This is a genomic window from Methanobrevibacter sp. UBA212 (assembly GCF_905233225.1).
Lineage (GTDB): Archaea > Methanobacteriota > Methanobacteria > Methanobacteriales > Methanobacteriaceae > Methanocatella.
This window is the reverse complement of sequence record NZ_CAJODJ010000006.1, coordinates 115,343-163,196: the sequence shown is the minus strand read 5'-3', so window position 1 is coordinate 163,196 and position 47,854 is coordinate 115,343. Positions and strand designations below refer to the sequence as shown.

46 protein-coding genes and 1 tRNA gene (1 of these 47 only partly in view) are annotated in these 47,854 nt (G+C 38.4%); 40 read left to right on the top strand and 7 right to left on the bottom strand.

All coding sequences use genetic code 11. The features are described from left to right. Together QZ138_RS02395 and cobQ are read right to left on the bottom strand one after the other, a co-directional pair. On the bottom strand, positions 1-780 hold a 780-nt coding region (locus tag QZ138_RS02395; RefSeq protein WP_292885793.1), incomplete at its 3' end, for a hypothetical protein. A gap of 153 nt (positions 781-933) precedes the next feature. Beyond that, on the bottom strand, positions 934-2,460 hold the full coding sequence (gene cobQ / locus QZ138_RS02390; RefSeq protein ID WP_292885790.1) for a cobyric acid synthase CobQ: 1,527 nt from the start codon (positions 2,458-2,460) through the stop codon (positions 934-936). Positions 2,461-2,954: 494 nt separating this feature from the next. On the opposite strand from cobQ, the gene QZ138_RS02385 reads away from it, so the two are divergent. The 3 genes from QZ138_RS02385 to QZ138_RS02375 all read left to right on the top strand — a co-directional run bounded on the left by QZ138_RS02385 (position 2,955) and on the right by QZ138_RS02375 (position 7,817). Next, positions 2,955-4,067, top strand: a complete 1,113-nt coding sequence (locus QZ138_RS02385; protein WP_292885787.1) for a heparan-alpha-glucosaminide N-acetyltransferase domain-containing protein — start codon at positions 2,955-2,957, stop codon at positions 4,065-4,067. Positions 4,068-4,396: 329 nt separating this feature from the next. Beyond that, positions 4,397-6,277 (top strand): ATP-dependent protease LonB, encoded by a 1,881-nt coding sequence (gene lonB / locus QZ138_RS02380; protein ID WP_292885800.1) that lies wholly within the window; start codon positions 4,397-4,399, stop codon positions 6,275-6,277. 121 nt (positions 6,278-6,398) lie between these two features. Continuing rightward, the gene (locus QZ138_RS02375) at positions 6,399-7,817 is read left to right on the top strand and encodes a Mur ligase family protein (protein ID WP_292885784.1); all 1,419 of its coding nucleotides are present in this window, start codon (positions 6,399-6,401) and stop codon (positions 7,815-7,817) included. Here the strand turns inward: QZ138_RS02375 and QZ138_RS02370 are convergent. Beyond that, on the bottom strand, positions 7,814-8,296 hold the full coding sequence (locus tag QZ138_RS02370; protein ID WP_292885781.1) for a hypothetical protein: 483 nt from the start codon (positions 8,294-8,296) through the stop codon (positions 7,814-7,816). The genes QZ138_RS02375 and QZ138_RS02370 overlap by 4 nt on opposite strands. A gap of 109 nt (positions 8,297-8,405) precedes the next feature. Between QZ138_RS02370 and QZ138_RS02365 the strand changes: the two genes are divergently transcribed. After that, entirely contained in the window at positions 8,406-8,915 is a 510-nt protein-coding gene (locus tag QZ138_RS02365; RefSeq protein WP_292885778.1) for a GNAT family N-acetyltransferase, read from the top strand. A gap of 30 nt (positions 8,916-8,945) precedes the next feature. Then, positions 8,946-9,314, top strand: a complete 369-nt coding sequence (locus QZ138_RS02360; RefSeq protein WP_292885775.1) for a zinc ribbon domain-containing protein — start codon at positions 8,946-8,948, stop codon at positions 9,312-9,314. Here the strand turns inward: QZ138_RS02360 and QZ138_RS02355 are convergent. Further along, on the bottom strand, positions 9,311-9,823 hold the full coding sequence (locus tag QZ138_RS02355) for a hypothetical protein (protein WP_292885772.1): 513 nt from the start codon (positions 9,821-9,823) through the stop codon (positions 9,311-9,313). The two genes, QZ138_RS02360 and QZ138_RS02355, sit on opposite strands and share 4 nt — an antisense overlap. 94 nt (positions 9,824-9,917) lie before the next feature. On the opposite strand from QZ138_RS02355, the gene QZ138_RS02350 reads away from it, so the two are divergent. The 17 genes from QZ138_RS02350 to QZ138_RS02270 all read left to right on the top strand — a co-directional run bounded on the left by QZ138_RS02350 (position 9,918) and on the right by QZ138_RS02270 (position 32,489). Continuing rightward, a complete protein-coding gene (locus QZ138_RS02350; protein WP_292600055.1) occupies positions 9,918-10,832 on the top strand; it encodes a ribose-phosphate diphosphokinase in 915 nt (304 codons plus the stop codon). A gap of 1 nt (position 10,833) precedes the next feature. Next, entirely contained in the window at positions 10,834-11,124 is a 291-nt protein-coding gene (locus QZ138_RS02345; RefSeq protein ID WP_292885770.1) for a hypothetical protein, read from the top strand. A 4-nt stretch (positions 11,125-11,128) separates the two neighbouring features. Next, the gene (uvrB, locus tag QZ138_RS02340) at positions 11,129-13,093 is read left to right on the top strand and encodes an excinuclease ABC subunit UvrB (protein ID WP_292885767.1); all 1,965 of its coding nucleotides are present in this window, start codon (positions 11,129-11,131) and stop codon (positions 13,091-13,093) included. Between the two features lie 82 nt (positions 13,094-13,175). Continuing rightward, positions 13,176-15,089 (top strand): cysteine peptidase family C39 domain-containing protein, encoded by a 1,914-nt coding sequence (locus tag QZ138_RS02335; RefSeq protein WP_292885764.1) that lies wholly within the window; start codon positions 13,176-13,178, stop codon positions 15,087-15,089. Positions 15,090-15,290: 201 nt separating this feature from the next. Then, complete coding sequence (gene uvrA, locus QZ138_RS02330; protein WP_292885761.1) at positions 15,291-18,179, top strand: excinuclease ABC subunit UvrA; 2,889 nt, start codon at positions 15,291-15,293, stop codon at positions 18,177-18,179. 261 nt (positions 18,180-18,440) lie between these two features. Continuing rightward, entirely contained in the window at positions 18,441-19,940 is a 1,500-nt protein-coding gene (locus QZ138_RS02325) for a DUF2193 domain-containing protein (RefSeq protein WP_292885758.1), read from the top strand. A 9-nt stretch (positions 19,941-19,949) separates the two neighbouring features. Further along, a complete protein-coding gene (locus QZ138_RS02320) occupies positions 19,950-20,717 on the top strand; it encodes an MIP/aquaporin family protein (protein WP_292885755.1) in 768 nt (255 codons plus the stop codon). A 201-nt stretch (positions 20,718-20,918) separates the two neighbouring features. Beyond that, positions 20,919-21,851 carry a hypothetical protein gene (locus QZ138_RS02315; RefSeq protein ID WP_292885752.1) on the top strand — a complete coding sequence of 311 codons (933 nt, stop codon included), beginning with the start codon at positions 20,919-20,921 and terminating at the stop codon, positions 21,849-21,851. A 174-nt stretch (positions 21,852-22,025) separates the two neighbouring features. Beyond that, positions 22,026-22,844 (top strand): DUF368 domain-containing protein, encoded by an 819-nt coding sequence (locus tag QZ138_RS02310; protein WP_292603051.1) that lies wholly within the window; start codon positions 22,026-22,028, stop codon positions 22,842-22,844. A gap of 46 nt (positions 22,845-22,890) precedes the next feature. Further along, positions 22,891-25,479 carry a DEAD/DEAH box helicase gene (locus QZ138_RS02305; RefSeq protein ID WP_292885749.1) on the top strand — a complete coding sequence of 863 codons (2,589 nt, stop codon included), beginning with the start codon at positions 22,891-22,893 and terminating at the stop codon, positions 25,477-25,479. A 4-nt stretch (positions 25,480-25,483) separates the two neighbouring features. Beyond that, positions 25,484-27,070: a helicase HerA-like domain-containing protein gene (locus tag QZ138_RS02300; protein WP_292885746.1), complete on the top strand. Its 1,587-nt coding sequence runs from the start codon at positions 25,484-25,486 to the stop codon at positions 27,068-27,070. 9 nt (positions 27,071-27,079) lie between these two features. Beyond that, positions 27,080-27,571, top strand: coding sequence for a hypothetical protein (locus tag QZ138_RS02295; protein ID WP_292885743.1), 492 nt, complete (start codon positions 27,080-27,082; stop codon positions 27,569-27,571). A gap of 394 nt (positions 27,572-27,965) precedes the next feature. Further along, positions 27,966-28,379 (top strand): DUF371 domain-containing protein, encoded by a 414-nt coding sequence (locus QZ138_RS02290; protein WP_292885740.1) that lies wholly within the window; start codon positions 27,966-27,968, stop codon positions 28,377-28,379. Positions 28,380-28,439: 60 nt separating this feature from the next. Beyond that, positions 28,440-28,526, top strand: a tRNA-Leu gene (locus QZ138_RS02285). Positions 28,527-28,581: 55 nt separating this feature from the next. Continuing rightward, positions 28,582-30,159 carry a hypothetical protein gene (locus QZ138_RS02280; RefSeq protein ID WP_292885737.1) on the top strand — a complete coding sequence of 526 codons (1,578 nt, stop codon included), beginning with the start codon at positions 28,582-28,584 and terminating at the stop codon, positions 30,157-30,159. Between the two features lie 88 nt (positions 30,160-30,247). Then, entirely contained in the window at positions 30,248-31,099 is an 852-nt protein-coding gene (galU, locus tag QZ138_RS02275; protein ID WP_292885734.1) for a UTP--glucose-1-phosphate uridylyltransferase GalU, read from the top strand. Positions 31,100-31,265: 166 nt separating this feature from the next. Beyond that, positions 31,266-32,489, top strand: coding sequence for an aldo/keto reductase (locus tag QZ138_RS02270; protein WP_292885731.1), 1,224 nt, complete (start codon positions 31,266-31,268; stop codon positions 32,487-32,489). Here the strand turns inward: QZ138_RS02270 and QZ138_RS02265 are convergent. Beyond that, positions 32,486-32,668: a hypothetical protein gene (locus QZ138_RS02265; protein WP_292885728.1), complete on the bottom strand. Its 183-nt coding sequence runs from the start codon at positions 32,666-32,668 to the stop codon at positions 32,486-32,488. The genes QZ138_RS02270 and QZ138_RS02265 overlap by 4 nt on opposite strands. Positions 32,669-32,837: 169 nt before the next feature. Here QZ138_RS02265 and QZ138_RS02260 point away from each other — a divergent pair, with 169 nt between their 5' ends. The 8 genes from QZ138_RS02260 (at position 32,838) to QZ138_RS02225 (ending at position 40,400) form a co-directional block, all read left to right on the top strand. Further along, positions 32,838-33,047 carry a TIGR04165 family Cys-rich peptide gene (locus tag QZ138_RS02260; protein ID WP_292603066.1) on the top strand — a complete coding sequence of 70 codons (210 nt, stop codon included), beginning with the start codon at positions 32,838-32,840 and terminating at the stop codon, positions 33,045-33,047. Position 33,048: 1 nt separating this feature from the next. Then, positions 33,049-34,176, top strand: coding sequence for a TIGR04083 family peptide-modifying radical SAM enzyme (locus QZ138_RS02255; protein ID WP_292885725.1), 1,128 nt, complete (start codon positions 33,049-33,051; stop codon positions 34,174-34,176). A gap of 7 nt (positions 34,177-34,183) precedes the next feature. Next, positions 34,184-34,459, top strand: coding sequence for a hypothetical protein (locus QZ138_RS02250; protein ID WP_292885722.1), 276 nt, complete (start codon positions 34,184-34,186; stop codon positions 34,457-34,459). A 336-nt stretch (positions 34,460-34,795) separates the two neighbouring features. Further along, positions 34,796-36,844, top strand: coding sequence for a cation-translocating P-type ATPase (locus QZ138_RS02245; RefSeq protein ID WP_292885719.1), 2,049 nt, complete (start codon positions 34,796-34,798; stop codon positions 36,842-36,844). 75 nt (positions 36,845-36,919) lie between these two features. Beyond that, positions 36,920-37,909, top strand: a complete 990-nt coding sequence (locus tag QZ138_RS02240; protein WP_292885717.1) for an ATP phosphoribosyltransferase — start codon at positions 36,920-36,922, stop codon at positions 37,907-37,909. Positions 37,910-38,022: 113 nt separating this feature from the next. Then, positions 38,023-38,925, top strand: coding sequence for a CBS domain-containing protein (locus QZ138_RS02235; protein WP_292885714.1), 903 nt, complete (start codon positions 38,023-38,025; stop codon positions 38,923-38,925). A gap of 8 nt (positions 38,926-38,933) precedes the next feature. After that, positions 38,934-39,857 (top strand): deoxyhypusine synthase, encoded by a 924-nt coding sequence (locus QZ138_RS02230; protein WP_292885711.1) that lies wholly within the window; start codon positions 38,934-38,936, stop codon positions 39,855-39,857. Next, positions 39,858-40,400: a hypothetical protein gene (locus tag QZ138_RS02225; protein ID WP_292885708.1), complete on the top strand. Its 543-nt coding sequence runs from the start codon at positions 39,858-39,860 to the stop codon at positions 40,398-40,400. Between the two features lie 27 nt (positions 40,401-40,427). Here the strand turns inward: QZ138_RS02225 and QZ138_RS02220 are convergent, their stop codons facing one another. Continuing rightward, a complete protein-coding gene (locus QZ138_RS02220; protein ID WP_292885706.1) occupies positions 40,428-40,670 on the bottom strand; it encodes a DUF5654 family protein in 243 nt (80 codons plus the stop codon). 84 nt (positions 40,671-40,754) lie between these two features. After that, complete coding sequence (gene pyrF, locus QZ138_RS02215; RefSeq protein WP_292603083.1) at positions 40,755-41,402, bottom strand: orotidine-5'-phosphate decarboxylase; 648 nt, start codon at positions 41,400-41,402, stop codon at positions 40,755-40,757. Between the two features lie 200 nt (positions 41,403-41,602). Here pyrF and cbiM point away from each other — a divergent pair, with 200 nt between their 5' ends. The 10 genes from cbiM to QZ138_RS02165 form a co-directional block, all read left to right on the top strand. Continuing rightward, complete coding sequence (gene cbiM, locus QZ138_RS02210; RefSeq protein ID WP_292885703.1) at positions 41,603-42,268, top strand: cobalt ECF transporter S component CbiM; 666 nt, start codon at positions 41,603-41,605, stop codon at positions 42,266-42,268. A gap of 9 nt (positions 42,269-42,277) precedes the next feature. Next, a complete protein-coding gene (locus QZ138_RS02205; RefSeq protein WP_292885700.1) occupies positions 42,278-42,565 on the top strand; it encodes an energy-coupling factor ABC transporter substrate-binding protein in 288 nt (95 codons plus the stop codon). A 40-nt stretch (positions 42,566-42,605) separates the two neighbouring features. Beyond that, positions 42,606-43,301 (top strand): cobalt ECF transporter T component CbiQ, encoded by a 696-nt coding sequence (gene cbiQ / locus QZ138_RS02200; protein WP_292885698.1) that lies wholly within the window; start codon positions 42,606-42,608, stop codon positions 43,299-43,301. Position 43,302: 1 nt separating this feature from the next. Next, entirely contained in the window at positions 43,303-44,136 is an 834-nt protein-coding gene (locus QZ138_RS02195; protein WP_292885695.1) for an ATP-binding cassette domain-containing protein, read from the top strand. Between the two features lie 136 nt (positions 44,137-44,272). Further along, positions 44,273-44,731, top strand: coding sequence for a riboflavin synthase (gene ribC, locus QZ138_RS02190; protein WP_292603096.1), 459 nt, complete (start codon positions 44,273-44,275; stop codon positions 44,729-44,731). Positions 44,732-44,742: 11 nt separating this feature from the next. Next, a complete protein-coding gene (locus QZ138_RS02185) occupies positions 44,743-45,450 on the top strand; it encodes a glycosyltransferase family 2 protein (protein WP_292885692.1) in 708 nt (235 codons plus the stop codon). A gap of 4 nt (positions 45,451-45,454) precedes the next feature. Then, positions 45,455-45,805 (top strand): DUF2304 domain-containing protein, encoded by a 351-nt coding sequence (locus tag QZ138_RS02180; RefSeq protein WP_292885689.1) that lies wholly within the window; start codon positions 45,455-45,457, stop codon positions 45,803-45,805. After that, entirely contained in the window at positions 45,805-46,476 is a 672-nt protein-coding gene (locus QZ138_RS02175; protein ID WP_292885686.1) for a (Fe-S)-binding protein, read from the top strand. The genes QZ138_RS02180 and QZ138_RS02175 overlap by 1 nt, the downstream gene beginning before the upstream one ends. Further along, on the top strand, positions 46,463-47,656 hold the full coding sequence (locus QZ138_RS02170; protein ID WP_292885683.1) for an LUD domain-containing protein: 1,194 nt from the start codon (positions 46,463-46,465) through the stop codon (positions 47,654-47,656). The genes QZ138_RS02175 and QZ138_RS02170 overlap by 14 nt, the downstream gene beginning before the upstream one ends. 92 nt (positions 47,657-47,748) lie before the next feature. Further along, positions 47,749-47,854: the start of a (5-formylfuran-3-yl)methyl phosphate synthase gene (locus tag QZ138_RS02165; protein WP_292885680.1), read on the top strand. The gene runs 608 nt beyond the window's last position; the window shows 106 of its 714 coding nt (coding positions 1-106); the start codon lies at positions 47,749-47,751; its stop codon lies off the right edge, out of view.

Sequence of the window (47,854 nt, the reverse complement as noted above, 5' to 3'; positions counted from 1 at the left end):
GCTGATTAGGGTATTATCCTTGTCAATGAGGGTTGTGTTGTATGAAATCTCCGTGCCTTTTGGAGCTGGGAATGTGAATGTTTCTGTGAAATTTGAAGGGTTGTAATGATTTTTGTTGTTTGTGAATTTTCCGGTAACGTTAATTGTCTGTCCGATGAGATTTTGTGTTGTATTCCAGATGTATACAAAGTTACCGTTCACGTCAACGTCACAGGTTCCCAATTCAGTTCCATCAACAGAAATAGTCACGTTTCCTTCACTTACCTCTTCTAAAGTGCCGGTGTATGCTGTGTAATTTGAAAACATTGTTCCTGTGAAATAAACCGTATTGCCATATCTTGTTGCTACAATGTTTTTGCATAAAGTATCTGCAACAGGAACCTTTAAAAGAATTTTTGAAGTTGCATTGTTATATAAATCCAGTCCATTGTATAGGCAGGTAATATTGAATTCTCCGGTATCTCCAATATAAACTCTGTTACTTAATGCCACGCCAGATTTAACCTCTGCGGTATAGTTTTTGCCAAACACATCAACAAAGGTCACTGAACCGTTATTCACATTATTTCCATCCTTGTCCGTAACATGAACGACTAATTTGTTAGCATTATTTCCGTAAGTCCCAATCTGTTCCTTGGTTGTTATATTGACATCGGGCTTGTCAGCACTAATTTCAGTCGTATCGTCAGTTTCTTCTAAAATGTTGTCGATTGTTGCGGTATCATTATTCAAGTCTGCTGCACCAACAGATGAAATGAATATTGTGCTAACAATTAACAATATTGCTATTGAAAGTATAGATTTTTTGATAATATCACCTTCCTTGATAATACTATATTTAAATTAATATATAAATATTCATATTGGGCAAAAACGATTTTTAAAAGCCCTAATCTTGTAAAAAATGAGAAAAAAGAGTATTTCAATTAATTTTCATTCAAATAAGAGTCTGTCGATGATGTCCATGTCAAGGTTCTCTTCAACGATTTCGGCCAGCCTGTTTAGGGAATAGTCCTTTTGTGTTTCGTAAGGGTCCTCGCCATGTTTTGCCTCAAGGCCTTTTTTAACCCTTATATAGTTCAAAAATTCCCTTCTGAAATTGTAATTGTGAAATATTCCATGGAAATATGTTCCGAATGCATTTCCATTGCTTGCTCCATCAATCAGTCTTTCATCGTTGTTTCCCTGGCCTTTTTTGATGTTAAGTAATGGTTTTGAGTTTAAGAGTTCTGTAGTTCCCTCGTGGATTTCATATCCGGCGACCTCTTCGCCTGAAATGTCCTTAAATATTTCACTTGCAATGCCGTTTAAATCATCAGGTATTGTTGCAACGGACTGTGTAACTATTTTTCCTGCTCTTGAAAAGCTTGATTCAATGTCCAAAAGTCCAAGACCTTCAATTGTTCCATGCTTTGATTCGCGCTTGTCCTCATCATGTATGATGTTACTTAAAATCTGCAGGCCTCCGCAGATTCCCACAATCGGAATCTCGCCGGATTTTTCAATTATCCTTTCGGCAAGGCCGCTTTCATGAAGCGCAAACATGTCCTCTGTTGAGTTACGGGTTCCTGGAATTATAATTGCGTCAACGTCTCCGATTTCATCGTTGACCCCAATCATCTTAAGCGCCACATCGCTTTCATACTCGAAGGGGTCGATATCTGTGAAATTGGCTATTTTTGGAAGCCTGATGACTCCTATGGTTATGTCCTTATCCTCTGCAAAGACATGGGTTGTCAGTGATGCTGAATCCTCTTCTGGAAGCCTTAATGTTTCGTCATACGGCAGTACTCCCAATACAGGTTCACCGGTAATCTCTTCAATTCTGTCAAGGCCAGGTTTTAGGATATCAAGGTTTCCTCTGAACTTATTGATTACTGTCGCCTTGAGACGTGACCTGTCATAATCGTCAAGCAAAACGTAAGTTCCGGCTATTGCCGCAAAGACTCCTCCCATCTCAATGTCTGCAATAAGTATTACGTTTGCATCTGCAAGGTGCGCTATCTCCATATTTGCTATATCCTGGTCACGCATGTTGATTTCGGCCGGAGATCCTGCTCCTTCAATGATTATAACATCATATTCCTCGGAAAGTATTTTGAAACTTTCCTTGATGGCGTTGAATGCGTCGTCGTGGTATTTGTGCTGGTAGTCATAGAAGTTCATGTCTCCGATGGACTTTCCCTGGATGATTATGTTGGATGTGAAATCTCCCTTAGGTTTCAGCAAAACAGGATTCATGTGTATGCTAGGTTCAATCATTGCGGCTTCCGCCTGCAGCATCTGAGCAATTCCAATTTCACCGTTTTCCTTTGTGGTGTAGGAGTTCAGTGACATGTTCTGGGATTTGAAAGGGGCTACCTTATATCCTCTTGTCTTATATATTCTGCATAGTGCCGCCACGAGCATGCTCTTTCCAGCGTTTGATGATGTTCCTTGAACCATGATACATTTTGCCATGTATAGATATATTGAATTAATATTATAAATAATTTAAAAATGAGATTTAATTAATCTCATTTGAGGTATGATTGTGGATTACATCTGGGGTTTATAAAAACTGATGTCAAATCATACCTTCAAACTCGATTAGCAAGAATAAATTATTGAAAATTTATCTTACAATAATTAATATATTTATTTATAATATATAATATTGCCTATTTTTTATTATTATTTTTTTATTTTCTCATAATACATTTTAAATTGTCATTTTTTAGTAAAAATTGAATTTTAATAATTTTTGTATTTTTGATATGACTTGTTTTTATTATCGTTTTGATGTGATTATTGATGCACCTTCAAAAATACAAATCTTTTAGTAACGAAGGCCGTCACAATCCGGCAAAAAAATTCTTTTTGTTTGATTGATAGGGTTTCATTTCGGTTTTTTTGCCAAAGCATGTTGAAGATTTGCAAAAACTATTAAAATGTTTAATTTTAAATTAATATTTATGGTAGAGATATTTTCCAATAAAAAAATAAATGTCGGCAGGCAAGTTGATTTGGATTTGGCAAAGGCAGGTTCCATCATTTTCATGGTTTTTGTTCATTGCTTATTGTTGGCAGACTCTTTTAACAGTTCATTCAGTCCGATTTTTTTCCATGGCATTGATGATCTTCTTGGAGGACCTATGTGCGCTCCATTATTCATGTTTTGTATGGGTGTGGGTCTTGTTTATTCGAGGAATGCTCAAAGTGACATAATGATAAAAAGGGGTATAAGCCTATTGATTTTGGGAATTCTTGTAAATGTGGGAGAATTCATATCCGCTCATTTTTTATCAGGTTTTCTGTTGAATGACTGGACAACATTCCCTATATATGGGGGATTGATGCTGTTTGCAGTGGATATTTTGGCATTTGCAGGTATGAGCTTTATAGTATTTGGAATTTTCAAGAAACTTAACCTCAGCAATATGCAGATGCTTTTGATTGCTTTTGCATTATCTATTGTTGGAAGTTTAATGAGAATGACTGTTTTTGAATATAATTATATAAATCTGCTGTTGGGCTATTTGATTGGTACAGATGTTCAGTTCACAACATTTCCGTTTTTCAATTGGTTCATTTTCCCGGTGGCGGGGTATGTTTGGGGACAGTATTACATAAGGGCATATAAGGACAGGTTCTTTAGGTTTTGGCCAATATTTTTCATCATTCCTGTAATCTATTTCTATTTCTCAATAAGCATCCCTGGGGCCTTTTTGATTGATGATTCTCATTATTACTTCATGACTACAATAGATGCATTATTCTGCCTCATATACATTCATGGAGCGATGGGATTATTCTATTTCCTCAGCGATAAGCTTCCGCAGAAGCTTTTGGATATTGCAGGTACTTTAAGCAGATATATTAATGGAATTTATATTGCGCAGTGGTTTCTTATTCCGCTAATTGTTATTTTACTTGTCTATTTGGTGGATGGAATGGTTTTCAATGATTTGAATGTTACCCTCATTTCAATAGTTGTTTTAATTTTGTCCACTTGGTTGGCTGTGGGATATAAGAAGTTCAGGAAAAGATTTGACGGTATTCGCAAAAAGAAATTAAACATTAATTAATTACCTTTTTTGAAGTGGGGTGCCGGAGGGATTAAAGGAAAATATTTAGTTGATGAGGGCAATAATTTTTGAAATTATGCAGAGGACAGGCACATCAATTCAAAAATGCAAATATTTTAGTAAATAAAAGTTACTAAAATAGAAAACTTTTTATATATAGTGGAATCTAAATATATTTAAATAGTATATGAAACTTAATTTTTTAATGATGAATTTAATACAAGTGAGGTTTGTTTATGAAATTTGAAGAAGAAGAATCATTTGAAGATTCTGTCGAAGCAGTCGTTGAACCTGAAATCAAGGAAGATGATGGTGAAGAAACCAAACCTATGTTAGATTATGATAATATCAAAAGCTCACAAGATATTGAAGTTCCACCTTTATTAATTGATCAAGTCATTGGGCATGAGGAGTCCATTGAAACAATTAAGAAAGCGGCAAAACAAAGAAGGAATGTTTTGCTCATTGGTGATCCGGGTGTCGGAAAATCAATGCTTGCAAAAGGTATGGCACAGATATTGCCACATGAAGTTCTTCAAGATGTATTAGTATATCCTAATGTGGAAGACAACAACCATCCGTTAATCAGAACAGTGCCTGCAGGCGAAGGTAAAAAGATAGTCAGAGCAACAAAAGGCTCTGCTAAAGGTCATGAAGAAAGAAAAACAATTATTACCATGTTTGCAATTGGAGGAATATTGGTAATTGGATTTATGTATGGAAGATTGCTGGAATCAATTATTGCAGCGGCATTAATCCTGCTCATATCAATACAAATAAAACCGAAAACCAGTAACCTGTCTCCAAAATTATTGGTTAATAACGAAGAGGCAAGGTTTGCTCCATTCATGGATGCAACAGGCGCACATGCGGGTGCACTTTTAGGTGATGTACGTCACGACCCATACCAATCAGGAGGATTAGGAACTCCTGCACACGAGCGTGTTGAGGCGGGAATGATTCACAAGGCCAACAAGGGAGTTTTATACATTGACGAAATCGGTACAATGAGCATGAAGACTCAACAGGAATTGCTGTCTGCAATGCAGGAAAAGCAATATTCAATCACGGGTCAAAGCGAAAACTCCTCCGGGGCAATGGTAAGGTCCCAGGCAGTTCCATGTGACTTTGTGCTTGTGGCATCAGGAAACCTCCAGGTGCTTGAAGGAATGCACATAGCAATGAGGTCAAGAATCAGAGGATACGGTTATGAAGTGTTCATGAAAGATTATATGGACGATACCACTGAAAACAGGGAAAAGCTTGTCCAGTTCGTGGCTCAGGAAGTCAAAAACGATGGAAGGATTCCTCACTTTGCAACCGATGCATTGGATGAAATCATCATGGAAGCGAAAAGAAGATCAGGCAAGCAGAACGCATTGACATTAAGGTTAAGGGATTTGGGCGGACTTGTACGTTCAGCAGGAGATGTGGCCATTGAAAAAGGCTCAGAAATTGTAACTGCCGAACACGTGGCCGAAGCCAAAAAATATGCAAGAACTCTTGAACAGCAAATTGCTGACAGGTCCATCATGCAAAGAAAAGACTACAGTATGGTATCTTCTGAAGGTGGAAGAGTCGGCCTTATCAACGGACTTGCAGTAATAGGTGACAGAAGCGGAATTGTATCTCCTATTGCAGCTGAAGCAGCACCTACACAATCCAAAAACGGCGGTCAAATAATTGCTACTGGTAAATTGGGTGAAATCGCTCAGGAATCCGTTCAAAACGTAAGCGCATTAATCAAGAAATACACCAACAAGGACATTTCCCAGTATGACATTCACATTCAGTTTATCCAAACCTATGATGGGGTTGAAGGGGATTCTGCAAGCGTAAGCATTGCAACAGCAGTGATATCTGCTATTGAGGAAATTCCAATTGATCAGACCATTGCATTGACCGGTTCACTAAATGTTCGTGGAGATGTAATGCCTATTGGTGGAGCAACCGCTAAAATCGAAGCGGCTGCTGAAGCTGGAATGAAAAAGGTATTGATTCCTAAATCAAACATGAAAGATGTCATGATTGAGAAGAAATATGAGGACATGATTGAAATCATTCCAACCGAAACCTTGAGTGATGTTTTGGAAAACATTTTGATTAGCGGGTCCAACAAGGATAGGCTGATTGAAAAAATGAAAAATATCGGCTCCAAAGTGGCCGATAAGGTCCCACAAACTAGTATTAACAATCCAACTACTAATTAGTTGGATATTATTATACTTTTTTTAATTTTTAATATTTATTTGTAAAATCTTTTTTTCATTTTTTAATTATTTTTGGAATTCTCCATTAATTATAAATATTCAGTAGTAATAATGTATTATCATGGTTAGTGGATTGAAGTTTAATATTGCAAAATTATCTGGTAAAGTAGTGACTCAAATATCAAAAATAGGTCCTGGTGGAGGTAAGAATATCCCAGGATATGCATTTGACAGAGTAGGAGGTCATGAATCAATTTCTGAGCTTGCAAAAGATTTAAAAATTGGTTCAGTGCTTATAACTGGAACCAATGGAAAGACCACTACCACCACGCTGTTTATTAGGCTTATGACTGGAGACATCGAATTCAGGAAAAGTTTTGAAAACAATACCATCCATTCAATTGTCACTGCAATCCTGAACCAAAAGGGTGACTTGGGAATTTTTGAATATGGAATACGTAACCTGAAATATGGAATTCCCGACACGGTCCAAAAACTTATCAATCCGATTGGTGTTGTCTATACAACCATTTCTAAAGAGCACACTGCCGTGGCAGGTGTTAAAAATCCGTTTGAGGATTATTACAAGGCTAAGGTATTATTGTCACAAGGCATGACTCGAGGTGTAATCATTACAAACTGTGACGATCCGAGAACCGCTCTTATTGGAGTCAATAAACAGAAAGATGTTAAAATAAACTATTATGGATTGGCAATTGACGATATTGTGGATGATGATGCAAGTCCTGTTGAATGTCCTAACTGTGGCGAGACTTTAGACTATTCAATGAGATTTTTAAGCCATAGGGGACGTTATTCCTGCAAATGCGGATTCAAACGACCTGAACCGAATGTCAAGTTAACAAATGTCGAATTCAACAATGACAATTGGAAATTGACCATTGTCGGTGATGTATATAATTATCTGGCTTCCAAAAATGTCCAGTTTGAGGTAAATCTTACAGTGCCTCCTTTCGGAATACACAACATTTACAATACATTGTCATCAATTACAGCTTATGCAACTTTCACACCTAAAACCGAAAACATAAAAAGCAAGGTGGAAAGCGTTTTCAATAATCTGGACATGTCATTCATTCCGCCTGGAAGATTTGAAGTGGTTCAATATAACGACAAATTCATCGGAATCGGCCAGGGGGACAATGGGGATGCAACAAAAATCAATGCCAGATTCATGAATCAGTATGTTGACGGTCCTTTGGAATTCATATACACAACTCCTGATGTTGATGAGGAGGAAATCTTTGAAGACCATTATGATGTAATCAAAAGTATGAATCCTGACCATATCATTGTTGTTCCTGGAAGAAAGTCCATAGAAAAAGCTAAGGAATATTATGAGATAATCAAAAAGGATTTCGATTCTGCTGACTTTTATCCGTTGCCTTATGATCCTATGGATAAGAGAATTGAAAAGCTTACTGAATTCGCCAAGCAATCCAAGTACAATTACATTATAATGACCGGCTGTGGCGAAGAGCAGTCAATGTGGGAAGAGATAAAAAGGAATTTTGACTAGATTATCTTTTCACTAATTATTTTTTCTATTTTTTCATAGAATTCGGATTCGCTTTTTTCTATTTTTTCAAATGATGCGTCAATGCTGCAGTTGCAGACGTCCGTTTTTCCGATGATGTAGTCATCACTGCCCTTTTTAATCAAAATGCCGAAAAGCTTTTCCTCTTCGTCGGCGTTTTCATCGAATTCTTCCTGTGTGAGTTTCAGATTGTAGTCCTTTTCGCAAAAAAGGTCACATTCGTTGATAATCGGCATGAATGTCATCATGCCCACTGGCAGAAAGATGTTTTCCCTTTCATGAATTTTCAAAAGTCTTTCCTCATAGGAATCATTGTCGTTTATTCCGTAGCCTTCGATTTCGGAGATATTGTTGGTGCCCATATGGAAATCATCATCAATGATGAAGGCGAAGAGGTCAGGGTCTACATAATTATTGCATGAAGCTCTGATATTTTTAATGGTTTCTTTAATATTCATCATAAAATGTCCCGTATTTTTCATTTAATTAAAGTAGATAATCTATTCTATTGATTTGTTTCACATGGTATATAGGAGTATCTTTATACTTGAAAAAACAATATTTTAATCAATGATTTTAAAAACATCTAATCTGATTTTAAGGCCGTGGGAGGAAAGTGATGCGGAATGCCTGTATCACTTTGCCAAAAATCCGAACATTGGTCCCATTGCAGGTTGGCCGCCTCATGAAAGCGTTGAAGATAGTCTGAATATTATCAAAACGGTATTTTCCAAAAGGGAGACTTATGCTATTGTAAAAGATGATATTCCAATCGGTTGTGTAGGGCTTCTGTTTCATCCCGACACAAACCACTGGTGGGGCGAGGGTGCAGCGGAACTGGGCTACTGGATTGGAGAGGAATACTGGGGCAACAATTATGCATTTGAAGCATCAAAGACTTTAATCAAAAGGGCATTCGATGAATTGAATGTCCATGAGATTTATGCAAGTTATCGGATTGAAAACAAACAGTCTAAAAGGGTTTTGGAAAAATTGGGTTTTAAATATTATTCGGAACTGGTCAATGAAAATTATTTGGGGGAATTTTTCCGGGAAGTGGCCATGAAGTTGGAAAAATAATTTATATTAAAAGAGATTAATTTTTAACTAATGACAAGAACATGCAAAAATTGCGGATTTGTTAATCAGGACGATTATGATTTTTGTGCAAAATGCGGCACACCGCTGGTTGAAGGACTGCAGCCTAAAAATGTTTATGTGTATAGGGCTGATCAGCTTCAGGTGAATAAGAAGGCACTTGCGGCGGCATATATCATAACCATATTTCTATCATGGAGCGGTTTTGTTGTTAGTTTGATTTCAAAACAAACCCATCTTGCGGTTTTCACTTTTTTTGGTTTTTTCATGCCGTTCTATCTGCTGCAGGCTAAACACCCGACCTTAAAAAAGCATGGTTTGATAATGATGATGATTTCATTGGTTGGGGTGTCACTTTCATTTTATGTCATGTTTCACTAGACAAAATGGAATGTGATTTTTCCTTGCAATATCTGAACCGGGATTTGGAATATGTTTGGCACGTGCTGGCTCATTGCGGTGTCTATTGCATCCCCTCTGGACATGGTTCCGGGAACCTTGTCATTTCCGGCATAACCATTATATGCATCGTTTGCACGGATGTCATCCACTATGCTGTCACCGAATATCGCTTGAGCGCCTTCACTGCTTAAGCTGACGATAATATGCGGTGTAGTGTGATACGTATAAGTCATTATGTCACGGGCGGCGCCGTATGGATCCTGAGGATTGTCAATATGAACGTTATGCAGGGTTTGTCCTTCTGCATTAAAGGAACTGCCAGGGTAAACCCAGTCCAATCCGGCAAGTGAAAATGTTGCGGCCATATCAATACTTGCATCCTCTCCGGTATCCTCACAAACTATTAAAACAGGACTGACAAGTGTTGATGCCATAAATATTACTATTATGGCCACAATTGCTATGAGAATTAAATGTAATTTTTTCATATTAAAATTTTTTAGTTTTTTATAATATTAATACTTAACCTTTTTTAATTATCAGATACATATATAATTCCAGATAGAATTTTTTGGTGATAATGTGATTATAGGTGGTTCAGCTTCTCAAGATTTAGCAGCTCATGTTGCACGTGAACTCGGTGAAGAATTATGTTATGTTGAAACTCGTAAGTTTCCGGATGGAGAAAGATATTTAAGAATCAGCGGTGAACTTGAAGATGAAGTGACCGTTATCCAGTCAACCGGATATCCTCAGGATGAAAATCTGATGGAATTGCTTTTCATAATTGCCAATCTGAAAGATTTGGGAGTTAAAAAGGTAAAAGCGGTGGTTCCATACATGGGTTATGCAAGACAGGAAAAACGTTTCAATCCTGGAGAGACAGTTTCAGCTAAAATCATTTGTGATTTGATTCAATCAGCAGGTGCTGATGAATTCATCACTTTCAACATTCACGAGGAATGCGTTTTAAACTTCTTTGACATTCCTGCAAGAAACATCTCTGCAATGCCTGCCATTGCCGAATACTTGAGCAAAAAATTATCAAGACAGGGCAAAGACAATCCTTTGGTTATCGCTCCGGATAAGGGCGCTTACGGATTTGCTCAGGAAATGTCTGCAATCATCGGATGTGACTGCACATATCTGACTAAAGTCCGTCTGGGACCTGACAAGGTTGAAACCAAAATCGTGGATGTAAGATGCGACAGCGAAAGTGAAAACACCGTAAACGTTGATTCAGTCAAAGGCATGAATGCAATTATCATAGATGACATTATTGCAACTGGAGGAACCATCGTGAATGCAATCAACATTCTAAAGCAATATGGTGCATCATCAGTCGATGTATGTTGCGTACACCCTATTTTGACTAACAACGGTGCTACAAGGATTTATGCTGCTGGTGCAGATAAGATTATCGGAACCAACAGTCTATCCTCAGACACTTCACGCGTATCTCTTGCAAAAGCAATTGCGGATGCATTGAGGGAATGATATGGATAAGAATCAGATAAAAAAGGAATTAGTCGACAAGTCCAATGATATTTTGACAAAATATTCAGAGCCTGATGTTGTTGAGGATGTATCGGTCATGAATATGGCTGCTAAAACTGTGTTTTTGGGCTCTTTAAAGGTTTACAATACTGAAATAGTTCCAAATGTCATTAACGATTTGAATAAGCAACTGAAAGGATATGGGGAACTGGTCGTCAGGGACCAGAGGGTTACTCCATGCTGTGCACCAAGCTATATCCATATCAGTTTTAACGTTACTATAAAAAATTGAGATTATGAAGGAATTCAAACTTAAGTCACCTTATAAACCGTTGGGTGATCAACCAAAAGCCATTAATTCCTTGGCTCAGGGGATAAATGATGGAGTTAAGGAGCAGACTCTTTTAGGAGTGACAGGTTCTGGAAAGACTTTCACAATGGCAAATGTCATTGAGAAGGTTCAAAAGCCTACTCTGGTCATTTCACACAACAAAACATTGGCGGCGCAATTGTATGAGGAGTTCAGGGAATTTTTCCCGGACAATGCCGTCGAGTACTTTGTCAGCTATTATGATTACTATCAGCCTGAGGCATATGTTCCGAGAACAGACACATTCATCGATAAGGAAGCTTCAATCAATGACGATATTGATATAATGAGGCATTCAGCAACCCAATCGCTCCTGTCAAGGGATGATGTCATTGTTGTAAGCAGCGTAAGCTGCATTTACGGTATCGGTTCTCCTGAGGACTATGGGGAATTTGCCTTCGGCATTGCTGTTGGAGACATTTATGAGAGATCCGAAATCCTTGCACGATTGGTCTTCATGCAGTATGAGAGAAACGACATCGAATTTGACCGTGGTCAGTTCAGGGTCAGGGGAGATGTCATTGAAATCAATCCTGTTCATGGAACTCCTCCGATTAGAATTGAGCTTTTTGGTGATGAAATCGATGCAATAAGTTTGATTGACAAGGTCACAGGCAAAAAGGAGGAATCCCTTCAGAGGTATATGATTTTCCCTGCAAAGCACTTTGTAGTTGGCCAGGACAAAATGGATGTTGCGCTGTCCAAAATCAAGAACGAATTGAATGAAAGGTTGTCAGAGCTAAATTCTATGGGAAAAATGCTTGAGGCCCAAAGGCTGGAACAGAGGACTCGTTTTGATATAGAAATGCTTCAGGAAATGGGATACTGTCCTGGAGTAGAGAATTATTCCATGCACCTTTCAGGGCGTGAATGGGGAGAAAAGCCATATTCCCTTTTAAAGTACTTCCCTGATGACTTTTTGACAATAATTGATGAATCCCACGTTACCGTTCCTCAAATCAGGGGGATGTACAATGGGGACAGGGCACGTAAGGAAACTTTGGTGGAGCATGGTTTCAGATTGCCGTCTGCCAAGGAAAACAGGCCTTTGAGGTTTGATGAGTTCGAATCATCTGTAAATCAGGTAATTTATGTCTCCGCAACACCCGGTCAGTATGAGCTTGCAAAATCAAGAAACGTGGTTGAGCAGATTATCAGGCCGACAGGTCTTGTAGATCCGGAAGTGCTGATTCGTCCGGTAACCGGTCAGGTTGAGGATTTGCTTAAGGAAGTAAGGCTGACTGCAGAAAAAGACGAAAGGGTGCTTGTAACCACATTGACAAAGAGGATGGCTGAGGATTTGACTGATTACTATGCAAGAATCGGAGTCAAGGTGAGGTATATGCACTCCGAAATCGATACTCTTGAGAGGATTGACATTGTTGATGATTTAAGGAGGGGCAAATTCGATGTGCTTGTTGGCGTAAACCTTTTAAGGGAAGGTCTGGACTTGCCTGAAGTCTCTCTGGTGGCCATATTGGATGCCGATAAGGAAGGGTTTTTGAGAAACGAAACCTCTCTGATACAGACCATCGGTCGTGCTGCAAGAAACGTCAACGGCCGTGTAATAATGTATGTGGATGAAATGACCGATTCGGTTCAAAAGGCATATGACATTACACTTAAAAGGCGCAAGCTGCAGATGAAATACAATGAGGTTCATGGAATCACTCCGAAATCCACTCAAAGGACCCTGAAAGAAAAACTCGCTGAAGAGGATGAAAAGTACAAGGGAATCGGCCGTGATGTCAGTAAAATACCAAAAGATGAGCTTAACTTGCTGATTAGAGATTTGGAAAAGGACATGAAGGATGCTGCAGCAAGGCTTGACTTTGAACGGGCGGCTGATTTGAGAAATAAGTTATATGCATTAAAGGGATTTGAAAAATAGTTTTCAATTTAATTTTTTTCCATTTTTTTTGTTGAACAAAATCATTAGTTATTTATATTCCTTTGAAACAAATGTATATGTGATGTTATTTTCAAGAAAACATGTTAAATTCGCATTAATTTTAATGATTTTCGCCGTATTGTCGGTTTCTATTGTTAGTGCAACAGACATTAATTCAACAGATGCGCTGACTGTCGATGATGCTGGTGAACACATTGAATTAAGTGATAATCTGGATGAACTGGAGTCCAAAGAGGTACTGTCCGATAAACAGGCTCCTTCTATTGATATTAATTCATCCCAGGTCACTACGGGTGAAGAGATTGAAATTTCTCTTAAAGATTCAAGTAATGTGTCATTGGTTAATAAGAATTTAACAGCAACAATAAACAATGAACAACACCCGCTTTTTACGAATGAAAATGGTACTGCAAAGCTAAAGATTGATTTGCCTGCTAAAAGTTATGTGCTGCAGGTTAATTTCTTGGGAGACGATGAGTATGCTCCTGTCAATAAGACTTTTGATATAACAGTTTCAAAAATCAATGCGACACTTTCTTTTGGCCCAACCGGCTTGAAGAATGGCGAGTATCTTTATGCTTACCTTAAGGATATCAATGGAAATCCTATTCAAAATGTTCCGTTATCATTTAATGTAAACAATAACTTGTATACCTATGATACAGATTCCAATGGTCGTGCAGGACTGAAGATCAGTTTGTCTCTAGGCTCACATGGCATAACCGTTGGCTTTGCTGGAAATGACTATTATAATTCTGTCAGCCAAACGGTTAACGTAATGGTTCTCATACCTACTTCAATTGTTATCGGCAATTCCATCCTTTTGACCAATGGTTTTTTAAGGGTATATTTAAGAAGCGATTCCCAATCCATATTGGCTAATCAGCTTATAAAAATCACTATCAATGGCAAGGTTTATGAAAAAAGAACCAATTCCGAAGGGATAGTCATTTTCAAGCCTATGCTTGGTACAGGCACACTCACAGTCAAAGTGGAATTCGGCGGAACTTCAACCGTTGCTCCGACTCAGGCTACAAAACAGGTGACAGGCATTAAAGGTAATGCAAAAAATCCTTTGAAATCAAAGATTCCTTTGAGAAATGGTATTCCTGATGTGGATTATATGACTGGAAATTATGTTATGGCTGATCCGGACATGACCTACACCCTTTTAAAATCCCAGTATAAGGAAGTCATTAAAAGGGACAGCTACTGCTTATACTTGAAAAAGAAATTGAGCAAATACACTTTCTTCAAGTCCAAATCAGAGCCAAAACTCAATCACATTATCAAAAGGGAAAAATGGAATGTAATTGAAAGGGCACTTAACACTAAGATAGTTAAGAAAAACAAGCATAACTACTGGCCAAAACAGATTAAAGCTTCTCTCAAGGGAAAATCCTATACCTATCCTGAGGTAAGGGACGTGCAGAATACAGGATACACTTGCGGACCGACTTCCGCCAGCATGTGCAGCCAGGCATTGAGAAACTATTACTGTGAAAAATACCTGGCTAAAAAGGCAGGTTCCACAGCCTCTTCCGGTTCAAGTACCAGCGGCCTTAAAAGGGCTTTGGAGAAATGCCATTTCAAATGTTCCATTTACTATAAAAGTTCATTCAATAAAGCTTTAAAACAGCTTAAGAAAGGAGGCGCTGCTTTAGTATTCCATACCTGGAACCATTATGTCTGCATTTTAGACATAAGCAAAGACGGCAAGAAAGTGCTGGTCGGCAATCCTTCAGGGGATTATGACTATGGAAGCCATAGCATTCCGACCAACTGGCTGACCGTCAAGAAAATGAAAAAGCGCTTTAACAATTATGACACATCGGGTCTGGTTGTTAAGCTCAAATACTCCTTGAGCAAGGCAAAGAAGAAGTCCATGAACTACTTCTATTCAAATATGGGTACTAAATGGTCTCGTCAGAATGTAAATGAAAGGATACCTCAAATTCAGGATCCTTTCTATTAATTCTTTTTTTTAATTTTTTTTCAATATTGATTTTGCTTTAAAACATTATCGGGTCATTATAAAATTGTTTCAGACTCATATCGCAATGTTTATTAATTTTAAAAACTAATAATTAAATTACCTAATTTTGTAATTACTTTGCAACTGCTCTCTAAAATATTTTATATAGGGGAGTATCTAATATTATTAAGGAGTTTAATTATGACTGATGAAGATAAAAAAATGATTGTCATAAAGGGTGCACGTGAGCACAATCTGCAGGATATTGATGTCACTGTGCCCCGTGATGAGTTTATTGTAATTACAGGTCTCAGTGGGTCTGGAAAGTCTTCGCTAGCTTTTGATACAATTTACGCTGAAGGACAGCGCAGATATGTTGAATCATTATCTGCTTATGCAAGACAGTTTCTGGGGCAGATGAAAAAGCCTGAAATGGAATCCATTGAGGGATTGTCCCCTGCGATTTCAATTGACCAGAAAACAACAAGGGAAAATCCCAGGTCAACTGTAGGCACAATCACTGAAATCTATGATTATTTGAGATTATTGTTTGCAAGAATAGGAATTCCTCATTGTCCGAATTGTGGAAAGGAAATCTCTCAGCAGACCATTGGCCAGATTGGCGATTCGGTCATTGAAGAGGGCGAAGGGGTCAAGATTCACATATTGTCTCCTGTTGTTCGAGATAAGAAAGGCCAATTCAAGGATGTCCTTGACGATTTGAGAAACAAGGGATTTGTAAGGGTTCGTGTCGATGGTGAAGTCAGGGATTTGGATGAGGACATAGAACTTGCAAAGACATACAGGCACAATATTGATGTTGTAGTTGACAGACTGAAAATCAGAAAGGACGTTGATTTTAAAAGAAGGCTCGTTGACTCATTGGAAACTGCAGCGGAATTCACAGACGGTTTGATAACTGTATTGTTTGACAATGGCGAGGAACAATATGAGAAAAAATACTCAGAGCACTTTGCCTGTGTCGACTGCGGAATAAACTTTGAGGAGCTGACCCCTAGGATGTTTTCATTCAATGCGCCTCAGGGGGCCTGTCCTGAATGTAACGGTATCGGTTCCAAAATGGAAATCGATCCGGACCTGATTGTTCCCGACAAGACTCTGACATTAAACGAGGGAGCAATTGCGCCTTGGTCAAAATCATCCAAGCGTGAAAATTACTATTATCAGATGCTTGAGGCGGTTTCAAATCACTTCAACTTCAGCATGGACATTCCATTCAATGAACTGGATAGCGAATATCAAAACACCATTCTTTACGGATGCAAGGACAAGATTCCATTCACATTCAAAAGAAGAAACAAGTCCTATATGGTAAACCGTAAGTTTGAAGGTGTGATTCCAAGGATGGAGAGATTATACTTTGAAACCAAATCCAACTATTCAAGAAAATACATTTCCAAATTCATGAGCGACAGGAAATGTCATGTCTGTGACGGCAAAAGATTAAGGCCGGAAATATTGGCTGTCACTGTCGGTGGAAAGTCAATCATCGACGTTTGTGATTTGGCCATCAAGGATTCATATCAGTTCTTCCAGGATTTGGAGCTGACAGAAAGGGAAATGTTCATTGCAAAAGAGGTTCTAAAGGAGATTAAGGAGCGTTTGAGCTTTTTGGTTGAAGTGGGTCTTGACTATCTGTCAATGTCAAGGTCTTCAGGAACCCTTTCAGGAGGGGAGGCTCAAAGGATTCGTTTAGCCACTCAAATCGGTTCCGGTCTGGTGGGTGTCCTTTACATTTTGGACGAGCCAAGTATAGGACTTCACCAAAGGGACAACATCAAGTTGATTGAGGCACTTAAAAGGCTTAAGGATTTGGGAAACACTCTTGTGGTCGTTGAGCACGATGAGGAAACCATTTTATCAGCAGACCATGTTGTTGACATAGGTCCCGGAGCCGGTGAGCATGGTGGTAAGGTCGTAGCTCAGGGAACTCCTCTTGACATCATGAACAATCCCGATTCAATCACAGGCCAATACATCTCAAGGGCCAAAAAGATTGATGTTCCTAAAGAAAGGCGTGAGGGCAACGGCAAATTCATAAAAATAATAGGTGCCGCTCAAAACAACCTGAAGGAAATTGATGTTGAAATCCCGCTGGGATTATTCACCTGTGTAACCGGGGTAAGCGGTTCAGGCAAAAGCAGTCTGATTAATGAAATTCTCTACAAGGGAGCACAGGGCAAATTATCCAAAAAATTCATGTTTGCAGGCAAATATAAGGAAATTGAAGGTCTTGAAAACATTGACAAGGTCATTGCAATTGACCAAAAGCCGATTGGAAGAACTCCAAGATCAAACCCTGCAACATATACTGGAGTGTTCACCGATATCCGTGACCTGTTTGCAAACACTCCCGAATCAAAGGCCAGGGGTTACAAGCCTGGAAGATTCTCATTCAACGTCAAGGGCGGAAGATGTGAGGCATGTACCGGTGACGGTATTGTACAGATTGAGATGCACTTTTTGGCTGATGTTTACGTTCCATGTGAAGTCTGCGGCGGTAAAAGATACAATGAAGAGACTTTGGATATAAGATATAAGGGCAAAAACATCTATGAGGTCCTTGAAATGACCGTTGAGGAAGCTCTGGAATTCTTTGAAAACATTCCAAAAATCACCAAAAAGCTTCAGACTTTATACGATGTCGGTTTGGGCTACATGAAGATAGGCCAGCCTGCAACAACATTGTCAGGTGGGGAAGCCCAAAGAATCAAGCTTGCAAAAGAGCTTTCAAGAACAAGCACAGGCAAGACATTATATATTCTGGATGAACCTACCACCGGTCTTCACTTTGCAGACATCAAAAGATTGCTAGAAGTTCTGGCAAGATTGACCGATGCGGGCAATTCCGTGGTTGTAATTGAGCATAACCTCGATGTCATCAAGACTGCAGACCACATTATTGACCTTGGTCCTGAAGGCGGAGACGGCGGCGGTGAAGTTATCGCTACCGGAACACCTGAAGAGGTGGCTGAAGCCGGAACCTATACCGGTGAGTTTCTGGAGCGCATGCTCAATGAAAACATAACTCCATATGCAAAAGAATTAGTAGAAGATATTGGAAAGTGATTATCTTCTATTTTTATTATTTTTAACAATTTTTCTTAATAATTTTAGTCAATCATGTCATCTTTTGATTTTATTTTTTATAGATATATTTAGTTAAAATCCATTTTTTAAAAGAATTACATTATAAAAACTCTTTTTTTTAGAAATTTTTCAATAAATTTATATATTTTACTGAATAAAGATTTTATCAACTAATAATAGTAAACTTTAAATAGTTGTTTAAAGCCTATTAGTAGTACAATTATTATTCAGGTGATAATAATGAGAGAGTTATATAAGAAGATGATTGACGAGTCAATGGCTGCCCAAAAGGCAGATATTGCAGTCATATCAGAAAATAGGTACAATGACTTTAAAATAACTGATGCAAAACCATATGCCGATGCGGTATCTGGCATGAAAGCATTGGACGGTCAGGCAGAATCTGTAATTAACTTGCATAAGGAATCTGTTAAAAACCACTTTGAAATTCTATCTTCCATTACAGACACCTTGAAATGCGAAGATGATCCTTTCATTGAACATTTCCAAACTCCTCCTGTTCTGGAAATATTATGTGAAGAGGATGGGGAATTTGCAGACAGCTTGGACAAGTTCATCCAAGCCATTGCAGATAATGAAGCACTAATCTCCAAAGAATCAATCAGAAGATATGGTGGTTTTTACGGACCGACCTGTGTAGTGGACTTTGCATTGATGCCTGGAAGTACCAGTAATGTGGTAAACCAAATACTGCAAAAAACCGACATTCCGGTAGCTCATAAACAGGCAATCCTTTCAGCAAAATCATGGGGTATGAACACATCATATGGTGTTGGAGATGCCTTCGCCAATGCCCTTGAAGCGGGTGCAACCGCTGCTCAAGCAACTGAAAAGGAAATTGCCGCATTGCAAATGATTTACAAAACCCCTATTGAAGGACAAGGACAATTGATGGATGATGCAGACCACTCATCATTTGATGTAAGGGACTACATGAACAAATACAAAAAGGCAATGACACCGGTCGTTAAGGCTGCAATGAATGATGGAGTGCACTACGGTAACATCGTAACCGTTCCTGCATACTGTGTCGGAGATATAGGACACCACATCGGTCAGTCCACTTACAACATGTGCAAAGATGACATGACCTTGGCAATCGTTCAGGCAACAGCTGAAGTTATTGATGCAACATTGAGAAATAACCTGGACAACTACAAATCAGCATTTGATGTTCTTAAGTTATCCACAGGTTCATCTGCATGTGCAACAGAATTCATCCTGGAATTGGACGGATTCAACGCACCTATGGTCGTGGACTTGTTCTCCAAAAGGTTCCACAACTTCGTACAGCAATATCCAACAAGGGGTGCAGCTGCAGAATTGCACAACTGTGACTTCATGGACATGATTTACAGAGGATTCAATGCAATCAGCGGTGCAAGAAAATTCAGAGCAGGTACCGGCGGAGAGTTAGTGCCTAAAATCAATGGATTTGACGTTGACCTAAGTCCGATTTTAGCCAGTGAAACAGTAATGAACCCGCAAAGATACACTTACCCTGCATGTGCTATTACAGTAAGATTCTCATCTCTCATGAGATTGGCAGACTATCCATGTCTTTTAACTTCAGAACCAATTACAGCAACCATGATGACAAACATTATTGCACTTAACAAGGAAGCACCAGGATCTCCTGTAAGAGGATGTAAAAACTGTGCTGCCGCTTCACTTGTGGACAATAAACACGAATACTGTCAATGGAGAGATGCTGTTTAGGTGAGTTAGATGACTTGTAATATAAGAAAAAAATTCTTTGCGGAACTCCTTGGAACATTTTTCCTGGTATTTTTCGGTACAGGTGCAGCTGTAGTGACCCTTTTGATTACAGAGGCGGCAGGTGCCACAGGAATCGGACCTTTGGGAGGACTTGGTGACTGGATTGCCATCGCTTTGGCATTCGGTCTGACTGTAATGATATGTATCTATGTGTTCGGAAAGATATCCGGTGCACACCTGAATCCTGCGGTTTCCATCGGACTTTTGGTAACCAAAAACATTGCTTTGGTTGACAGCATCTATTATATAGTTGCACAGGTCATCGGCGCATGTTTAGGAAGCCTTTGTCTGTTCTTATGTCTTGGCGCTCCGGCAGTTACAATCGGAGGGCTGGGTGCAACAGCTCCCGGACTTGGCGTAAGCTATATGCAGGCAATGTTTGCCGAATTTTTGGGAACATTCTTCCTTATGATGGTTGTAATGGGTGTAGCGGTCGATAAAAAGGCAGAACCTGGTTTTGCTGGAATATCAATCGGTATGACAGTTGCTGCAGTAATTGTTGTTTTAGGCGCATTTACCGGTGCTTCAATCAACCCTGCACGTACATTCGGACCATACCTGATGGATATGGTTCTGGGAGGACAAAACCTTTGGGGATTCTTCCCGATATATCTTGTCGGACCTATTTTAGGTGCAATCTGTGCGGCTTTCGCATATGCTTACCTTGCAAAAGGCAGTGGAGTCTGTGAACTCCCACAGCCATTCAATGATGAATAATTCTTTTTGAATTATTCAACTTTTTCTTTTTTTGTTCTTTTTTTTCATGTCCTGACAATAATGGTATAGCCTTGTTTTTTTCATAGTGAAGTAAATATTGCTTTAAATTAATATTAAAGTATTTATATTAAGTAAAATAGATAATTTGTTTGTAAAAATTTGTTTTTAAAAAATTCACTAAAAATTAAGGAGATAAATGTTATGTTGGCAAAAGACATTGAACCCATTTCGCAGGCCATGGACAAGTCATTCAGATATGTAGGGGGCCAGTGGGCAGCTGATTTTCATTTGAATTTAGAACTGCCAGGTGTCTTTAAGGAGTTGCTTCAAAATGATACTGTAATAGATCCTAAAACGGGAATAAGGATGGATCTGCTAGAATTAGCGGAACTCGAAGGAGGGATTGAAATATTGATTAATATTGAACACCAATCCACAAGATTAGATACAATCAAAATCAGGATAATCGATGGATACAAAAACTATTCAAAATGCAAGCATAATCTTCCATTGCTTTCTGTAATCGTCAGTCCATTCAAAAAAGAGGAACAAGAAAGTGAATATCGTGCAACTGAATCAGATGTCCTCCAACCTGTATTTATCACAATCGATGATGATGAAATTAAAAAAAGGTTAAATATACTCAAGGACAATATTAATAACAAAGAAATAGAAAATCATATTATTTTAAACGTTGCCATAATCGCCATATTTGTCTTAAACAATAAATATGAAGTCCTTAAGAAGTTGTGCTTGATACTTATACATTCAAAAGGAATTAAAGGTGAAATCAGAGGAGATATGGTAAAAGTCCTTGTGGAAATGATTAAATTCAAATTACAAGATAATAAGGATCAAGTAATGGAGTTGTTAGAAATGTTAGGTAAAGATAAAGAAACTGCAAAAAGGGGCATGAGAATTTGGTATGAGGAAGAATTTGCACAACTGGAAGCACAACACAAAAAAGAACTCAGCATTAAAGATGCACAATACAAGAAAGAGCTAGCTGAAAAGGATGAGTCTCATGCTATTGAGTTGGCTGAAAAGGTTGAGTCTCATGCTATTGAGTTGGCTGAAAAGGATAAAAAGATTGCTGAGTTAAATGCATTGCTCAGAGCAAATGGCATTAATTAATTCTTGTTCAAGATAACCTTTTACAACCATTCATTGATGAATAATTCTTTGAATTATTCAACCTTTCTTTTTTTGAAAACCTATTTAAATTAATTATGACTAATATTAATTTAAGGTGATAAATTGAGTTTTGATATTAGGGAATCTTTTTTAATTTTTATTCGTGGGGTCCTTATGGGCTCAGCAGATATTGTTCCGGGAGTTTCAGGAGGAACAATAGCATTAATAACTGGGATTTATGCTCATTTGGTTGAATCAATCAGTAAAATCAAGTTTGGATTTATAAAACCATTATTTAAGGGTGATTTCAGAGGATTTTGGAATCAGATGCTTGATGAAATTGATTTCAAGTTCTTCATACCATTGGTTTTGGGTATAGGTGTTGCATTTCTGACTTTGGCAAAAGTAGTTACCTATTGTATGGATGTGCATACTGCACTGACCTATTCATTCTTCCTGGGTTTGATTGTAGCTTCAGCAGTGATTCTATTTAGAAAACTCAATGAATTTAATATAAAAACCGTAATATTTGCCGTAATTGGAGCTATTTTGACATTCATATTCGTCAGCCTTAATCCGATAGCTGCAAACCATTCCCTGATTATAATATTCATTTCTGGAATGATTGCAATATGTGCAATGATTTTACCTGGAATTTCAGGATCATTCCTGCTTCTTCTGCTGGGACAGTATGAATACATGCTTAATGCGCTTCATCAGCTTCATTTTGCAGAAATTATTACTTTTGTAGTGGGCGCATTGATAGGAATACTTGGTTTTTCAAGAATACTCAATTTCCTGCTCAAAAACCATAAGGAAGTGACAATGGCATTTCTCATTGGTGTAATGCTTGGATCACTAAGAGTTCCCGCTGTCGAGATTGTTCATTCAGTCAGCGTTAACTTTTCAGGACTCCTGCCGTGCCTTATTGTTGCGATAATCGCTTTTGTATTGATTATCATTTTAGAAACCAGATTCGATTATATCGATTAATCTGGTTTTAAAAACTTATTAACAATCAAAAATATATTGAATTATAATGCTAGTTTTAAAGAAAGTCAAAAAACAGTGGAGATTATATCCGATCGGCTCACCAAAAGGGGCACTGAATCACAAAAGGGAACCTGAATTTGTTGGAAACATCAAGTTCTCACAGGAAGGTGACTCATTGTCCATTGCCAGATTCGTGGCCGATTACAACTTCAAGGACAACTCCACTTTAAATGAAAAGCTGGTGCCTCCTGGAGAGGTAACCAAATTATTGCGTTCACAGGCTGTTTTTCTCGCAACCCCTGACGAAAAGGTGGAAAGATTTCTCAAGTCATTGAACATCAAGGTCAGAAAGACAAGGGTATGTGACTACTGTGCATATGAGGGAAACATCACCATCGTCAATTCAGATTATTCATATAAATATCATAATCAGCTGATTTGCAAGGAATGCGCTTTTGATACGATAAAGCAGGAACTGAAACTTCAGGGATTTGACAAAAAGATTTTCAGAAACCTTAAAAAGACTTTGGAAAAGACTGGAAGTCTTGAAAAGACATTGTCCGTTCTGGACCCTCACTTTGATCCCCTAAAGAACATGAAACTTACTCTGTTTGACAAGACCAGAAAGTCAAAGCACATCATACCTCCGGTTGACATGAAAAGGCTCAAGATTCCTAAGGATTTTAAGGAAGTCCTTTTGAGCTCAGGCAACACAAAGCTGCTGCCGGTTCAGTATCTGGCCATCAAGGAGGGTTTGCTTAAAGGAAAGGACCTTCTGGTTGTCAGTGCAACAGGTTCAGGTAAGACATTGGTCGGTGAGCTTGCAGGAATCACCAAGGCCTTGAAAGGCAAAAAATTCGTTTTCTTGACTCCTCTGGTCGCCCTTGCAAACCAGAAGTATCGTGACTTCAAAAAGAAATACTCAAAATTGGGCTTGAAGGTTGCCATCAAGGTCGGAAGAAACCGTGTAAAGGCTAAAGGTGAATTGAATCTGCCAGATAGCGATGTCTCAAAGGCAGACATTGTGGTTGCAACATATGAAGGAATCGATTATCTTTTAAGAAACGGCAACTCCGCCAGCCTGTCTAATTTAGGGGTAGTTTTAATCGATGAGATTCATATGATTGATGATGAGGGCCGTGGAACCCGCCTCAACGGTCTGATTAAAAGGGTGAAGCATTTATATCCAAAAACCCAGGTCATCGGACTTTCCGCAACAGTCAAAAACCCGGAATTTTTAGCCGATGAGTTCAGCATGAAGCTGGTCGAGTACTCCGAGCGTCCGGTTCCTCTGGAAAGGCACCTTGTTTATGTGAGAAACGAGGCTCAAAAAAGGCATATCATGCAGAGGCTTGTCAAAAGGGAATTCAACACCAAATCCAAAAAGGGATTCAGGGGACAGACTATCATATTTACAAATTCAAGGCGAAAAACACATCAGATTGCCAATTTCCTAAACAACAAGCATATCAATGCCCATGCCTATCATGCGGGACTGTCCTATTACAAGAAGGAAAGGATAGAAAAGGACTTTGACAAGGGAAAGATTTCATGTGTCGTAACAACTGCTGCCCTTGCTGCGGGTGTGGACTTTCCGGCTTCCCAGGTTATTTTTGACTCATTGGTCATGGGAAACAAATGGATCAATCCCAACGAGTTTGCCCAGATGCTTGGACGTGCCGGAAGACCGTCCTATCATGACAGAGGCATAGTATATCTTCTGCCTGAAGTCGGAAATGACTTTGCAGGGGACTCAGAAGAGGCAATGGCACTGGACCTTCTTGAAAGCAACAGCGATGATGTATATATAGAATATGATGAGGAATCTGCTTATGAGCAAATATTGGCCGATATCTCTTCGACTTCTATCCAATCGACCAGTGAACTTAACAAATTCTATAAGAATATTGACGTTCCGATAAGCATCAAGATTGCCGTTGATGAAATGGGGGAATTGGGTTTGATAAGTCGTGCCGCCAATAGGCTGGAAGTCACAAAATATGGAAGGGCGACTTCGGTTTCATTTCTATCGATTGCAGATGCAGAATTTATCAAGAATACCTTGAATGACAGAAACTATCTGATTCATTATGTGGGACATTCTCCGATGTACAAGAAAAAGGAAAAGTATGACAAGCTGAAGGTATTGATTCTGGCCATGGCGATGGATTTGGAGATGTTTGAAAATGCTTACCTTTCAAGCGTTATCCACAATCAGATTGCAAATGCACTTAAAATCAAATTCTCAACAAGGCTGTTTGCAGAATCTACATTAGATATTATCTCATCAGGTGAGGCCATCGGCAAGCTTGACAAGAAGTTTCAGGATGCAATGATTGCCCTTCAGACGGATTTCATGCAGTGCAGGTGTCAGGACAGGCCATTCTGTTCATGCATGCAGAGAGGGATTTCAGAGGTTATTGTACATGAGCGATTAAAGGGCAAGGACCCGCAGGACATATCAAACAAGCTGTTCAGAAAGTATCAGATACAGGTCTATCCGGGGGACATTTTTTCATGGCTGGACAACTTCGTCAAGAATTTGGACGCAATCAAAAGGATTGCCAAGGCTTACAATAAAAATAATATAGTTAAAAAAACTAATTACTTAATCAAGAAAATCGAAAATGGGTGAATAAATGTTTGCAGAAGACAAGATATTAATCGGATGTAATGAAAATACGGATGTGTTTTTATTGCCGAAGCTTGCTAACCGTCACGGTTTGATAGCTGGAGCAACGGGTACAGGAAAAACTGTTACATTAAAGGTCATGGCTGAATCCTTTTCGGATCTTGGAGTTCCGGTATTTCTGGCCGATATGAAAGGGGACATTTCAGGACTTGCAAAGGCAGGTTCCGACACAGATTTCATAACAAACAACAGGCAGAAATACGGCCTTGATGATAGAGGATTCAATTTCAAGCAGTATCCAGTTGAGTTTTGGGACCTGTTTGGCCAAAAAGGTTTGCCGGTAAGGGTAACATTATCAGAAATGGGTCCGGTATTGCTTGCAAAAATCCTGAACCTCTCAGAAGCCCAATCCGGTGTATTGAACATCATATTCAGGGTGGCTGATGAACATTCACTTCCAATCATTGACCTGAAGGACATGAAGGCCATGATCAATTACGTTGTTGAAAACAAGGACCAGTTTGAAGGCGAATATGGTGCAATCGCCGACAAGTCAGCCAACACAATCTTAAGAAACCTGATTGCACTGGAAGACCAGGGAGGAAACGATTTCTTCGGCGAGCCTGCACTTGAAATTGGAGACTTCATGCAGCTTGATGACAATGGAAAGGGAATAATTAATATTTTGGACGCTCAAAAGCTGTCCCTGTCACCTGAAATATACTCAACATTCTTGCTTTGGATGCTTTCCACATTATTTGAAACATTGCCTGAAGTGGGGGACATGGACAAGCCTAAATTCGTATTCTTCTTTGATGAGGCACATCTCCTGTTTGATGACATGACACCTGAATTCAGCAAGAGAATCGAACAGATTGTAAGGCTGATTCGTTCAAAAGGAGTTGGATTATATTTCATTTCCCAATCTCCTGCAGACATTCCTGATGATATTCTTGCCCAATTGGGTAACCGGGTACAGCATGCGCTTCACGCATACACTCCAAAAGACCAGAAGGCCGTTAAGGTCGCTGCCGAGACATTCAGACCAAACCCTGACTTCGATACGGCTGAAGTGATTTCCAATCTGGGAATAGGTCAGGCACTTGTGTCAACCCTTGATGAGAAGGGTGTTCCGGGTGTAGTGGAGCAGGTGGACATTGTGCCTCCGCAAAGCCACATCGGTGCCATTGAAGATGACTTGAGGGCTCAACTGATTGACATTTCAACATTGAAGGGAAAATATGGCGAAGCTATTGACAGGGAGTCCGCTTATGAGAAACTTCTGACAAAAATCGATGAAAACCCGAACATTGAAAGTGAGGTTGCTCCTGAAGTCCTTGAGGAAGTTAAAGCTCAAGCGCCTCCTGAACCTGTTGAAGAGGAACCAGAACAGGCTCCACAGCCTGGTGCTGCAGATGTTATTGGAGGAATCCTTGGAACCGTTCTGGGCGGTCAGACTCAGACAAGCGGAAAAAGGGCTAAAAAGTCATCCTCTCAAAAGATGATGGAAAAGGCAGCATCACAGGCGGCAAATACAGCGGCCCGTGAACTGACTAAAGGTTTGATGAGGGGAATATTCGGCCAGATGAAATGAGGTGACTGGATGGCACATCCACACAATGACGCAATAGCAAAGATGCCCGCTTCAGCATTGATAGGAATCATTGAGGAGTCTAAAATGACTTATGTAAGGGAAAACTTATCAGTTTTCCTGCATGAAAGCCAGATTAAACTCCTAAAACAGGTTAAAAAGCATGAAAAACCTCATCACAAAAGAATTAGGGCAAAACAGTTTGAAAAGGCCAAAAAAGATGACCTTTTTAATGTTCATTTGGGTTTGTATCTGAAGAAATATCAGAAGCTTGAAAGGCTGGGCTTGATTGAAATCGACCTGGAACCTGAAAACGGCTTGGAATACGACTGCAGATTGACTTCTAAAGGAGCTGAAACTTTAGATGAAATCGCCTCACTTGAAAGTGAATGGGAAGGTGTTGTAGGTATTGCTGATGATGAAAGGGAAGTTCTGAAAAAATTAGCCCTTGATTCATTTGAAATATCATATAAGCACAAGAAAAACCGGGAATTCATATTTTAAATGCTGTTTCGGCATTTAATAATTATTATTTTTTTGGCAAGGACTATAAAAATTAAAAAAATAATGTTTTTCATTGGTTTATGGTAGATTTTATCATCAATCATTCTGATTTTTTTCACTGCTTTTCATATTTTCGATTTTATGAACAATGATTTTAATGTCATTTGTATTAACTATTGAAATTATTGTCTGCGTATGCTAGTAAACTGTATTGGTGAATCTTCTCTATCACTCCTTCAATCAAATGTTCTTACTTGACGGTTATCTTCAAGATGACAACCTCTGAGTATATGTAATAATATTTTTGTACTTTAATGTTGGGTGAGTGACTGTACTATGTTTTGGATTTGTTGGATGAAAAATTTTATTAGCTTTTTTGGTCTAAACTATATTCATGATTTTCACACTTAAAAGCAGGGGTCACAAAAATGTGACCTCTCTTCACAAGTCCACTTTCGAAGTCACTAAGGATGTTGAAATCGGTCCCACTGCAGATTGTATTGTTGGAACTTCTGCAGATAAGTCAATGCTGAACTTCCCGCAGGAGTTTAAGGACAAGATTGCCGATTCCAACACTAAAATAAAGGTGATTCTTGATACGGAAAATGGGCATGATGAGATAACGGGTTTTGGCCATGAGGATTTGACACTGACTCATCCGACAGACATCGTTTGCAGGACAAGTGATTTCACATGCTCCCGAACATTGATGATTCATGCCGATAAGGCCGCCAGAGACTTGGATCAAAAATTGATTGAAGATTTAAAAAATGAAAAAGTCATGGAAGTTACCATAAAATTATGCTAAAAATAGTTAACTATATATAAGTTAAAAAATATATTTTTTTATAACTACTTTTGTTTTTATGCGGGGGTGGTCGAGCGGTCAAAGGCGCTAGGTTGAGGGCCTAGTGGGTCAGTCCCTTCGCGGGTTCAAGTCCCGTCCCCCGCACCATTTATATAAATTGATTTGGTAAATTTTATAAGACTTTTTTTACAAATCATATAACATGAAAAAATATGCTTTTCCTGTTCTATTCATTTTAGTCTTATTTCTAATTTCCGGAGTAAGCGCTTTAGAGCTGAGCGATGATAATGTGACTGACGTGGATAATCATAAGGAAACCGCATTCGGAAATGCCACTTTTGAGGATTTGTCACAAAAGATTAACGATACGCCTGAAAATCAGACGTTGACATTGACCGATGATTATCGATATGATGGCGGTGATATTCATGGTATTGTCATTTCAAAATCAATAACCATCGATGGAGCGGGTCACACCATTGACGCAAACCACTCATCCAGAATATTTAATGTCACTGCAGACAACGTGGTTTTGAAAAACATTAATTTTGTAAACGGAAATGCTTTAGGCAAATATTTCAATTCAGAAGTTGGCGGCGGTGCAATTCACTGGACCGGAGCAAACGGGCAGGTTTTTAACTGCAGCTTTACCAACAATACCGGAAGTGGCATAGAGGATGATCCCTTCGATAAAGAAGATGAGACTGTTGTTGGTGAAGACGGCAGGATTATGCATGTTGTTCGCACTAGACCGATGGGAGCCCGCATTAATGAAGGCGGTGCCATCACATGGAGAGGCGAAAACGGAACTGTCTCAAATTGTACTTTCAGGAATAATCATGTAGGATATCCTGATGGCGGAGGAGCAATCTGCTGGAGAGGAAACAACGGTAAAATCACCGATTCCGTATTTTTAAATAACGGCGCATGGGTAGGTTGTGCTGTTGAATGGAGGGGGGAAAACGGTTTGATTTTGTCTTCAAAGTTCTTCAATCGTGGATTGGCTGACAATGGAATTTTTTGGAGCGGAAATAATGGAACCGTTAGAAATTCCATTCTGATTTCCCCAGATGGCCGAAATGTCATAAATATGCATAATCAGGATTTGAGTGCTGATTTTAACTATTGGGGGGATGACATCTCAAATCCGAATCAATTCGCCAAGCCGGATACTGTTAATTATTGGTATGTGTCCAAGGATACAAACGTTTCCTTTGATAGATTGGAAATCAACAGTTCATTTGTATTGGTCAATTCCATTCCCGAAGCCAGTCCCAAAATACTTTCAAATGATTTGACCATCTATTACGGCTCAAACATGTTTAGAATTCAGGTTTTTGACCGAAAAGGCAATCCTGCAGGCTATGCGGATATTGTGTTTTACATTAACAATCATGAATATCATAGGATAACTGATGGAGAGGGCTATGCAAGCCTGGACTTTAAGCTGAAGCCTGGAAGCTATGACATATTTTCTCAATATGGTGGCGTCATCGTCAAGAACAAAATCACAGTCAAGACCACACTGATTACAAAAAACCTATACAAGAAGGTTAAAAAATCCGCTAAATTCAAAATAAAAGTTTTAAATTCCAAAGGCAAGGCTTTTAAAAAGCAAAGCGTTAAAATAAGATTTAAAGGAAAAACCTATAAATTGAAAACTAATAAAAATGGAATAGCTATTTTCAAGGTGCCTAAGAACTTAAAAACAGGCAAATATACAATTAAGATAAACTGCAACGGCATAACAAATTCAAACAGAATCATTGTTAGAAAATGACTAGATTCTTTTCTTTTTAGATTAATAACTTATTTATAATATTTAAAATAAAATCATTATTAATATAAACTTTATATGGTGATAAATTATGAAGGCTGTAATTCCAGCAGCAGGCTTTGGAACAAGATTTTTGCCTGCTACAAAAGCGCAACCAAAGGAAATGTTGCCAGTTTATGACAAACCTACAATCCAGTATGTTATTGAGGAAGCTGTCGCTTCCGGAATTGATGACATATTGATTGTAACCGGTAGAAACAAAAGGTCCATTGAAGATCACTTTGACAAATCCTTTGAACTTGAACAGACCCTGCAAAGTGCAGGCAAGGACGACAGGTTGAAGCAGGTTCGTGCAATCACTGACCTGGCTGATATCTGTTATGTAAGACAGAAGGAACAGAGGGGTCTTGGTGATGCAATCTACTGTGCTAAAAAGCATATCGGTGGAGAACCCTTTGCCGTGCTTTTAGGCGATTCAATCACAAAAGGTCCTACCCCATGTACTAAACAGCTGATTGAAGTTTATGAAAAATACAATGCTTCAGCAATTTCCCTTGAAGAGGTTCCTAAAGAAAAAGTGGAAAGGTATGGTATTATCAAGGGAACTGAAGTTGAAAAGGATGTTTACAATATTGAAAAGTTAGTTGAAAAGCCATTGGCACATCAGGCACCGTCAAATCTTGCAATTATGGGTCGTTATGTATTGACACCGGATATTTTTGATAAGATTGACGAAACAGAACCCGGTGTTGGAGGAGAAATTCAGCTGACTGATGCCCTGTCAAAACTGGATGCGATTTATGGTGTTACATTCGAAGGAAAAACATATGATATAGGTAACAGGTTTGAATGGCTCAAAACATCAATAGAGTTTGCAATGGATGATTCTGAATCAAAAGATGATTTGATAGAATATATGAAAGAGATGATTAGGGAAGCATAAGATGGAATCAGTCTGAAGAAAATGATTCGCCTTCAGGAAAAACAGATCTTCAGAAGGATTTCATTATCATCACCATCAAAAAATTTCACCCACAAGATAAAGTAATATTGTTCTTAGCAACTTTCTTTAACTCTTTAACGAATTCATCTGATGACAAAGAGATAATATGCAATACAGAAAAATTCAAAAAACCGGCGATGAAATTTCCCCAATAGGCTTTGGGGCAATGAGACTGCCATTAAAAAACGGTAAAATAGACAGAGAAAAGGCATCAAAACTAATATATCATGCAATAGATAATGGAGTTAATTTTATTGATACCGCTTACCTTTATGGGGACAGCGAATCCTTTTTGGGGGAAATACTTCAGGGAGAGTATAAGGACAAGGTCAAGCTCTGCACCAAATTGCCCACAATCAATGTCAGGAAATATGAGGATATGGAAAACATTTTGGAAGAGCAGCTGAATCGCCTTCAAAGGGATTCAATTGATTATTATCTGATGCATGCCGTTGATTTGAAATCAATGAACAGACTGATAAAAAGGGATTTGTTCAAATTCATAAGCAAGGCAAAAAGCGAAGGCAAAATCAAGCATGTCGGATTTTCATATCACGGTCCTAAGGAGGAGTTTCCATTGTTAATCGACGGTTACGATTGGGATGTGGTGATGGTTCAGTACAATTACTTTGATGAGAATGTTCAGGCCAGTGTGGAAGGGATTGAATATGCTGCATCTAAAGGAATGGGTGTTCTTGTAATGGAACCTCTGAAAGGAGGTATTCTTGCAGGAAAGATGCCGAAGGATGCTGAAGAAATATTTAAAAAGGCAAATCCTGATAAGAGCACTGCGGAATGGGCATTCGAATGGGTATTGAATAACCGCAATGTTACATGTGTATTGTCTGGAATGAATTCGCTTGAACAATTGAATGAGAATTTGGAGGTTGCTGAAAGGACAACTCCTCTGTCGATGTCATTTGAGGAAATGGAAACCGTTGAGCTTGTCAAGAGGGTTATGAGAAATTCATTAAAGATCAACTGTTCAACATGCGGCTATTGCATGCCATGCCCGCAGGGGGTCAATATTCCGGAATGCATGAAAATCTACAATGAGAAATACCTCTTTGACCATAAGGGCATGTTCAACCAGTCATTTATGGATTATTACCAGTATGTTGGGGGAATTATGGGAAGTTCCGGCAATGCCGGCAAATGCAACGGCTGCGGAAAGTGCCTAAGGAAATGTCCGCAAAAGCTGGATATCATAGAAGAGTTGAAAAAGGTTAAAAAGGAATTTGAGATTCCGGGCTATAAGTTTGCGCTTGTTTTTGTTCAGAAAGTGGGATTTCCGATTTACAGGTTCATGGTCAAACTGCTTAACCGTTAGGTATATCTTAAGAGTTGGTATAACATTATCAGTATTCTGTCTTCAATATCTAGCCACTCTTGCGATAGCTTAAAATTAATTGTTTCGCTCCACAGGTTTTGTCTTACCAATTCGGAGGTTTCCCTATACTGTTCATTTTCTCTTTGCTTTTTAAGATATTCATAGTAGTCGTACGGCATATCAATCACTTCAAATATTAATTAAATATAGTGTATTTGTCCAAATAGTATTTAAAGCTTTGTTGATGCCATTTTGTAAAATTGCAGTCATTGAAACATCTTATTTAAACTTTTCCATTATCTATACAATTATATACTTCAAGAATAGAAATATAATCAAGGTGAAAAAATGAAACTGGAAGAACTTTTAGCTCCATGTCCAAAGTGCGGTTCAAAGGATAAGATCGCACACAGAAAAATGCTGGATAATCATCATGCTCACGCAGAAATGGAAACCGTGAAATGCGAAGAGTGCGGTTACATATTTTTTGTAAATGATGACATTGATGAAGACGAGAAAAGAAAACTCTTAAGGGAATTGAATAAGATTTACGGATAAAATGACATTTCATGTAATGATTATCCCTACGCTCAACTGTCCGTCAAATTGTAAATACTGCTGGGGTTCGGAAAACAAAAAGGAAATGATGGATACTGAAATTATAGACCAAATCATTACCTGGCTGGGCGATTTTAGGGATGATAAGGTTCACTTCACCTTCCACGGCGGGGAACCGCTTCTGGCAGGTTATGACTTTTATGAATATGCCTTGGAAAAGCTATCAAAACTGGAAAACTTTGAAGGTTTTTCACTTCAGAGCAATATCTGGCTTTTGTCCGATGAGCTCATTGACCTGTTTGTAAAATACAATGTCGTTGTAAGCACAAGCATCGATGGGCCAAAGGAAATCAATGACTATCAGAGAGGAGAAGGATACTTTGACAAGACCATGTCAAAGTATGAGCGTGCCAAAAGCAAAGGCCTGATAATCAACTTTGTTTTGACTGTTACTGATTATTCCAAGGATTTTTCCGACGAGTTATACGAATTCTTCAAGGGAGAAAAGATGAGCCTCAAAATCCATGCTGCGCTGCCTTCTTTAAGAGGAGACAATGCAGACCCTTGGGCGCTTGACCAGGAAGAGCACGGCAAGCTGCTTGTTGACTGGCTTGACAAGTACCTTTATGATTTGGACAAGTTTACTGTGATGGATTTGGACCATATCTGCAAATCCTCACTTAGAAGAAGAGGCACCCTTTGCACTTTTGCCGATTGCATTGGAACAACATTGGCAGTGGGTTCAGACGGTTCAATCTATCCGTGTTACAGATTTGTTGGAATGCCTGAGTATGTTTTGGGCAATGTGTCTGCAAATCCAAGCTTTGATGATTTGAAGCAGTCAGATGCATGGGCCAAGCTGATGGAATTCAGGGATTATGTGGATGAAAACTGTAAGAAATGCAGATATGTGAAATACTGTGAAGGGGGATGTCCTTACAATGCAATCGTTGCATATCAGACTCCTCAGGCGGTTGACCCACAGTGCACTGCATACAAAATGATTTTTGGAGAGGTTTCAAAAAGGATGAACAAGGAATTTGCCAAATCAGCTTTTGGAATGGGAGCTCCTGCTCCAAGAAAAGAGGGCGAGCCTTTCAGCATAATGGACCTTGCTATGAAACCGTAATGATAATATGAAAGATGATGCATTGGAGAAATTGGCTGAAGCAGAACATGTCCAATGGTGCGAATGGGCTGATGCGTTATCTCGGGAACTGTCTTCATTGCTTGAAATCATTGAAAGACATGAATGTGATTTGAGTGATGAAGAGCATTTGCTTTTTTTAAAGGTTAAGGGTAGGTTGGATAGATGGGATAGGCTTATGGTTCCATATTCCGATTTGCCTGAAGATGAAAAGGAAAAGGACAGGGTCTATGCCCGAAAGATATTGGATACTGTCAATGACTGACTTTTCACGTATCCTGCTAGCAATATAAGCAAAATCATCACCTATGAATAATTTGAAATTTCAGGTAATACTTTTCACTAATTTTTTAAGTAATACTGAGTATTTAAATGAACTCAAAAAAAGTAATACTTTTATATACTTTGAAGTCAAAAATAGTATATGGTAATACTGAGTATTTAAATGAACTCAAAAAAAGTAATACTTTTTGGCTGTTGGTACTTACTGAATTTAATTTTTTAAAGTGTTTCAATTTTTTTGGCAACACCTTTAAAAAATTTTGAGTAATACTGGGTATTTAAATAAATTTAAAAAAAGTAATACTTAGAGGTGTTTAATGTGATAGATGAAATAACTGATTTCCTGTTTGGCCTAAAGATGACAGTCATTTCAGGAATATTCTTATTGATTGCAGTTATTTTTATGATTTTTGGAATTGACACTCCGATTTACTTAAACCCTGCATGGGGAACAGTAATAATAAGTGGTATTCCAATGTTGCTTTTGGCAATGACAAGATTGATTCGTGAAAAGTGGATTTCTTCAGCGCTGTTGATTGCAATAGCAATGGTTGCCTCTCTTTTGATTGGAGAGGTATTTGCAGCAGGTGAAGTTGCATGGATTATGGCATTAGGTGCTCTTTTAGAGGATTGGACCGTTGAAAGGGCTAAAAAAGGTTTAAGAAATCTTATTAATTTAACTCCTCAGACTGGAAGAAGAATAGTCAATGGGGTCGAGGAAGTCGTGCCTGTAGATGAAATCAAAATCGGCGATACATTAAGGATACTTCCCGGTGAAAGCGTGCCTGTTGATGGTGAGGTGGTAAAAGGTACATCCTCACTGGACCAGTCAATCATGACAGGGGAATCTCTTCCTATTGATAAGGGAGTTGGAGATGAGGTATTCTGCGGAACCATGAATATGTACGGTGCAATTGATATTAAAGCGACAAGCTTAGGTGAAAATTCATCACTTCAAAAGCTGATTGATCTTGTAAAGGCCGCCGATGAAAAGCAGGCTCCAACCCAAAGGATTGCCGATAAATGGGCAACCTGGCTTGTTCCGGTGGCGCTGATAATAGCTATCGTTGCATGGTTGGCAACAGGCAATATCGAAAGGGGAGTCACTGTTTTGGTGGTATTCTGTCCATGTGCATTGATTCTTGCCACTCCAACAGCAATCATGGCAGCTATCGGTCAGGCAACAAAATATGGTGTATTGATCAAGTCCGGTGAAGCGCTTGAAACCTTAGGTGCTTTAAATACTTTGGTATTCGACAAGACTGGTACTTTAACTTACGGTAATTTAGAAGTTTCTGATATTATCTCCTTAAATGAGGATTTGTCCGATTTGGATTTGCTTAAGCTCACCGCTTCATGTGAGAAATTAAGTGAACATCCATTGGCCAAGGCTATTGTAAATAATGCAAATGAGGCTGAAATTGACATTGAAGAGCCTAAAGACTTTAAGATGTATCCCGGTAAAGGTGTTACATGCGTTAATTCTTATGGTAAAATATATGCAGGAAACTCCAAATTTCTATCTGAAAATGATATCGATGTCAATGTTGACGCTCAATTGGATAAATTGAAGCATGAAGGTAAGGCTTCAATAATCGTTGCATTGGATGGCAGGGTTGCCGGATTAATTGGATTGTCCGATGTGATACGTGAGGATTCCAAGGGCATGATTGAAAGTCTGCACGATTTGGGAACCGAAACCATATTGCTCACTGGGGATAATACAGAAACTGCTAATTACTTTGCCTCCAAAGTTGGAATAGGCAAAGTTTATGGAAATTTGCTTCCACAGGAAAAGCTCGATTGGATTGAAAAGCTCAAAAGCGAAGGCAAAAAGGTATGCATGATTGGTGACGGTGTAAACGATGCACCTGCACTCAAGACCGCCGATGTAAGCGTTGCAATGGGATCTGTTGGAAGCGATGTTGCAATAGAAGCGGCAGACATTGCCCTGTTGGGCGATGATATAGGCAAAATTCCATATCTCAAAAAACTTTCAAATTCAACATTATTTACAATCAAGGCAAATATTGCAATTTCAATGTCAATCAATGCGCTTGCCATTGTGTGTTCCGTTTTGGGATTGCTGAATCCGGTAACTGGTGCAATTGTTCACAATGCAGGCTCATGCCTTGTCGTATTGAATGCGGCATTGCTGTATGACAGGCATTTCGATGATTCAATCAAAAAGATCGATTCAGAGAATGTGGAACACAACCACTATCATTTCCACAATGACGGAGAGCACACCCATTCTCATGAGGGCATTGAAATATTGGATGAAATCGAGACAGAAAACGGAATTAAGCATATGCATGTCCACAAGCATGCCTTGAATCGTGAAAGTTGTGAAGCATATCACAACTAATCTTCTTTTTTTTTAAAAAAATCCATCATAAATATTATATAATTTAAAGTTTAAAAGTCTAATTTAGGTATTAATATGAACGATAAAATAATTTTAGGACTTCCAAAGGGAAGTTTAAATAATGTAAAAAGAGGAAATACCTATCAACTCTTTGTTGATGCAGGTTATGAAGTTAAAGGATATGAACCTGGCGATGAATCTTATGAAATTGATATCTTAAACGATGAGGATATTGTTGCATTCCTTACCCGTCCACAATCCACTCCCGTCGAACTGAATAGGGGAATGGTCGATATAGCTATTGTCGGTGAAGACTGGGTCAAGGAAGAGTCAGTCTTAAGGGAAACCGACACCGTTAAAATCGGTGATTTGGATTACGGAAAAACCCGTTTGATTGTTGCCGTTCCAAAGGATTCCCCATATAACAGTTTGTCAGATTTATTCAGGGATAACAAGGACAGGAAAACTCCAATATTATGTTTCACTGAATATCCAAACTTGACAAGAAAATTCATTATGGAAAATGAAGTTTATCAGGAACTCTACGGGGATTCCGTGCCTTTCGTGCAGGTCAGAGGTTTGACCGACGGTGACAATGAGATGGTTCAGGTAATCAACTCTGACGGTGCTACAGAAGTTTATATTAAAAAAGGTGCAGATTTGATTGTGGATAATACTCAAACCGGAAGCAGTCTTAGAAAGGCAGGCTTGAAGGAAATCGAAACAATCCTGCATTCTTCAGCAGGTCTATATGCGGGCGTCAGCTGCACCGGTGAAAAACTGGATAAGGCCAAAATGATTTATGAGCAATTGCTTGGAGCAATCACCGCCAAAAAATACTTCGATGTCAAATTCAACATTGCCAACTCTAAAATTGAGGAAGTTTCCAATTATTTGATTGGCAATAAACTCTGTGCCGATGAGCCTACAATAACTCCAGGTTCTGATTTCTCACAGATTAACGTTTTAATTCCTAAAGCGAAATTCCCTGAAATGGTGGATGCAATTAAGGGCTTTGATGCAACTTCCATCATAAGAAATGATTTGAAACAATTAATCGAATAATCATTTCTTCTTCTTTTTTTTAACTCTACTTCTTACCATGATTAATCATTAACATTTATAAAGTATCTTTAACATAAATAAAAATATATTATTTAAATTAATGGGGATTAAACATGTTAACATCTGTTCAAAAAGAAATTTTGCAAACCTTGATTAATTTATACCAATCCTCTAACGGCAAATCTATTAAGGGCGAAGACATTGCTGAGGTTATGAATAGAAATCCTGGAACTATTCGCAATCAGATGCAGTCTTTAAGAAGCTTAAGTCTGGTTAAAGGTGTGCCGGGTCCTAGAGGAGGATATAAACCAACAATCGAAGCATATCATGCGTTGAATATTTCAGTTTCAGACAACGATTCCAAAGTGCCTATTTACAAGAACGGCAAAAAAATCGAGGACATTTCTGTTGCCAAGATTGAATTCACCAGTGTTCCTCAGCCTAGTGAATGTGAGGCTGCAATAAAAGTATTGGGAAGCATAAAAGATTTGAATCTTGGAGATGAAATCAGTATAGGCCCTACACCTGTAAATAATCTGGGGGTTCTTGGGACAATCGTTGGCCGTGATGACATGGACAATATCCTTTTGGTGGATACAAAAACCATCAGAAGCATTCCAAAACAGACTGTCGGAGACATTGCAAGCCGTGACGTAATCTCATTTACGGTGGACTGTTCCGTAAAAGAGGCGGCAAAGAAATTGGTCAAAAAGGAAATCGATGGTGGTCCTGTCATAAAAGACGGAAAGGTGGTTGGAGTATTTACGTTAACTGATCTGGTTAATGCAATAGCGCAAGATAAGGAAAACGAATGTGTTGGCCAGCTGATGTCAACAAATGTGGTCATTGTAAACGAAAACTTAAAAATAGCCAATGCGATTGAGGTAATGCTTAAAAAATCAATTTCCAGATTGATTATTGCAGACAACAATCATTCACTACTAGGAATTGTCACAAGAACAGATTTAATTGACAGCATAACAAATTTAAAACAATTCCCTATCATTACAAATTAAGTGATTCCATGAAAGTTAACCCCATTAATGTCACCAATCATATGAAAGTTTCCGATTTGGTTAATGAATTTGACAAATCAGGCGTTTTAGGTGCAGGCAGAGTTGGAAGGGCCTGTAATATTTTAACGGACATGATTCAGGATGAGGACATGAAAGTGTTCATGAGCCTTGGAGGTCCGCTGATACCTGGAGGCATGAGAAATATCGTGACTCAAATGATTGAAAATCATCATGTCGATTTGATTGTATCAAGCGGAGCGAATATCACTCATGACCTGGTTGAGGCATTTGGAGGATCACATTATCGCCATGAGGGGCGTGATGATGAGGATTTGAATGAGGATGGCATAGGAAGAATTGCCGACATCAATGTTGGCTCAGATGATTTTACAATATTTGAAACCGAAATCACCGGGATTTTCGAAAAGATTTCAAGCCAAAAAACTCATATCTCAATTCAGGAATTGCTTCATGAAGTCGGTTTGATGGTTGATGATGAAAACTCATTTGTTGCTGCGGCCGCTAAAAACAACATTCCTATTTTTGCTCCGGGCCTAATAGATTCGATGATGGGTCTGCAGCTGTGGATTTTTAACCAGGACCATGATTTCGTCGTGGATGCTGTAGCGGATATGCATTATCTCTCAGACATAGTCTTTGAAGCTGAGCGTGTCGGTGCAATTCTTTTGGGAGGAGGCCTTACAAAGCATTATACATTGGCATCCAATGTCATAAAGGGCGGCCTTGACGCAGCTATTCAGGTTACAATGGACAGACCCGAAGCGGGCAGTTTGGGCGGTGCGCCTCTTGAAGAGGCAAAATCCTGGGCAAAGGCCAGGTGCGGTTCCAGTCTTGCCAGTGTTGTGGGGGATGTAACAGTGATATTCCCATTGATTTATGCTGCTTGTCTGGATAATATTTCAGGTGATTAGATGAGTTATATTATTTTGGCAATTTTATTTTTATTGTCTGGATTTTTCATGAAAGTTTCAGATGACTTTTTTGACGAAATGCATGATTTGAAGTTTGCAAGCATTTTTGGAGTATTATGCGGACTGGCTTCAGCATTTGCTGCAGTAAATGATGTTGGAGCGGCTTATATATTTATAGCAATTCCGATAGGCAATTTTTTAGCTCTAAAAATCGATGGCATTCATCATATCATTACCTTGGCAATTTTTATTGTTATCTGTCTGATTTGCGGAATTCCAGATTTGAGTTTAGTTGTTTTACTGATTTGTGTTCTGGCGGCACTGTCAGATGAAATCGGTCATGAAACCATTCACAGGGTAACTGATGATACTTTTTTAAATCTATTTTTTGAATATAGGTTTGTAATGAAGATAGTTATACTCCTACTGGCTTTATCAGGCGCATTCAGCATTTGGGTATTTGTTTTCTTCATACTGTTTGAAATGGCCTATTTGTTTGGTGAAATAATTTTTGAAAAGTTAATTTTAAAAAAAGAAAGTTAAAAGGAATTAAAAATTCCTTTATTTAATTTATTCTGCTTCTACGCCCATTTTACCAGCTACTCTGGCAATGATAACGGTAACGATTACAGCTATAATGGTTACAACAATAGCATATATAAATAAACTAGGAAGTGCGTCTCCGGTACCTATGAAGGATTCAATTAGTTTTTGAATTGCACTGTTCCATGCTGAACCTGCAACGAATGCAAAAGCGGTAGTAATTAATGCTAGGATTGTTTCCATAATCATTTTTGTTACTTCGTTTACCATGTTTTTTCCTCCGTTTAAATCAATTTGTTCAAGATGATAAGAACAATGATATTTATATTCTTCTTAATTTATAATAGTTTAGGTTCATTTGATTGATTCGATTAAATCTTTGCATGCAAGACTAGGGTTTTCTGCTTCGTAAATGCTTCTTCCGACAATTATTGCGTTTGAGTATTCAAGTGTTTTTTTGCCGTCTCCACCCTGTTTTCCAACGCCTGGTGAGATTATATATGCATCACTGCCGACAATGTTTCTGATGTCTGATAAACGGTCAAGTCTTGTAGCCGGTGCAACATAGTTTTTTATTCCCATTTCTACTCCCATCTGAGCAATTGCATCTGCATTTTTCTGCAGAAACATTTTAGCTCCCGGATGAGACATTTCAGTCAGCAAAAACAATTCCTTTTCATGCTTGTTTGCCATGTCAAGACATGCCTGCACGCTGTCTTTGCCCACAAAGCCGTGACATATGATTGCATCTGCCCCTGCCTTGAAGGTTTCGTCACAGATCTTTTCGTTTGTCGCATCGATGTCTGCCACCTTAAAGTCGCATATCACTTTGAATCCGAATTTTCCCTTAAGTTTGTTGATAATTTCTAGACCTTCCGCAAGAGCTAAAGGATAGCCGATTTTTATGGTGTCAATGTGTTCCTTTATTGAGTCACAGATTTCAATCGCTTCGGTCTCACTCATTACATCAAGTGCCAGAATCAAGTTGTTTTTTATGTTCATAGTATCATATTCTTTTTATTCATTAATAAAATTTATTAGGTTTGCCTAAATTTTGTTTAGGGTATTACTAATAATATTTATATATAATAAGGTATATAATATCATTATCAATAAAACTTTATAAAATTTTAATTACATTTTAAATTTTTATTGAGATATTAATCAATTCATATTGATTAGAAATTTGGAGGAAATTATTTATGCATATTATGGAAGGATATTTACCATTGAACTGGTGTATTATATGGTTTGTCATATCAATCATCGTTGTTGCATTTGGTTTATATCAGATTAAAAAAATTGTAGACGAAACACCTGAATCCAAAGCTTTACTTGCTGTAAGCGGAGCATTCATGTTTGTCTTATCTTCTTTGAAATTACCTTCCGTTACTGGAAGTTGTTCTCACCCTTGTGGTAACGGATTAGGTGCAGCATTATTCGGTCCTGCTGTAACTGCAGTATTAGCAGCTATTGTACTTATTTTCCAAGCATTATTACTTGCTCACGGTGGATTAACTACATTAGGTGCAAACATATTCTCAATGGGCATCGTTGGACCATTTGTTGCATGGATTGTATACAAAGGTTTAACTAAAGCTAATATTTCATCAACCATTGCAATCTTCTTTGCAGCATTTTTAGGTGACTTGTTGACTTATGTGGCTACTTCATTCCAATTAGCTGCCGCTTTCCCTGCTCCTAGTTTTGGATCTGCATTAACTAAATTCTTAGTTATTTTCGCAGTAACTCAAGTGCCATTAGCAATTGGTGAAGGTATCTTGACTGTAATTATCTGGGACAGATTAAAAGCTTACAAACCAAAATTATTAGATAAATTAGGTGCTTTAGCTCCTAATGAAGCATAAGGTGATATAATGAAAACATCAACATTAATAATATTGGCTGTTGTTTGTGTCATATTGTTCATTGCACCATTGATAATGTTTAGTGGTCATGGAGAAGATGATGGATACTTTGGTGGTGCAGACGATGCCGCTGGTGAAGCTATTGAAGAAACCGGTTTCAAACCTTGGTTTTCATCAATATGGGAACCACCTAGTGGTGAAATAGAAAGTTTATTATTTGCTCTTCAAGCAGCTATCGGAGCAATCATTATTGGTTACTTCTTTGGTTACTGGAGAGGACAAGGTAAAGAAGACTAATTAATCTTCTTTATTACTTTTTCTTTTTTTAAGTGATTTTATGAAATTTGATATGGATTATATTGCGCATCATAATGAATTAACTGAGGCAAATCCTTATTTTAAATTGTTTTTAACAATAATTCTGTTAATTGTTACTTTGGCACTTGATAATCTGTATTTTGACGTATTCATTTTTGTTGTAATGTCCATTGTAATATTGGCTATTGCTAAGATTAACTATAGGTCCTATTTGAAATTTCTGTCAATTCCAATGGTATTTCTTGTTATTACATGTATCTTTTTATTGTTATTCTTTGGAAAAGGTGAAGTTATTTATGAAACCGGAATATTGGGTATTGTGATTACCACAGATTCTCTCCATTATGCGGTTTATACATTCATGAGAGTAGTAGCTTGTTTGCCATGTTTAGGATTTTTAGCCCTTACAACACCTATTGCAAAAATTTTAAACTGTTTAAGAAAGTTGAAAGTTCCTAAGATTATGGTTGAAATTGCACTTTTGATGTATAATGCGATTTTCATATTCTTAAATGAAATAGATACCATGCAAAAGGCACAGGATACAAGACTGGGTTATCATTCATATTGGACTTCATTCAAGTCTTTGGGTGCTCTTGTAAGTACAATATTCTTAAGGTCTCTTGACAAAAGTGAAACACTGCAATTTGCATTGGATTCAAGAGGATACACTGGTGAACTTCCGGTTTATGAACCAAGAAAAAAGGAGAATTGAAATGTTAGAAGTAAAAAATCTTAAGTATTCCTATAATTCAGATTACCAGGCACTTAAAGGAGTTAGTCTAAAGATTGAAAAAGGGGAAATGGTTGCTCTTTTAGGAAAGAACGGTGCCGGAAAATCAACATTGTTCCTTCATTTAAATGGAATTTTCGAACCTGATGAGGGGCAGGTGTTCATTGATGGTGAAGAGTTGAAATATGACAAAAAGTCTTTGCTTAAGTTCAGGCAAAAGGTTGGAATAGTTTTCCAGAACCCTGATGATCAGATATTCGCCCCTACTGTTGAAGAGGATGTTGCATTCGGACCTCTTAACTTGGGTTTGTCTATGGAAGAGGTTCAGGACAGGGTTGAAGAAGCTCTAGACCGTGTTGGAATGAGCGGGTTTGAAAAGACCGCACCACATCACTTGAGCGGAGGTCAAAAGAAAAGAGTTGCAATTGCAGGAATTCTTGCAATGAAGCCTGAAGTCATGGTTTTGGATGAACCTACTGCAGGTCTTGACCCTCAGGGGGTGGTTGACTTATCAATATTGCTGAATGAGCTCAATGATGAGGGAATTACAATTGTAATATCAACACATGAAGTCGATCTGGTTCCAAACTATGCCAAAAGGGTTTTTGTTTTGGTTGACGGATTACTAATTGCGGAAGGCACTCCTAAAGAAATCTTTGCAAAACCTGAAATTTTGGAACAGGCTAACCTGAAGGTTCCTATTGTTACAGATTTATTCCAGCAACTTGAACGTGAAGGCTTTGATATGGGCGGAGATTATCCTCTAACAATTGATGAAGCCAAGGAAAAGTTTTTAGAACTGTTAAATAAAAACTAATTTTTTTTTTAAACCAGATTTTTTTCATAAAATCAAGTATCAAAGTATTACTTACAGTAATAATTCATAATACTTTTGTATTTTTAATTAAACATTTATATTAATAGAAACATAATTTTTTATAAGGTGAATTTACATGAGGATTGGAATTTGTGATACCACATTTGCTCGTTTTGATATGGCCTCTGCAGCTATCGATGAGTTGAAAAAGAACGCTTATGATTTAAAAATAATCCGTGAAACTGTTCCTGGCGTTAAGGACTTGCCGGTTACAGCCAAAATCCTCATTGAAGAGGAAAACTGTGATATAGTGATGGCACTTGGAATGCCTGGTCCTATGGAAAAGGACAAGATGTGTGCTCATGAGGCATCAACCGGCCTGATCAATGCGCAGCTCATGACAAACACCCACATACTGGAAGTGTTTGTACACGAAGACGAAGAGGAAGATCCGGTTGAACTTGCAAAGCTTGCTGAAAACAGGGCAAGGGAACATGCACAGAATTTAATTAAGATGATGTATCACAGAAAAGCAATGAGAAAAGAAGCAGGAATGGGAATGCGTGAAGGAAAAGAGGATGCAGGACCATTATAGAAAGGTGTACGATGAGTTTTGAAATTTCTAAAGAGGATAAGCAGGCAACATATGTTATTCTTCCTGCTTATAATGAGGCTACAAGAATCCAGCCGGTAATTGAGGAAATTGCCCAAAGGGGATACAATATGATTATCGTCAATGACGGTTCCTCAGACAATACTTTGGAAGTTATTAAGCAATCCAAAAGGGAATACCCTGACCAAATCCATATTTTCTCTCTCATAATCAACAGGGGTGTGGGTGTGGCGACACAAACTGGCTTTGATGCTGTTTTCATGTTCAATCCGAAATATGTTGTCAGTATGGATTCGGATGGCCAGCATTCAGCCAAAGACCTGGATGATGTGATAACACCTTTGGTTAAAGGCGAGGCTCAGGCCGTAATCGGAGTCAGGCCGCTTAAGGACATGCCTTTCAGCAGAAACTTTGCAAATTCAGTCATGAACCTTTTGACAAGAATATTTTATAAGGTCAATGTGAGTGATTCACAGACCGGATTCAGGGCAATAACTGTGGATGCTTTGAAAAAAATAGATATCAATGCCAGAGGATATCTTATATCATCAGAATTCATACGTGAAGTCAACGACAATAATATTCCATTTGCTGAAGTTCCAATTCAAACAATCTACACTCCGGAAACTCAGGCAAAAGGAACAAATGTTGTCGAGGCATTAAAGATATTGATTCAAATGATTAGACATCAGTTAAGGTGATAAAATGTTGTTATATTCTATACTATTTCCTATAATATCAATCTTGGCCATCCTATGGTTCTTTTACAGGTATATGAAGCAAAAGCAATCCCTGGTCACTGTAATCCTATGGACCGTATTGTGGCTATTTGTAATCGTATTTTCGATATTTCCAACTGCAAGTGAACGCTTCGCAAGATTATTTGGAATAACCCGTGGATTGGACTTCATTATCATTGTGGTATTTTTAGTACTCTTCTACATTATCTTCAGGTTATACAACAGGATAGACATATTGCATGATGAAATAAATAAGATTGTAAAGGAAGTTGCAATAAATAATGAAGTAACCCTTGATGATGAAGAGGATGAATAATGCTTTATTTTAGAGGCTGCACTGCAAGGGAAAAGCAGACTGAGATTTCCAAAGCAACCGAAAGATTATTGGATCTTGCTGGTGTTGATTATCATGTTTTGGATGATGAAAAATGTTGCGGGTCAGTCTTGCTTAGAACAGGCTTTGAAAAACAAGCAAAAGAACAAATCAAAAAGAATAGTAAAATTCTAAAGGATGAAAAAATCATTACTTCCTGTGCAGGCTGCTATAAGACCCTAAAAGAGGATTATGACGGTTTGGATGTTGTTCACATTTCGCAATTGTTGGATGAATTGATTAGGGAAAATAAATTGAATTTTACAAAAGCTGATTTTAAGGTTACTTATCATGATTCATGTCATTTGGGTCGCCATATGGATGTATTTGACGAACCCAGAAATGCCATTGAAAGTGTTGTGGATATTGTTGAGATGGAAAACAGCCGTGAGGACAGCCTATGCTGCGGTGCCGGCGGAGGCGTAAAATCGGCTTATCCAGAAATTGCAAATCAAATGGCAAAATCAAGACTGGCGCAGGCAAGAGAAACCGGCTGCGAAACATTAGTCGTTTCATGCCCTTTCTGCAAGCTCAATCTTGAAAATGATGAAATTGAAGTGTTGGATTTGACTGAATTTTTAGTGAAATATGGTGTTGTGGATGAAGAGCAGTGAACTTGAGACAATGAGAAAATCCTTCAGCACAGTTAAAAGAAGGTCTTCATCAATCAAGGACCTGCCGTCCATCAAGAGACTCACCTCAAGAGTTCGCGAAATTAAAAAATTTTCTTTTGACAATAAAGATGAACTGTTCAGTCAGGTTTTGGAATCATTTAAGCGCAATGATATCGAATGCAGATTTGCACAAACCTCACAGGATGCCTTAAGCATTATCGATGAGCTGATTGATGAGTATGGTGCCGAAGTCATTGCCAAGGCCAAATCAAATACCCTGGGCGAAATCGGTTTAAAGGACCATCTTGACATTGATGTCGTTGAAACCGATTTGGGCGACCGCATATTGCAGCTTAAAAAGGAGGACAACAAGCCCGTTCACCCGACAGGACCCGCTTCACACTTGAATGTTGATGATATAACAAAGATTGTCAATGAATCGTTGGATGAGAATGTTGCCGCAGAACCTACCGAAATCATGAGGGCCGTCAGAAGTGATGTGCTGAAACGCCTTGAAAGTGCAAGAGTAGGTATAAGTGGGGCCAATGCAATAGCTTCCGAAGAGGGGTCCATTGTAATGGTGCACAATGAGGGCAATATTTCAATAGTTTCACTTAAGGATTTGCATATAATTGTAGCTGGAATCGATAAAATAGTGCCGACATTGGAGGACGCAATCTCCATTGTGAAGTTGGAAACCGTATTTGCAACAGGCAGCTTTGTCACTTCATACATGAATGTAGTGTCAGGGCCGTCAAAAACAGCTGACATCGAAAAAAAGCTTATAAAGAACATGTACGGTGCCGAAAGGGTTGTTGTTATTCTTCTGGACAATGGAAGAAGCGATGCAATCGAGGAATGCCTTTACTGCATAGGCTGCGGAAACTGCATAGTTCACTGTCCGGTCTATAATGCGGTCGGTAACGAATTCGGATTCAACAACTACCTGGGCGGTCGTGGTGTTGCCATGTCAAGATTCATTGAGGATGATGAGACCTGTTTTGATTCGGGACTTTACATGTGCACCCTTTGTGGATTGTGCACACTTAACTGTCCGCTGTCAATACCTACCAATGAAATTATTGAAAATATGAGAAAATTGTCAGCTGATGTCGGATTTTATCCAAGGGCACACGGTAAAATAAAAGACAACATTAGTAATAATAATTCTCCTTACTAATTTTAAAATTTCTATTAAAAAACAATAATATTATAAATAATAAGGAACTAATATTACAATATTATAAAATAATATTTTATTGGAGGAAATATATGCTTCTATTAATAAGTCCTATAAATCGTGAAGAAGCTCTTGAATCTATTGAAGGCGGAGCAGATATTGTTGATGTGAAAAATCCTAAGGAAGGTTCTTTAGGCG

Bases quoted from the DNA above. Each gene is read 5' to 3' on its own strand.
- cobQ (WP_292885790.1), bottom strand. From the start codon at position 2,460: ATGGCAAAATGTATCATGGTTCAAGGAACATCATCAAACGCTGGAAAG.
- QZ138_RS02385 (WP_292885787.1), top strand. From the start codon at position 2,955: ATGGTAGAGATATTTTCCAATAAAAAAATAAATGTCGGCAGGCAAGTT.
- lonB (WP_292885800.1), top strand. From the start codon at position 4,397: ATGTTAGATTATGATAATATCAAAAGCTCACAAGATATTGAAGTTCCA.
- QZ138_RS02375 (WP_292885784.1), top strand. From the start codon at position 6,399: ATGGTTAGTGGATTGAAGTTTAATATTGCAAAATTATCTGGTAAAGTA.
- QZ138_RS02370 (WP_292885781.1), bottom strand. From the start codon at position 8,296: ATGATGAATATTAAAGAAACCATTAAAAATATCAGAGCTTCATGCAAT.
- QZ138_RS02365 (WP_292885778.1), top strand. From the start codon at position 8,406: ATGATTTTAAAAACATCTAATCTGATTTTAAGGCCGTGGGAGGAAAGT.
- QZ138_RS02360 (WP_292885775.1), top strand. From the start codon at position 8,946: ATGACAAGAACATGCAAAAATTGCGGATTTGTTAATCAGGACGATTAT.
- QZ138_RS02355 (WP_292885772.1), bottom strand. From the start codon at position 9,823: ATGAAAAAATTACATTTAATTCTCATAGCAATTGTGGCCATAATAGTA.
- QZ138_RS02345 (WP_292885770.1), top strand. From the start codon at position 10,834: ATGGATAAGAATCAGATAAAAAAGGAATTAGTCGACAAGTCCAATGAT.
- uvrB (WP_292885767.1), top strand. From the start codon at position 11,129: ATGAAGGAATTCAAACTTAAGTCACCTTATAAACCGTTGGGTGATCAA.
- QZ138_RS02335 (WP_292885764.1), top strand. From the start codon at position 13,176: ATGTTATTTTCAAGAAAACATGTTAAATTCGCATTAATTTTAATGATT.
- uvrA (WP_292885761.1), top strand. From the start codon at position 15,291: ATGACTGATGAAGATAAAAAAATGATTGTCATAAAGGGTGCACGTGAG.
- QZ138_RS02325 (WP_292885758.1), top strand. From the start codon at position 18,441: ATGAGAGAGTTATATAAGAAGATGATTGACGAGTCAATGGCTGCCCAA.
- QZ138_RS02320 (WP_292885755.1), top strand. From the start codon at position 19,950: ATGACTTGTAATATAAGAAAAAAATTCTTTGCGGAACTCCTTGGAACA.
- QZ138_RS02315 (WP_292885752.1), top strand. From the start codon at position 20,919: ATGTTGGCAAAAGACATTGAACCCATTTCGCAGGCCATGGACAAGTCA.
- QZ138_RS02310 (WP_292603051.1), top strand. From the start codon at position 22,026: ATGGGCTCAGCAGATATTGTTCCGGGAGTTTCAGGAGGAACAATAGCA.
- QZ138_RS02305 (WP_292885749.1), top strand. From the start codon at position 22,891: ATGCTAGTTTTAAAGAAAGTCAAAAAACAGTGGAGATTATATCCGATC.
- QZ138_RS02300 (WP_292885746.1), top strand. From the start codon at position 25,484: ATGTTTGCAGAAGACAAGATATTAATCGGATGTAATGAAAATACGGAT.
- QZ138_RS02295 (WP_292885743.1), top strand. From the start codon at position 27,080: ATGGCACATCCACACAATGACGCAATAGCAAAGATGCCCGCTTCAGCA.
- QZ138_RS02290 (WP_292885740.1), top strand. From the start codon at position 27,966: ATGATTTTCACACTTAAAAGCAGGGGTCACAAAAATGTGACCTCTCTT.
- QZ138_RS02280 (WP_292885737.1), top strand. From the start codon at position 28,582: ATGAAAAAATATGCTTTTCCTGTTCTATTCATTTTAGTCTTATTTCTA.
- galU (WP_292885734.1), top strand. From the start codon at position 30,248: ATGAAGGCTGTAATTCCAGCAGCAGGCTTTGGAACAAGATTTTTGCCT.
- QZ138_RS02270 (WP_292885731.1), top strand. From the start codon at position 31,266: ATGCAATACAGAAAAATTCAAAAAACCGGCGATGAAATTTCCCCAATA.
- QZ138_RS02265 (WP_292885728.1), bottom strand. From the start codon at position 32,668: ATGCCGTACGACTACTATGAATATCTTAAAAAGCAAAGAGAAAATGAA.
- QZ138_RS02260 (WP_292603066.1), top strand. From the start codon at position 32,838: ATGAAACTGGAAGAACTTTTAGCTCCATGTCCAAAGTGCGGTTCAAAG.
- QZ138_RS02255 (WP_292885725.1), top strand. From the start codon at position 33,049: ATGACATTTCATGTAATGATTATCCCTACGCTCAACTGTCCGTCAAAT.
- QZ138_RS02250 (WP_292885722.1), top strand. From the start codon at position 34,184: ATGAAAGATGATGCATTGGAGAAATTGGCTGAAGCAGAACATGTCCAA.
- QZ138_RS02240 (WP_292885717.1), top strand. From the start codon at position 36,920: ATGAACGATAAAATAATTTTAGGACTTCCAAAGGGAAGTTTAAATAAT.
- QZ138_RS02235 (WP_292885714.1), top strand. From the start codon at position 38,023: ATGTTAACATCTGTTCAAAAAGAAATTTTGCAAACCTTGATTAATTTA.
- QZ138_RS02230 (WP_292885711.1), top strand. From the start codon at position 38,934: ATGAAAGTTAACCCCATTAATGTCACCAATCATATGAAAGTTTCCGAT.
- QZ138_RS02225 (WP_292885708.1), top strand. From the start codon at position 39,858: ATGAGTTATATTATTTTGGCAATTTTATTTTTATTGTCTGGATTTTTC.
- QZ138_RS02220 (WP_292885706.1), bottom strand. From the start codon at position 40,670: ATGGTAAACGAAGTAACAAAAATGATTATGGAAACAATCCTAGCATTA.
- pyrF (WP_292603083.1), bottom strand. From the start codon at position 41,402: ATGAACATAAAAAACAACTTGATTCTGGCACTTGATGTAATGAGTGAG.
- cbiM (WP_292885703.1), top strand. From the start codon at position 41,603: ATGCATATTATGGAAGGATATTTACCATTGAACTGGTGTATTATATGG.
- QZ138_RS02205 (WP_292885700.1), top strand. From the start codon at position 42,278: ATGAAAACATCAACATTAATAATATTGGCTGTTGTTTGTGTCATATTG.
- cbiQ (WP_292885698.1), top strand. From the start codon at position 42,606: ATGAAATTTGATATGGATTATATTGCGCATCATAATGAATTAACTGAG.
- QZ138_RS02195 (WP_292885695.1), top strand. From the start codon at position 43,303: ATGTTAGAAGTAAAAAATCTTAAGTATTCCTATAATTCAGATTACCAG.
- ribC (WP_292603096.1), top strand. From the start codon at position 44,273: ATGAGGATTGGAATTTGTGATACCACATTTGCTCGTTTTGATATGGCC.
- QZ138_RS02185 (WP_292885692.1), top strand. From the start codon at position 44,743: ATGAGTTTTGAAATTTCTAAAGAGGATAAGCAGGCAACATATGTTATT.
- QZ138_RS02180 (WP_292885689.1), top strand. From the start codon at position 45,455: ATGTTGTTATATTCTATACTATTTCCTATAATATCAATCTTGGCCATC.
- QZ138_RS02175 (WP_292885686.1), top strand. From the start codon at position 45,805: ATGCTTTATTTTAGAGGCTGCACTGCAAGGGAAAAGCAGACTGAGATT.
- QZ138_RS02170 (WP_292885683.1), top strand. From the start codon at position 46,463: ATGAAGAGCAGTGAACTTGAGACAATGAGAAAATCCTTCAGCACAGTT.